Below are 54694 nucleotides of genomic sequence, written 5' to 3' on the forward strand. Positions count from 1 at the left end.
GTTCGGGGAGATCGATCGATAGGGCTCGTCGCTGTCGTATTTGCTGCTAAAAATGGTCTTGGAGACAAGAACATGACCGACACTCTTGCCGAGAAAACATGTACGCCTTGTCGCGGCGGCGTCCCGCCGCTCACGCGTGATGAAGCCCAACGCTTCCAGGCACAGGCTCCCGATTGGGAGCTGGGTGACGATGCCCACCGCATCCAACGGAGCTTTCGATGCCGCAATTTCGGGGACGCGCTCGCCCTTGTTCAGGAAATCGGTGAGCTCGCCGAAACCGAAACCCATCACCCCGACATCAGCTTCGGCTGGGGTTATGTGACGGTTTCCCTGAGCACCAAGAAGATAAAAGGACTGCACGAGAACGATTTCATCATGGCGAGCAAGATCGATCGGGTGTTCGATCGCTCGGGCCGGCCCCTCGACCGCCAGCAGTGACACGGCAAATCCATCGCCAATCTAGCGAGGTTTCCATGACAGAGATCCGAACCGGCAACCAGCCCGTCACCCAAATCACCATCGTCGATTCTGAACCGGACAAGCAGACCGAGGCATTGTCCGTCATGACCGAGCGGGCGCGCTTTATGGCGCGCCAGCCTGGGTTCATCTCAATCAGCCTGCATCGCAGCCTCGACGGGCGGCGCATCGTCAACTACGTCCAATGGCAGAATCGCGATCTGCTGCGATCGGCTCATCAATCGCCGGAATTCCGCAAGGAGTGGGGTCATTTCGATCAGTTGACGGACGAGATCGATCCCAATCTGTACGAGGTAGCCCAGGTGATAGATAGTGGTCAGTAGGCGTGCTGTTCACGTGACCTGAACCGCCGGGTCGAGACGGTCGACATGAGCTGACAAAGTCTAAGCCATGGCTGCCATGAACCATCGCGTCGTCAGCGTGTTCGGTGGAACCGGGTTTCTCGGCCGCCGCGTTGTTCGGCATCTCCGCAATGGTGAATTTTCCGTTCGGATTGCATCAAGACATCCGGAACGGGCCAAGATAATTGATGATACCGCTGGTGATCGATTTACGTGCCGATATTGATGCGTCTCTCGCCGTGCACGGGCGAACGGCGTCGCCAGAGGACAAGCATATAGGGGCCGGCCGGACGCGAAAAGGTCCTCGGTCTCAAAGACGACCGAACTCGTTAAGCAGCTCTTCAAGTGTTTTCCCTTGGGCGACCCATTCGCGGGTCTTTTGTTCGCGCGCTGCCTGTTCGCGCGCGAGCTCCACGACCGTTTCGGCGCTGGCTACCGGCACGACGGTCACGCCGATTGTGTCGGCAACCACGAAATCGCCGGGATTGATAGGTACGCCGCCGCATTGAATTGGCACGTTGATCGAGAGCTCATCCTTTCGGCCTGAATACATTGTGTGCGTGCCTCGCGCCGTGATGGCGCGGGCCCAGATCGGCCAGCCGATCGCCTCAAGCTCGTCGATGTCGCGGCCGGAGCCATCGATGATCATGCCGCGAATGCCGCGGTTCCTGGCGAGCCCGCCCATCAGCCCGCCGCACACCGAGGTCTGCCGGTCGCCGCCCGCGTCGACGACGATGATGTCACCATCCCTGCCCATCTCGATTGCCCTGAGCGGGTCAACGAGGTCTCCCGGCGAGAGCTGGACCGTGAGGGCTTGGCCGACGATTCTCGCCGGAAACGGCGGCTTGATCTCCGAATCCATCACGCCCTGACGGTATTGAGCGTCGGCAAAGACGCATGAGGCGCTGTAGCATTTGGCGACCTCTTCGAACTTCGCAAGCAGCACCGGCTGCCGCTCGAAATCGTTGAAAACCTTGAGCATCGCATGACCTCCCTTATCTTCGAGCCGGCGTTCGCGTCAGCTCTACTGCGTTAACCGGGTTGAGCGGCATGCCGCCGGTCAGCACGCGCGCGACTTCAGACGCGGCGGTTTCGCGGGCAACCCGGATCGACTCTTCGGAATAGTACGCCGTGTGGGGCGTCACGATGACGTTGGCAAGCGAGAACAGCGGATTGCCGCTTGGGTTCCACTTGGCGAGCTTGGCCGGCTCCTCTTCAGGATCATCCAGGCCGGCGCCGGCGATGCGGCCTTCGGTCAGCGCCCGATAAAGCGCGCGGTTGTCGATGGTTGGACCGCGGCCGGTATTCACTATAATTGCCCCCTTCTTCACTTGGCGGAATTCCGCCGCGCCCAGGAAATGCCGGGTCTCGGGGGTTATCGGCACCTGCATCATCAGATAGTCGGAGTTTTGGAGAATCTCTGCCTTGCCGACGCGGCGCGCGCCTTTCGCCTCGGCGACGCCCTTCTCGATGTAAGGATCGTATACAAGGATATCGACGCCGAAGCCTTTGGCGCGCTCGGCAATCGCCTGGCCGATCTTGCCGAAGGAGACAATGCCCATCGTGCGTCCCTTCAACCGATGGATCGGTTGCCCGGTCTGCCAACGCCAGATCCCTTCATGGGTCGCGGCGTTGTATTGGAAAAGCTTGCGGGCGAGCGCGAGCCACAGCCCGATCGCATGGTCGGCGACCTCGTCGGTGCAATAGTCGCGGACATTGGTGACAAGAATGCCCTTGGCGGTCGCCGCGTCGACATCGACGATGTCGACACCGATGCCGTAGCGGGCGATCACCCGGCAGCGCTGCATGCGTTCGATGGTCTTCGCGCCGATGCGGGCATACTGGTTCATCATCGCGTCGCAGTCGATCGCCTCGGCAGCCAGTTCCTCCTCCGACTTGGCCTGGAGCCCTACGACGCGCGCCCCGACTGCCTCCAGCACGGCCCGTTCGATATCCAGATTGCCGTAGTCGTAGTCGGTGATGACGACCTTGGGGTGTTCCGCCATGCCGCGTCTCTCCTGCGCTTCAGACGTAGGCGCCGGCCGAATAAGTGAGCTCATAGGAGTGACTGTAGAGCTCGATGATATTGCCGAAGGGATCCTCGCAATAGACCATGCGGTAAGGCTTTTCGCCCGGATAGTAGTAGCGGACCTGGCTCATCCGCTGGCGGCCGCCGAGGGCCTCGATGCGCTTGACGCGCTCTTCGAGATGCTGGTCCTGCAGGCAGATGTGGAAGATGCCCGGACGCCAGTATTCGAAGGGCCGCTTCTCAGGGCGAGTTTTGGGGAACTCGAAGAGCTCGATGCCGATGCCGTCGCCGGTCGAGAGGTGAGCGATCCGGAAACTTCCCCAGCCGGCTCCGAAGACGTCGTCGCACATCTGGCCGATAGCGCTGTCGTCCTGGCTGACCTTGGTCGGCCCCATGATCACATAACAGTCGAAGGCCATCGAGTAGAACTCGACTGCTCTTTCGAGGTCGGGCACAGTGATGCCGATGTGGGAAAAGGTTATGGCGGTCATTGATCAACCTTTCCTTTTTGTCCTGGCAAGGTGAGCGGGCCGACGATGAAGGCGAATGCGCGACCGATCTCGCCGCGCCACATGTCGACGCCGACCGCGGTCACGATGATGGCGCCGATGATGACGTTCTGGGCCGACGCCGGCACGGCGTTGAGGTTGAGCGCGTTCTGGACGATGACGATGGTAAGCGCGCCGATCACGGTGCTCACGATCTGGCCGCGACCGCCGGCGAGACTTGCGCCGCCGATCACTGCGGCGGCGATCGCCGAGAGCTCCATCCCAACGCCATAATTAGGCGAGCCGGAATTGAGCCGTGCGGCCATGAGCACGGCTCCGACCGCCGCCATCGCACCGGCAATGACGAAGGCAAGGAAGCGCGTGCGGGCGACATTGAGCCCGGAGAGCGCCGCGGCCTGCGGGTTGCCGCCGACCGCGTAGATCGTGCGGCCGAAGGCGGTGTAGCGCATGACGAAGAAGGCGAGTGCGTAAAGGCCGACGACGTAGAAGAGCGGCAGCGGCACCCCGAGAAGAGAGCCGTAGAAGATCGGCTCGAGCTTCGGGTGCACGGAGAATACCGGCGAGCCGTTGTTGAACATGAAGGCGATGCCGCGGAACGCCGAGAGCGCCGCGAGCGTGGTGATGAACGACGGGATACGAAGGTAGGCGGTGAGGACGCCGTTCACGGCGCCAAGGAGCACGCCGATCAGAAGGACGAGCAGAATCGCCAACGGCAGCGGCACGTCCCCGAATTTGATCGCCATGGCGAAAACCATAGTCATCAATGCGATGGCCGAACCGGGGGAAAGGTCGATGCCGCCGGTGAAGATCACGATGGTCGAGCCGATCGCAACGATCGCAACGATGCTCACCTGCAGAATGAGGTTGGACAGATTGCCGACATCGAGAAAGCGGTTGGTGGTGAGCGCGACGACGACAGCCACCAGGAGAAGGGCAGCAAGCGGACCGACGATCTGGTTGCTCACCAACCGTTTCATGCGGCGAGCTCCTCCTGGTCGGCGGAGGCCTTGACCAGGTCGGCCTTGTCGAGGCTCCTGGCATCGCGGATTGCGACGATCCTTCCGCGGCTTACAATGCCGATCCGGTCGCTCATCGCGAGCAGCTCGTCATAGTCGGAGCTGATCAGGATGACGCCCTTGCCGGCGGCTGTAAGCTCGTTGATGAGCTGATACACGGCGATCTTGGCCCCGACATCGATACCTTGGGTCGGCTCGTCGAGAACGAAAAGCTCGGCCTCCGCGAACAGCCACCGGGCAATCACGATCTTCTGCTGGTTGCCACCGGAAAGCTCGCCGACCAGCGCCGTCCCGGCAGTCGGCGTGATTCTGAGGCTCCGGATCAGGCCGTGGGCAAGCCGTCGTTCGCGGGCGTGGTCGAGCATGGCTCCGCGCGTGATCCGGCCGAGCCCGGCGATCGAGATGTTCTCGAGCCCGCTGAAATTGAAGAAGAGCCCGTCGGATTTTCGATTCTCCGGCACAAGCGCGATCCCGGCGGCGATCGCGTCGCGCGAGGACAGAAGCTTGAGCGATTTGCCGCGAAGCCGGATTTCGCCTTGCCGAAGCACATCGACCCCGAACAGGGCGCGGGCGATTTCGGTGCGGCCGGAGCCGAGCACGCCGCCAAGGCCGAAGACCTCGCCGCGGCCAACCGTAAAGCTAGCGCCGGCGACGCGGTTGCTCGTGTGGATGGAGCGCACGTCGAGGAGGGCGTCACTTGTGGCATTCGCCGCCTTGGGAAAGTGTTCGTCGACGCGGCCGACCATCTTAAGGACAATGGCGCTGATCTCGACCGGCGTTTCCGCTGCGTTCGATACCACGCGCCCATCCTTGAGGATCGTTGCTTCGTCGACGAGTTCAACGACCTCGTCCAGGCGATGCGAGATGTAGAGGATGATCCTGCCATCGTCCCTGAGGCGCAGGAGAAGGCGATGAAGCTCGGCGATCTCGTCGGGGCCGAGGGCGGTGGTCGGCTCGTCGAGAATGATCATCGAGGCGTTGGCCGCGATCGCCTTGGCGATCTCTACGAGTTGCTGGCCGGCGGTTGAGAGTTCGCCCACGATCGCGTCCGGGTCGATCGCGACGTGGATGCGGCCAAGCACGCGCCGGGCTCCCTCGCGCATTGCCGGCCAGTCTATCCGCCATCGGTTTCCCGGAAGCCGGCCGAGATAGATGTTCTCCGCGACCGATAGCGTTTGGACGAGCGAGAACTCCTGAAAGACCGTGGCGATCCCTGCGCGCCGCGCGGCGATCGGGTCGGAAAGCACGACCGGCTGGCCCGCACACAGGATCTCGCCCGAATCGGGCTGATGCACCCCGCATAGCACCTTGACAAGCGTGGACTTGCCGCAGCCATTCTCGCCGAGCAGGCCGTGAATCCGCCCGGCAACGAGGCTGAGCGACACGGAATCGTTGGCCACAACGCCGGGGAAACGCTTGGTCACGTTCCTCAGCTCCCAGACGGGAACGCTCTCTTCCATAGCTCTCCACGCGATCCTTGCTTCGCCCGACCGGGTGATCCGGCCGAGCGAGGGAGGTGCTGCTTAAGGAACATGAGTTCGTCTCAATACTGTATCGACGGCTTCGGATAGAGCTTGTCGGGCGCCTGCAGAACCGGCAGCACATTGGCCTTGTCGACAATCGTTGTCGGTGTTTCGACAAAGCCTCCTGCGAAATTGCCGTCGAGCACGTCGATCGCGACCTGCAACGCAATCTGGCCCATGACGAATGGTGTCGTGTTGACAGTCGCGGTGACCGTGCCTTTGCTGATCTCCTCGAGAGCGGCGGTGTCGCCATCATTGCCAAGCAGCATCAAGTCGTTTCGACCGAGCGACTTAGCGGCGAGTTGGGCACCCATGATCATGTAGTCGTTCGCGGCAAAGATGACGTCGACGTCCGGATGACCCTGGAGCAGGTCCATGCCGGCGGTGTTGCCACCCTCAACATTCCAGCCGCCGGGAATGCTCGCAACAATATCCACATTCGGCTTGCCCTTGACGGCGTCGAGGAAGCCGCCGACGCGCTCTGTCGAATGGTAGCCGGGCTGGCCTTCGATGACCGCGGCTTTCACCGATTTATCGCCGAGCCTCTCAAGGAGGTATTCGCCGATCTTATGCGTGCCTTTGCGTTGCGAATAGCCGACCACGGCATGGACCGGGGTCGGAAAGTTGGCGATGTCGGAGTTGACGATGACGACGGAGATGCCTTTGTCGACGGCCTGCTTGACGAGCGGAGCGGCGGCCGCCTCGTCATGGGTCGACAGGACGATGGCGTCGACGCCCTGGGTGATCACGTCCTGGATCATGCCCATCTGGCCGTTGATGTCGGCGCCGCTTTGCGGGGCGAGCATGAAGGTCTCAACATTGCCCTTCTCGGCCGCTGCGGTTTTGAGGCCCTCGCCGATGGCGATGTAGTAGTTGAACTCGGTCGCCGGCGGCATGTAGGCGATGCGGATCTTGTCCTTGCCGGCGCCCTTGGTGATCGGCGCCTGTGCGCCGGGTTGAAGCGGTTGCGGTGCGGCGTAGTCGATGGCGAGGGCAATACCGGTCGCCGTGAGTACTACGACCGCGCTTGTCGCTGCTATCGCGATCAACGATCGAAAGCTGAAGCTCATGTCTTTCCTCCCTTGGACGCTTGACGGGTTCTATCCGGCGAACGGCGCGTCCACGACGCCGCGCACGCCGGGTTTGAAAGCGAAGAGAGAGCCGGCCGTCGGCTCGGCGGCGATCTGCTCCCGCGTCGCCTCCAGTCGCGATGTGGTGATGTAGAGAGTCTCGAGCTCAGGCCCGCCGAAAGCGCAGCAGGTCGGCTTCAACACCGGCACCTCGACCACCCGGTCGATGCTCCCGTCGGGCAGGATGCGGACGACTCGCCGGCCTTCCCATTCGGCATTCCACACGGCGCCTTCAGCGTCGACGCACGAGCCGTCCGGAATGCCCGGCTCTCCCTTGAAATCGTTGAGGACTTGTCGGTTGCCTGGAACCCCGGTGCCCGGATCGTAGTCATAGACCCAGATGGTTCCGACGGAGGTGTCGGCGAAATACATGCGGCGCCCGTCGGGCGAGAAACAGGTCGAGTTGGCGCAGCCAACGCCGGTAATGATCGTCGTTACCGATTCGTCGGGATCGATCCGCAACACGGTCGACTTTTCCGGTCCGGAACCCTCGTTCATTCCGCCAGCGATGAATCGGCCCTGGCGGTCCGTGCGGCCGTCATTGAGGCGCGTCGCCAGTTTGTCGGGCTCGAAGCGATGGATCGTCGCGAGTTCGCCGGTGCCGGGGTCGAAGAACGCCACCTCCTTTGCGAGGGCGAGAATGAAACCGCCTTTCTCGCGGGGCGCGAAGCAGCAGACGCGGTCCGCCATGGCGATTGAACCCGAAGCACCTGATGAGGGTTCGAGCCACCACAGACGCTTCCCGTGGATGTCCGTCCACCAGACCCGGCGGTCATGGTGGTTCCACAGAATTCCCTCGCCGTGCAGGTTACGGCAGTCGAGCGCGAGCTCGGCTCTGTCCATGTCTCCTCCCCGGAGCACGTACCTTGGCTTCGTAACGGGCCGTCAGCGAAGCCGCTTCTTGTTGCCGAACTTTCTGGTGTCTGGTATATCACCTTGCAGATGGCAGGCAATACCAAAATCAGCGGCCGGCTTCCCGTCGCCAGGATCAAGCGACCCAAATCGCTTGCGGAAACCGTGCTCCACCAGCTCCGCCAGTCGATCGTCCACGGTGACCTCGCGTTGGGTCAGCCTCTCTCTGAACGTCAGCTCGCCGACGATCTCGGCGTGTCGAAGACTCCCGTCAGAGAGGCGCTCGCCCAGCTCCGCGCCGAGGGCCTGGTGCTGATCTATCCGCAGCGCGGCGCCTTCGTCTTCACGCTGAGCGCTCGCGAGGTTCATCAGATCTGTGAATTCCGGAGTGCGGTAGAAACGGCGGCGCTGAGGCTCGCCATCGCGCGCGGCCCGGATGGCTTCGCGGCGGAGCTTGAAGACATCGTGCGCGGCATGGCAACCGCGCAGCGTCGGGGTGACCAGCGGCTCTATCTGTCCCTGGACACCCGCTATCACGCGGCCTTCTTCGAGCACTGCGGCAATAGCTATCTCCGCGACAGCTATGAGCGCTATGTCGGCAAGATCGCAGCGCTCCGGACCCACCTTGCCGGCAAGCCGCTTCACACGAAGCTGTCGTTCCAGGAGCATCGACAGATGCTCGACACCATCCGGCGTGGCGACGCAGACGCAACGATAGCGGTTCTGGATATCCATATCGGACGGACGCGCGAGACCTATTCCAACGGAATTGAGGACATTGCCGCCGCGGATAAAGGAATTCCGGAGGCGAGCTGATGGCGGCACCGCTCCTCGAGCTCAGCGGCATCACGAAGTGGTACGGCACGACGCGGGCCCTTGGCGACGTCGATTTCGATCTGAGGCAGGGCGAGGTGCATGCGCTTGTCGGCGAAAATGGTGCCGGGAAATCGACACTCCTCGCCATCCTCTCCGGTGTGGTCGCGCCCGACAAGGGTACGATCAACATCGACGGGAGGGCGGTCACCATTGACGACCCATCCAGAGCGCAGGCGCTCGGCATCAGCACGGTCTTCCAGGAGCTTAGCCTCGCCGGGGCCTTGACGGTCGCCGAGAACGTCTTTGTCGGCCGGGCTCCGACGGCCTGCGGGGTCATACGCTGGAGCGAGCTCCGGCGGCGGACCCAGCAGATCCTCTCCCCCTTCGGCATCGAAATCGATGTCGGTCGCCCGGTTGACCGCTTGCCCGCGGGCACGCGCCAGCTCGTCGAGATTGCCAAGGCGCTGTCGCTCGACGCTCGCATCCTTCTCCTCGACGAGCCCACCTCGGCGCTCACCTCCGATGAGGTCGCAGCGCTGTTTGACATCATCACTCGGCTTAAGACCCGGGGCATCGGCATCGTCTATGTGAGCCATCACATGGCCGAGGTCTTCCGGATCGCCGACCGCGTCACCGTGCTGCGCGATGGCCGAAGGATGACCACGCGCGCGGTGCCGGAGACTTCCATCGACGACGTCGTCCGCGCCATGGTCGGCCGGAACCTCGAAATCTTCGCAGCCGAGACGGCGCTCGTGCCGGGTCCGGTGGCGCTTGCAGTCCGTGGCAACGGAGCCAAGGGCAAATCTCGACATCTGGAGCTTGAAATACGTTTCGGTGAGGTCGTCGGTCTCGCGGGCCTGATGGGATCGCGCCGCAGCGAGCTTGCACGCAGCCTCGTCGGCCTGCGGCAGCCGTCTGGAGGAACTGCGATCGAGATCAAGGGCCGTCCGACGCGCCTGCGTGGTCTCCGCGACGCGATGGCCCGCGGCATCGCCTATGTGCCGGACGATCGCAAAGCGGAAGGCCTGTTCCTGTCGATGTCGGTCACCGATAATTTCGTCGTGACTGCGCTTCGCCGCTTTGCGCGGCTCGGTTGGATTGAGAGGGCGGCGGCGACGGCGGCGGCGGGTAGGGCGGTCGAACGCTTCCGGATACGAGTGCCGAGCCTTGCGGCGGCGGCTGGAAAACTCAGCGGCGGCAACCAGCAGAAACTGATGCTGTCGAAGTGGCTTGCGAGCGACCCGGCGATCGTCGTGATTGACGAGCCGACCAAGGGCGTCGACGTCGAAGCGAAAAGGGAGATCCACAAGGAAATCCGCCGCCTCGCTGCTGCCGGTAAGGCGATTCTCTTGATCTCCTCTGACCTCCCGGAGCTCTTCACCATCTCCGATCGGATCGTCGTCATGCGAGAGGGACAGATCGTCGGCGATCTCCCGACACGTTTGGCAACGGAAGAGAGTGTAATGGCTCTTGCCTCCGGCATCGGTCACAAGCGCGAAGGGGAGGCGGCATGAGCGTCGACGAGGTCGGTCGGTGGCCTTCGCGTTTCGGCAGCCGTGTCCTTCGGCGCTTCGTCGAGACGCGCGAGTTGACGCTACTGGTTCTTATCGTTGCGATCATCGTCGGAATGTCGCTGGCTTCGCCGGTCTTCCTGTCGCTGGCGAACTTCCGTGCGATAGCCATCGGCATGGCGCCGACCGTGATCATCGCTGTGGGCATGACGGTGCTCCTGGTCTCTGGTGGATTCGATCTCTCGGTCGGCTCCGTGCTGGCGCTAGCGAGTACCGTGACGGCGCTTCTTCTGTTAAGCGGCGCCTCCATCCCGCTGGCGATTCTTGGTGCGCTTGCTCTTGGCGTCATCATCGGCCTTGCCAACGGCATCGTCGTCACCAGGATCGGTGTCAATCCCCTGGTCGCCACTCTCGGCTCGATGTCGATCGCCCGCGGGATCGCCTTGGTGCTGACCGAAGGATTCTCGCTCAGCAATCTACCGCCGGCCTTCGGGTGGGCCGGCCGCGCCGAGATTCTCGGCCTGCCGTTTCTTCTTTGGGTCGCGCTCGCACTGGTGGTCGTCTTTGACCTCGCGATGCGGCATGGAAGCTTCTTCCGGCAACTCTACTACATCGGTTCGAACGAGAAGGCGGCGCGTCTCTCGGGTTTGGCCGTCAATCGCGTCCGCACACTCGCCTACATGCTGAGCGGACTGCTCGCCGCGCTTGCCGGCGTCCTCCTCGCCTCGCGGCTGATGAGCGGTACGCCTACAGCCGGCAACGCGCTCGAATTGCAGGTGCTCGCAGCCGCCGTGATCGGCGGCGCAAGTCTGCGCGGCGGGGAGGGCACCGTCGTGGGCGCGTTTCTCGGCGTCATCTTCGTCGCCTTGATCAACAACGCCATGACCATGCTCGCCGTGTCGATCTACTGGCAGATGATCGTCACCGGCGCCGTTCTTGTCCTGGCCGTTGCGCTCGACATGCTGGTGCGCCGCGGCGACGGGTAAGCCAAGGGCCCATTGGGCTCCAATCGAAGAAGGGAGGAAAGTGATGACGACACTCGATCTCGACCGCCGCAGCCTGATGAAGCTCGGCGGCATTGGCCTCGCCGGGACGGGGCTCGGCCTCGTACCCCAATTCAGCGATGAAGCGCTCGCCCAGAGCGAGGGCATGGAATACGTGTTTCTCTCCATCGTCACGCAGGTGCCGTTCTGGGTCGACCACCGCAAAGCTCTCGAAGACGCCGCTAGATCGCTGAACATCAAGACGAGCTTCACCGGCCCGCTCGACTTCGACACCGTCGCCCAGGCGCGGCAACTCGATGAGCTGATCGCGCGGAAGCCGGCCGGCCTCCTGATCTTTCCTGGCGACGCCGCCTCGCTTGCGGCCGGCATCGACCGCGCCGTCGATGCAGGAATTCCGGTCGCCATGATCATCGGCGACGCGCCGGGCACCAAGCGCGCCGTGTATCTCGGCATCTCGAACCTCGAAGCCGGCAAGGTCGGGGGCAAGATGCTTGCCGAGGCGATCGGCGGCAAAGGCAAGGTGATCCTCGGTTCGTTCCCCGCGCCTTCGGTTCTGGAGCGGGTCGAAGGCTACAAGGCCTACTTCAAGGAATCCGCGTCCGAAATCGAAGTAGTCGACGTGGTCAACGACAAAGCGGACCCGTCTTATGCCCCCACGGCCTACAGCCAGTCACTCCTCGCTCATCCTGACGTGGTCGGTATCGGCGGCACCGACGGCGACAGCGGCAAAGGTGCTGCCATCGCGGTGCATGAGACCGGTCGCCAAGGCCAGGTCAAGATCGTCGCGATGGACCGGAACGACGACATGCTTCCCTACATAGAGGACGGAACGATCGTCGGCGCCGTGGTTCAAAAATCCTATGTCGAAGCTTTTCTCGCCGTGCATCTCCTTCATTGGCTGAATACCGATGGCATGAAGGTCGTGCCGGACTACAAAGCGGCTGGCGTCAACCCCTTGCCGGAAAAAGTCGAGACTGGCGTGATGCGCCTTACCAAGGATAACGTCGCCCAATTCAAACACTGAGCGACAGGCCGGGCCGCGGACCTTCCGCGGTCCGGCGGGCGCGCGGGCCGGGTGCGGCTGATTGCATGTCCTTATCATCGTCGGAAGACGAAGATCGAGCGCTGGCTGTTGTTTCAGCAGCGGCGGGGGGAATCGGCCGTGCCCTCGCGGAGGGCTTCGTTGGGGCCGGCCTTCCTGCTCCGGCAAGTCCGTAGTAATGCCTTCCCAACGGGCCGAAAGCTCAGCCCACGTTGTCCGTGCTGTTCGGATCGATCTTCATCAGTCGCTCTCTGGCATCGATCACGCGCCTTTGCTCGGCCCTTATCCGGCCGCACAACGCGAGATTAAGGGCGACGCCACCGTCCTCGTCCAGCAACTCATTCGCGCGCTTCAGAGAGTTCTCGGCTCGTTTTACACCCTGTCTGGCCTTGGCCACTTCGAGGCGATAAATTTCAAACATTTTCCCGCGTCCTTTGCGGTTGCGGTCCCTTCGATAGTAGTTAACCGGCGTCGATCCCGTTTGTTCCGGCCGCGCCGGTGGCTATTTCCCGCTTATAAAAGAGTAGGGGGATTGCCGCGCGAGAACGTTGCGCACGTTCGACACCTGCCATTGGCCATTGCGCGCTGTGCGAACGCCGCGGTTGTTTAGAGCGATTGCCAGTCCACGTAGGCTTGAACATCCTGCTTTCCTTCGCCCAGTTCGAGCGCGAGGTCATCGGCGAGCGCATCAGGGACAAGTTCGCTGCATCCAGGCGAAAGGGCATGTGGATGGGTGGCAACGTCCCATTTGGCTACCGGGTCGAGAACCGTAAGCTTCTGATCCAAGAGGACGAGGCAGCCATTGTGCGCTCGATCTTCGAGCGATTTCTGCTGATAGGTTCGGCAACCATCCTGGCGCGAACGTTGAATGCGGAGGGTCTCAGGCGCAAGAACGGGAAGGCCTTCGACAAAGGCCTGCTCTACAAGCTTCTCCCGAACAGGGTCTATATCGGCGACGCCGTCCACAAGGGTGCGAGCTTCCCTGGCGAGCATCAGGCGATCATCGGGCGCGAACTCTGGGACAAGGTTCGCTCGATCGTTGCTGAGAGTCCGAGCAAGCGGGCAGGGCAGACCCGAAGGCAGACGCCGGCACTCCTCAAGGGTCTGATCTTTGCTCCGAGCGGCTACGCCATGACACCTGTCCATACCCGCAAGAAGGGAAAGCTCTACCGCTACTACGTCACCACGAGCGTGCAGAAGCTCGGACCGGAGACATGCCCGGTCCGCCGTGTGCCGGCAGGCGAGATCGAGGCTGCGGTCATCGACCAGCTTCGGGCGCTGCTTCGAACGCCCGAGATGATCGTAAAGACCTGGATGGCCACGCGAAAGGACGATTCCGACATCACTGAAACTGAGGTCCGTGAAGCCCTCGTCCAGTTGGATCCACTCTGGGATGAGCTCTTCCCGGCCGAGCAGGCCCGCATCGTCCAGCTTCTGGTCGAGCGGGTGGACGCGGCTGGATCGACGTTGCGCCGCACGTTAGGCTGCTTGCTCGCTGCTGAATTGGGCATCGAGCTGCGCCGGGTAGGAAGTACTGGACGCTATACCTTCACCGACCCCGGCGAATGCGTCTTGGATAGCTGGTTGGACCGGCATGCTTTTGTCGCTCGGGCCGAGATTGAGAGGCCGTGGGGGCTGGAGAAGCAGCTAATTTCGTCGGATCTGAGATTACCCTTCAACGTGGACGGCAACACGCGAGTTGAGCTTACCAGCGTCATTTCGGCCGCAAGGTCCGAAGCACGAAAGCGCGCGGATGCTCTCCCGATTTTGCTTGATAGCGGAGGCAGCCGAAAAGGTCGGGCTACAGCGTTAATCCATATCGAAGGACAGAGGGATCAATTCAAATAGTCGGAAATTCGACCAAAAAATTTCCAGCCAGCGCGACTACATGCGCAAATTGGTCGCGTCATTGGGCCCCGACCGGCAAGCAGTTTGGCCGCCTAAGCGCCGGCCGGAGGACTTCGGCTGGCGCTCTTCGTTTGTTAGGCCTGCCTGAGCCTGGGAGCGCTCATGGCTCACCAGGCTTAATGCTCTACATCGTTCTTCAGCAGAGGAGAGCGAAGAATGAGTTCAGATCAGAACAGGAACACACACGAATTCGTGGTCGCGGATGTTCAGTTAGCCGACAACGAAACCGATGACGGCGTGGCGCTGATGCTCACGGATGCCCGTGGCGGCCGGGTACGGCTGCATCTAAATGGTGACATGGCCGAGTTGCTGCGCGAGAGGGTCGCATTTGCGCTCGACAGGAACACGGGACCGTAGCGCAGGCTATGGCCGCGGCCCTGCGAATGGTCGCCTTTGCCGAGGCCGCTTCCACCGTAGCTGGCAGTAGGCGGCGAGGCGCCGCCCGTTCGAGTTCGCTGGATCACGACAAGATAATGCAGATAGCGGGAGCCGCTTCGATGCTGCAGCTTTCCGAGGTTATGCTCTCGGAGGGCGGTAGTATTCGAAGGCCTCCCGAATTGCCTCTACCGCGCGTCTTTCCTGGCTGGGGGAGCCTGGTTTCGCCGGCTTAAAGCCTATTGGGCTCGGCAGTCCGCGCTCTCGCGACACAACAAGAAAGGTGATGTCCGGTAGCCCCTTGGAAGTCTCCTCCCGGCTGATCTCATCCAGGACTGGCTTCCAATATCCCATGTCCGGAATGCCGACTGCACGACTCAATTCCGCGTATGTGATCATTAGGCCTCTGGTCGCGCGCCTGATTAACTCCGCGCGAATCGCATCCTTTCGGTCCGCGAATGGTACCGGCATAATATGCTCCCCTGACAAAGCTAAGCCCGACCCGGTTCCTTCAACGTTCGAATGGCAGGTAGTTATGTCATTCTCCGAACAACCCAGAGCGACCGGCCCGCATGAGCGATTCCGGACACGAGTCGAAGGCGAGGATCATCTTTGAGCCGCTCAGCCTCAACCACATCAAGAAGCAGGACCTGCTGATCGGTCTCGTTTGCATTTGGCGTAATCCACCAGCGCCGATCCTCGCAGCAAAGCCCGGCTTCCGGATGCTCCTGGAGGTACTCAATCGCATATTCGGCGTCCACTTTTCTCGGTCCGGCGTCGACGGACATTTGCTCCGTTCCTCCTCCGTCTGCGATCGCTTTGGGACTATACTTGATTATGGCGCCTGTTGAAGCGACGACCATTTTGCTTGGCTAGCCGTTGGCATGGACGGCTCGATGCAGCAGTGCTTAGCGACGCAGGGTTTCACGAAAAGAGTTCGTCGTCTTCCTGGCCGGTGAACTCCCATGGCCTGGGTCCCATGCTGTGCGTCGTTGCGACCCGACTGCGTGACACGGGCGAGAGGCCGAGCTCGCTCATGAACTTGTGCATCAGCTCGACATTCTTGTTGGAGATGGCAAGCCAGGGCGAGGGCTGCACGTAGCCGGCTGGCGTCCTGAGCAGGGCAGGGGTATCCTTCAGCTTCTTCTCGGACTCCACCCAGCGGCCATAGGCTTGACAGTAGATCGCTCACCGTCCATCTGCCGCTGACCCTGCGCAAGCGTGGTGGCCGCAAGATCATCATCTCGCCCGCCGGCGGACAGCAATGGACCCCAGCACGGCCACGCATAGACAACACTCTGATCCGGGCGCTGGCGCGGGCGTTCCGGTGGAAACACATGCTGGAAACAGGCGAGTTCGCCACAGTGATCGAACTTGCCGCGGCCGAAAGGCTTGACCGCTCCTTCGTATCCCACGTGCTCCAGTTGACGCTGCTCGCGCCCGACCTGGTCGAAGCCATACTCGACGGACGGCAGTCCATGGGGTTCAGCTCCAGGCGCTCGTCAGGGGTTTGCCCGTCGAATGGGAACGGCAACGGGAGTTGATGGCTACTTCCTGCTGACAATCTTCTCTGCGGCCGCCCTCAGAGAAGCCAGGCCAGCGACTGGCGAAGTAACGTCGTCCCATCCTTGTGGAACCACCGGCCATGGCTGAAGATCACGCGCTTTGGCTGAAAAGCCACGAGGCGCTCCGCGGCCGCCTTCGCCTGCTCATGCTTCCGTTTGATGATCATCCGCAGGTAAATGGGGGCCTTCCCCACAGGTGCCGTGACGCCTAAGAGGCGCGCCGCCGGCCTGATGATGAACGGCAGCTTTTCCGGCTCGAGATTCAGAACTAGATCCGTAAGCACCATAGTTCGGCTGTTCTTATGATAGAACGCGACTTCGGTGAACCCACCGGCTCCTGGAACGAGAACCTGATCGAGATCTTTCGACCAGGCTTCCGGCGCCGCTGTGGCCAGATCGTGATCGATCCTGACGCCAGCCCGGCGGACCTGTGCCCGATGGCGCAAGCCCGGAACGGCCCAAGTCGACGCTCCCTGCACATGGTTCTGCCACTCCTTGAGGAAGGTCCAGTGTGCACTGTTTGGCGCAACCAGATGCACTATCGGACCAATCTGCTCGAGCTGCTTTCTCAGCTCAAAAGCGAACCGTGTTGGTGAATGCAGCAGGAGACCGCCATTCCCGAGCTGGATAACCGTCATGCGCACCGGGACTGGAATGCCCATCACGCTCAGCGGTCCGCTGTCGACGATCCAGATCCCAGGGGCGACAGGCTTGGCGACATCAAGAGGAGGGTAGGTAGCGTCTTCGGGCTTCATGGTTGTGCTCCAATTCAGCTTGGAGCTGCCGCAACACGCTTCGAGAGGATCTGTTCCGGGGAACTGCGTGATGGCCTAGTTCGTCTGCTGGCCGAAGCAAATCATTATGTTGGCGCACTCCTCAGCGCTTTGGAGAGTATGGGCCAACAGAGAACAAATGAGTCGCTCTGACCACCACAGCCACTCCACAGCTTTCGGCCGAAGGGCCTGCTGTTCTGCGGGGTTTCGGGGCGACCAAGTCCAAGCAGAGAACATTGTGGAAAAATTAGATGGTAGCGGGAGAGGGACTTGAACCCCCGACCCCAGGATTATGATTCCCGTGCTCTAACCAACTGAGCTACCCCGCCAGGGCGGCGAAAGGTTCGAAATCCGCCTTAATTCAGAAGGCATGTCGAAGCGTTCGCCAAGGTCGGGCGGATATAAGGTTGGGATGCCAAGCCTGTCAAGCATCGATGCAGCCGGCATGCCGGCACATTCCATCGCATCGTGCTCTGCGAAAATCGGAATCGATCTTCCGGAACGATGCGAAGCTTCACGGACTTGAGACGCGTACTTTGTGTGTCCAGGCGGACGCACATCGCTCTAATGGCCGGAAAGCTTTGCCGGGCAGATAATCGGGCACAGAAATGCCGGGGTTGAGTTCGGCGGGGCGCGCCGCTATGTCTCGGCCACGAAATTCTAGAGTTGGAATTGATGAAACCGCGCATTGCAGTCCTCGGTTGCGGATACTGGGGCAGCAACCACATCCGCACCCTCAAGGCGCTCGGCGCGCTGCACGCGGTCTCGGACGTCAACCCTGCCCGCGCCGAAGGCTTCGCCAGTGAGCAGGATTGCCTGGCGATCGAGCCGGAGGCGCTCTTTGTCCGCAGCGACGTCGATGCCATCGTCATGGCGCTGCCGCCGCAGTTCCATGCCGACATGGCGGTGCGCGCCGTCCAGGGCGGCAAGGACGTGCTGGTGGAGAAGCCGATCGCGCTGACGGTGGCGGATGCCGAGCGCTCGGTGAAGGCGGCGGCCGACAATGGCCGCGTCTTCATGGTCGGCCATGTACTGCGCTTTCATCCAGCCTTCGAGACGTTGAAAGCGCTGATCGACAATGGCGAGCTCGGCGAGGTCCGCTATATCCATTCGCACCGGCTCGGGCTCGGCAAGTTCCACACCGAGAACGATGCGCTGTGGGACCTTGCGCCGCACGATCTGTCGATGATCCTCGCCATCACCGGCACGGAACCGATCGAGGTGCGCGGCGAGGGGGCAGCGCTCCTCGACAATCTTAGCGATTTCGCGCATCTGCACATGCGCTTTCCCAACGGTCTGCGCAGCCATCTCTTCGCGTCGCGGCTCAACCCTTACCGCGAGCGGCGGCTGACCGTGGTCGGCACCAAGGCGATGGCGGTGTTCGACGATGTCGAGCCGTGGGAGCGCAAGCTCGCCGTCTACCGCCACGCGGTGTGGCAAGACAGCGGCCAATGGGCCTTCACCACCAACGAGCCGTCCTATGTGGCGGTGGGCGAGGGCATGCCGCTGACGCGAGAGCTCGAGCATTTCATCCAGTGCATCGAGACGCGGGCAGAACCGCGCACCAGCGGCGAGGAAGCCATCAGGGTGCTGCGTATCCTGACCGCTGGCACGGTTACCCACACCGGATCGTCTTCCTGAGAGAAAGTGCCGCTGTGTTAGAGCCTGATCATCCCGATAGGATCGGGATCATTCCGCGGGAATCTGCGCCGGGCGGGCTGCCAGCCGCGTCAGCATCGCCTCGGCCTCGGCGCCACGCTCGGAACGCTTGATAAAGCCGCCGCCGAACACGCGGGCCTGGTTGCCGTCGTCGGAATAGAGCACGCAGGCCTGGCCGGGCGCGATGCCGGACTCGCCGTCGACAAGCTCCACCGAAGTGATGCCGACGTTGTGATGCAGCACGGCCGGGCGCGGCGGGCGTGTCGAGCGGACCTTGGCGAAAAGCTCCAGCCCGGCCGCCGGGATATCTGACAGCGCAGCGTCGCCCAGCCAGTTCATGTCGCGCAAATAGATCTTATGCGTCTCCAGCGCCTCGCGCGGGCCAACGACGACGCGGGCTCGGTCGGCATCGAGATGGACGACGTAGAGCGGCTCGGCCGAGGCGATGCCGATGCCGCGGCGCTGACCGATGGTGTAGCGCAAAATGCCTTCATGGCGGCCGAGCACGCGGCCGTTGATATGGACGATGTCGCCCGGATTGGCAGCAGTCGGCTTCAGCTTGGCGATGATGTCGGAATATTTGCCCTGCGGCACGAAGCAGATGTCCTGGCTGTCCTGCTTGGCGGCGACCGTCAGCCCCATTTCCTCGGCGATGGCGCGAACCTGCGGTTTCGACAGGCCGCCAAGCGGAAAGCGCAGATAATCGATCTGCGCCTGCGTGGTGGCAAACAGGAAATAGCTCTGGTCGCGGTCCGCGTCGACCGGCCGGTACAGTGCGCGATGGGCGCCGTTGGCGCCGGAGCGGATGTAATGGCCGGTGGCCAGCGCGTCGGCGCCGAGCTCCTTGGCGGTCGCCAGAAGGTCGGCGAATTTCACCGTTTGGTTGCAGGAAACGCAAGGGATCGGCGTTTCGCCGGCCACATAGCTCTCGGCGAAGGGGTCGATCACCGCCTTGCGGAAGCGCTCCTCGTAATTGAGCACATAGTGCGGAATGCCGAGCGTCTCGGAGACGCGGCGGGCATCGTCGATGTCCTGGCCGGCGCAGCATGAGCCGGCCCGGTGCGTTGCCGCGCCATGGTCGTAGAGCTGCAGCGTGACGCCGACGACATCATAGCCTTCGCGCTTCAAAAGACCGGCAACGACCGACGAGTCGACGCCGCCCGACATGGCGACAACGACGCGGGTGTTTTCGGGACGTCCGGGAAGGTCGAGGCTGTTCATGGTTCTTTCGTTCTGCACGGCGCCCTGGATGAGGGCGCTTGAATGCCAATGGCCGGAATATAGGTCAAGCTTTCCGGGTGCGCCAGCTTCGCGAACCGGCCGATTTTTTTGAACGGATTCGGCGCTCGCGGGCAGATATCTCAAATGCCTACGAAAAGACTAACGCGGCGTTCATGATCCTTACCTAGCTATTAGCGTTCGCTTAGGCAATTTTTAAAGCTGTGGCGGTAATGTGGTGGGGATTGGGTCTTTGAGTTTTTAGTAGAGAGTACGATGACCGATCTTGTTAGACCACGTGTCAAATATGTTATCGGGCCTGACGGCAGCCCCCTTACGATTGCCGATCTGCCGCCGACGAACACACGTCGCTGGGTTATCCGGCGCAAGGCGGAAGTGGTGGCGGCTGTACGGGGTGGGCTTTTGAGCCTCGAGGAGGCGTGCCAGCGCTACAAGCTGACCACCGAGGAATTCCTGTCCTGGCAGGCGTCGATCGACGAATATGGCCTTGCCGGCCTGCGCACGACGCGCATCCAGCAATATCGGCATTAAGGCTGGTTCAAGGAAGTCAAAAGGCGCGACAATCCGCGCCCTTTTTGCTTTGCCGCAACGGTTCTCTCCGCTTCAGACGGTCAGCACCACCTGCCGATCGGCCGAGAAAGGCATGAGCGGCGCCTGCTTCTTCGAGCGGGTCTTTGTCACAGGGACGACAAGCTTTTTCGCGTCGACCGTGCCACGTTCCACAAGCCGGCGCGGTCGGGCCCGACTGACATCCGCTCGACGCGCCGAACTCGGCCAGAACCGGTGGGCTGCTCAATCAGATAAGGTCGTGGCCGGAATCGCCTGCGCCCGACATCAGGGATGCCCGGATGCGGGCGATCGCGGAACATGAAGGGGATTTGGTAGCGTAGGCCTGAAACTGGCAGCTGCTCGACCAATGAGCGGCGACGTTCCAGATGAGCAACGCCCTGATCGCTGGGTGTTGACCGGCTTAAAGCCTTGTTTTCAGCCGATCATGGCGCTGCGGCCGCCGGTCTCGGCGTCGCGGATCTTGGTGTCGCGCGATTCGAGCATTTCCGCTTTGGAAAGCTCCGCTTCGGCTTCGCCGAGCAGTGATTCGGCAACGCTTCGCTGCTGGGCGAGGTCGCTTTGCGAGTTTCTGAGATTGTCGCGGCGCAGGCGCGCTGCCTTGGCGAACGTCGGATAGGCAAAATGGTTGATGTCGGTGATGCCGGCTTTCTTTTCTTCGGCAGTGATCTGGAGCTCCAGTTCGACAGCCATGCGCTCGAATTCAGCGATCATCATGTCGAGTTGCAGCAATTGCCGCCGCTTCTCATTCACCTGGAACTGCTTCAGCCGAACGAGGTTTTCACGTGACTTCATGATTCGGTACTCCTGGAAACGCACACCTGCACATATCGTCCAATCCGCCTGGCAAACCTCAGGCTTCACCCGTTTCCACCGACTTTACAGGAACTATGGGAAACAAATTCCTAAAGTTTTTTGCCGGCGGTAACCATTCGTTTACGGGCATTGTTAATCATACGGCTCAGGACTTAAGGCCGGGTAAAAATTCCGGCTCTCGATGCGGAAGCACGGCCAGCGAGTCCAAAGAGTCACTTAGTCTGGCTTATTAATGTTTTGCATTAGCGGTTTGGTTCTGTGATTCACTATTAGATTCAACAAGGTGTAGAAAGGGGTTAAAAAATCTGATACCGTCAGCGGCACGGAATTAGGTTTTGTTAACCATTCGATGGCAGCCTCTGCTCAGGCAATCACTGCTCCGGTCCTGGACGGGTCGTGAAATGGTCCGGCAGCAGAAAAGGGGAATGAAATGCGTGTTCTGCTGATAGAAGATGACAGTGCAACCGCACAAAGCATCGAGCTGATGCTGAAATCGGAAAGTTTCAACGTCTATACGACCGATCTTGGCGAAGAAGGTGTCGATCTAGGCAAGCTCTACGACTACGATATCATCCTTCTCGACCTCAATCTCCCCGACATGTCGGGATACGAGGTCTTGAGAACACTTCGCCTTTCCAAAGTGAAGACGCCGATCCTTATCCTCTCCGGCATGGCCGGCATCGAGGACAAGGTACGCGGCCTCGGCTTCGGCGCAGACGACTATATGACCAAGCCGTTCCACAAGGACGAACTGGTCGCCCGCATCCACGCTATCGTGCGGCGCTCCAAGGGCCATGCCCAGTCGGTCATCACCACCGGCGACCTGGTGGTCAATCTCGATGCCAAGACCGTTGAGGTCGGTGGCCAGCGCGTGCATCTGACCGGCAAGGAATACCAGATGCTGGAGCTGCTCTCGCTGCGCAAGGGCACTACGCTCACCAAGGAAATGTTCCTCAACCACCTTTACGGCGGCATGGACGAACCGGAACTGAAGATTATCGACGTCTTCATCTGCAAGCTGCGCAAGAAGCTCGACCACGCTTCCGGCGGCCAGAATTACATCGAGACGGTTTGGGGTCGCGGCTATGTGCTGCGCGAGCCGGAAGATATCCGCGTCAGCGCCTGAGCTGACGACGCCGATCCGATCGATTTTCCGACAAAATCCGGCTTCGGCCGGACTTTTGCGTTTGTATCGCAGACATGGAGCGCCAATTTCCGGGGGCCATGCGCCAGGGATCGGCGAATCAGGCTGCAATTCTCAAGGTGCGGAAGCATTCGAGAAGTTGCGGCCGATTGAACGGCTTCAGCAGATAGCCTTGAGCGCCGGCGCGCTTTGCCCGCATGATCGAAGCGACGTCGACCTCAACCAGCGAAATCAGGATCTGGGGCTGTATCGGACTTTCCATGGCGCGTATGCGGCGGATGACGTCCTCCGCCTGCAGGTCCGGCAAGGCGCCGTCGACGACGATGATATCCGGCATGTCGGCAGTGCACATCTCGACCGCGTCAAACCCGCTGGCAGCTTCGATGACCAGCATGTCGGAACCACCCAGGATGCGCTTTGCGACCTTCCTGATGACGCTCGAATCGTCGATGAACATGCAGCGTTTCATTTCCGGTCCCTCTTTGCCATGCGGCAATCCGGCAGCGTCGCGGTACTGAAAGGTACGGTAGGATCAATCCGGTAAAGAAGCTGAAAAGCCGATAGGTAAAATTTTTGCAAGAACAGCTTTTACGGAAATTTCTTGACCGATGCTTCGGCCGAACCAGCCTGGAAGGCTCATTTCATTCGACTGTGAGGGCGTAGTAAATATTGTCTAAAAACTCTTATCTGTTCTTTTCAATCATTTCTTAGGAACTTCAAGCAGCTGATAGTACGATTTCTTCTGCAGTTGCGTGGATCGATATCGTCATGTTCGCCTCGCGCGCCAGAAGCAACGTGTAGTAGGGCTGCACCGAATGCGCGTCGATCGGTTCTTCAGGCCTGTTGCCGGAATGGAGCTCCAGGAATTTGGGCGGCACGCGCAGCATCGGACCGCTCGCGGCGAGCGCAAAGCGGGGTTCTGTGTCGAGGTTTTCAAGCGTAACCGTAAGCTTACCGCCACGCGGAATGGCGGCGTTGGCGACGAGAATGAGATTGAGCAGCAGCTTTACCTTGTTCTTGGGCAGCAGCGCACGGGTTCCGTTCCAGACCAGTTCCGGCTTCTCGTTCTTCAAAAAGGCGATCGCAACGGCCTCGGCGTCCCCCGTGTCGATCATCATGCCGGCAGAACCGGCTGCGCCGAAGGCGATGCGGGCGAATTGCAGGCGGGCCGAAGCATTTCTGGCGCTCTGCCGAATCAACTTCATGGCATCTTCGTCGGCGCCGCCTTCGTCGAGCAGCTCAAGCCCGTTGTTTATGGCGCCGACCGGCGAAATGATGTCGTGGCAGACCCGGCTGCACAAAAGCGCTGCGAGATCGGGTGCGGAAAGGGTGAAAAGCTCGGCCATCGGCGAAAGTCCCTGCAAAATTTCACTAGAAATGGCCGCGCGAGAAATGATCACGCCTGCCCACACGAATCACGCTCTCTCCCAAGGCCTTGAATACACAGCGCCTGAGCGTGCGGCAACAAATCCGGAATTGTCGTTATCGAAAATGGTGTGTCCACGCAGGGAGCGGATACTGCGGGGCGACGCGAAACCAGCTCGAAACCAGCCTTCTAACCGCCATCTTCATGTGAAAGCTTAATGGTTGAAAAAGGATTACGGCATAGTTTGCCCATAACAGTCATCCTTAGCGGCCGCCAAAGAGCTGCACGGATGTGAGGCGTCGGCGAAAGTGCTCCCTGACGGAGATTGGAAGCATGTTTTCCCGATACTACGACCGGAGTTTTCTCCGTGTCATCTCAGACCGGAGTTTTTTCCGTGTCTTCTCAATGGCGATCGCTCTCATGGGCCTTGTCGTCTTTTCAACCTCGCCTTCGCGGGCCCAAGAGTACACCGCTCAGGAGATCGTCGATTCCGGTCATAAATTCTTCGGTGCAACGTCGGGCGGGCTCGCCACCGTCGTGGAGAAGATTTTCTCCTCCTATGGCCTGCCCAATGGCTATTTGCTTGGCGAGGAGGGCTCGGGCGCCCTGATCGGTGGCCTGACCTATGGTGAAGGCACGCTCTACACCAAGAATGCCGGCGATCACAAAGTGTTCTGGCAGGGCCCGTCGCTCGGCTGGGATTTTGGCGGCGAGGGCTCGCGGGTGATGATGCTGGTCTATAATCTCGACGATGTGAACAGCCTCTACAATCGTTTCGGCGGCCTTGCCGGCTCCGCCTACCTCGTGGCTGGCGTAGGCTTCAACGTGATGAAGAACAACAATGTGCTGCTGGTGCCGATCCGTACCGGTGTCGGCGCCCGGCTTGGCGTCAATCTCGGCTATCTCAAGCTTACCCAGCGCGCCACCTGGAATCCATTCTGAGCAAGCGGTTGCCTCGTCACCGCGATTGGTTCCAGGATCGACGGTCTGAACATTGCTGCGGCAGACCCTTGCCGCGGCACTGGAATTCCGTCATGCGAACGTGGCACAGTCGCTTTCGGTTGTTTGCCGTTCATAACGGATAGTCACCTTGGTTCAGTCGGTCCTGTTCTTTGTCCTCGGCTTTTTCTGCGCCGGCTTTCTGGCGCTGATGATTGCCCCGGCCATCTGGCGGCGGGCCGTGATGCTGACGCGTAAACGCGTCGAGGGCTCGATGCCGCTGACGCTGGCCGAGATCCAGGCGGAGAAGGATCGCATCCGCGCCGAGTTCGCCATGTCGACGCGTCGGCTTGAGATGAGCGTCAAGTCGTTGCGCGAGAAATCGGCCGAACAGCTTGTGGAGATCGGCCGTTGCCGCGAAGCACTGAAGGAACTGGCGCTCGAGCGGAAGGACAAGGAACAGGCCCTTTCCGCGCTCGAGGCCAAGGGCGAAGACCTTCGGCAGCGCAAAGACCAGTTGCAGCTTTTGTCGGATCGGCTTGCTCAAACCGAGCAGGCCCTGGAAAAGCGTGTGCTCGAGCTGAAAAAACTGGAGCACATGTATGACGACGCCAGCTTTTCTTCCAGCAGCCGTCAGATCGAACTTGTGGCGCGCGAGTCCGAACTGCAAAAGCTGGCCGACGACATTTCGGTGCTGCGTGGCCAGCGCAAGGAGGCGGACAGGCGTCAACAGGAGATCGCGGCCGAGAGCAAGGCCTCGCGAGACGCGTTGAAGGCCGAGAAGAAAAGGACGGGCGAACTGGACAAGAAGGTCGAGCGCCTGCTCGCCACGCTTGCCGATCGCGAGGACAAGCTTGACCGCCGCGACAAGGAAATCGCGCGGCTTCGCGAAAAGTCGAAAAGCGAACGCGTGGAAAACGCCTCCGCGGTGCGTTTCGTCGGAGTGCAAGGCAGCCAGGCCGATGCGGCCGTCAAGGACGACACCCAAAAAGCCATCGCCAAGCTCGACAACGACCGCGAACGGTTGGAGGCGAGGCTGACGGAACTGGCCCGCGAGAACAAGAAACTGAAAACGGATCTTGCCGCCTTCGAGGCATCCAAATCCGAAGGCGGCGACGATGCGCGCCGCGCCAGCGCTGCATTGCGTGAGCAGATGAGCGACCTGGCGGCGCAAGTCGTCGCCCTGACGGCGAAGCTCGACGGGCCGGAGTCGCCGATCGCAAAGGCTCTTGCGGCACCCAACCAACCGGGAAGCGGCGAACGCAGCCTTGCCGATCGCGTGCGGGCGCTGCAGAAGGCCGAATCGGCGCATTGAGCCCAGGCAGTGATGCTGTCTTCTGCGGCTCAGGTCCTGCTTGCCGAAAAATGATGTAAGGCGATGGCTGACGCGGCGGCGACATTCAGGCTGTCGAAACCTTCTGCCATATCGATCCGCACCGTCCGCAGGCGGGCGAGCAGACTTTCGGGCAGGCCTTCGCCTTCGGTGCCGAGATAGAGCGCCAGCCGTTCAGTCCCTTTCGCATCGCGGATGCCGGTTTGGCCGCGTGGCGACAAAGCGAACTGACCGAAGCCCAGCCGGTCGAGCGCCGCGGTGAAGCCGATGGTCTCAGTGAGGGAGGCGAAGGGAACTTTCAGCGCGGCGCCGACCGAGACGCGGATCGCCTTGCGGTACAGCGGATCGCAGCAGGTCGCGTCCAGAAACACCGCATCGGCGCCGAAGGCGGCGGCGTTGCGAAAGATCGAGCCCATATTGTCATGGTTAGCGATGCCGACCAGCACGACGATCAACGCGCGGGCGGGCAAGATGTCAAGCAAGGCCTCTGCAGGCTGCGCCGCGCCCTTGCGGCCGATCGCCAATATGCCGCGATGCATGTGAAAGCCGGCAATCCTGTCCATGACCTCGCTGGCCGCGACGTAGACCGGAAGGTCCGCGGGTGCCTTGCGCAGGGTTCCGTCGATGCCTGCCAGCCGGTTTTCGAGTACCAGCACCGATTCGGCCGAAAAGCGTTTGGCCGCGAGCAGCATTTCGAGCACCACCTTGCCTTCGGCGACGAAGCGGCCCTGCCGGCCGGCAAGATCGCGCTCGCGGATGTCGAGATAGGCGGCGACGCGCGGGTCTTGCGGGTCTTCGATACGAATGGGGCGCATGCTTGCCTCGGCGGACACGCATCACCCCGAAAATCGCACTGGGTTTTCGGACAGCTCGATGCGTGGATCCAAAGTACTTCCTGCGTCCAAGTGGACGCAAGTCGCTCTAAGAACCGTCAGCCAAAACCGCTTCGCACCCTCGGGTCAAGCTCAAGAGCAGGCTTTTGGGCGACATGCATTGGCCCGGTCAAGTCCCGGAGCGACGCAGGCGGTACGCCATCTGCGACAACTCACCTTCGCCGAAAATCCCGTCCAGCGTGTTGAGAAGTTCGCGCACGGCATCGGATTTGCAGGAATAGTAGATCATCTGCCGGTCGCGCCGGGTCTCGACGAGATCGAGCGCCCGCAGTTTGGCCAGATGCTGGGACAGGGCGGATTGGCTGAGCAGAACCTTCTCGGCGATAGCACCGACCGACATTTCACCGTCGGCCAGATAGTTCATGATCAACAGTCGTTTCTCGTTGCCCATCAGCGTCAGAAACGCAGCCGCTGATTCGGCATTGGCGATTAGCTTTTTCGAGACCATCGATCCCCCACACCTTCCTGCTCATCCGGCGCTATGGGGGCAATAGCGTCTGATTCCATAGACTCACTCGCGAATGTGCGCTGGCGATTCAACGCTACCGAGAAAGGGTAGTACATTTCACTCAAACCTCAAGACTTGCTTTCGACCCGACACGATTAACTGTCGGACTGTGTTTCGTCTGCAACTCGGCCGGTCTTTGCCATGTCGACCAGAACATGCCTGAGCTCACGCGCCGCCCTCAGTGGCTCGGGGAAGAAGACCCGGCAGACATCGTCGCCCAATGCCAGGTCCATGCCGTCGGCGTCGAAGCCGGTGATGACCCAGCCGTCGCCTGCGGCCTTGGCGAAATGGCGCGCGTAGACGGCAATTGCGTCGCTATGGTCGGCATTCATATGGTCGAGGGCGGATTGTTCACCAGCGGCAAGGTCTTCGACGATCGGAGCGGTCGTGACCAGATCGGTGCGCTCGAGCAAGTAGGCCTTGCCGAAGCCGCCGTTGAGACTGGCCCGCTCCGGCTCGAGGCGGAAGATCGAGAAGTCGCCAAGTCCGGCATAGAGCTTCGCTTTGGGGTTGCGGTTGAGATAGCGCCGTTCGGCGCGGGCATGCTCGCCGGACCCGCGCTCAAGCCGTGCTGCCCGACAGACGAGCGTCAACCGCGGGTGCGCCAGCGGGTCGCCCCTGCCGGGCTCGCCGACAAGCAGCGAACAGCGCGGGTCGGCAAGGATCGCGCCGGTATGGGCGGACAGCATCGATACAAGGATCAGCGGCGCGCCGTCGATATCGGTGGCGACACCAACCCTGCTGGCCAGCGGCGAACCGGTCCCAGGCTCGATCACCGCCAGCGCGCCGAAACGGGCGCTGCGGATCAGCGTCTTCGCCAGCCTGATCGCTTCGGCGTCGGTCTCGCGGATCACGTCCTTTTTTCGGTCGGCCAAAATCCACCCGTCTTAAGCTGATTTTTATTCTCTGGTTATCAACCTATCACACCGGATTTGACAAGGGCCTCAGTTTCGTTTTCCGAAAGGCCGAAGCGTGCCAGCACGGTCGTCGCCTGACAATGGTGATCGGCCGGCATGGTGGCAAGCGTCGGCCGGGAGCGCGAAAAGCGCGGCGCCGGGGCGGGGCGCTCAAGCGCACCCGACATTACAAAGGCGTTGCGAGCGCGATTGTGCGGATGATCCCTGGCTTCCCGCAACGACAGAACCGGTGCAACGCAAGCATCGGTCGCAGCAAAGAGACGGTCCCAGTCGTCCCGTGTCTTCTGCCCGACCCGATCGACAATGGCAGCGCGCATCTGCGGCCACAAATTCCTGTCGTATTGGCCGTGCACAAAACGCTTGTCGAGCGGCAGCAGTCTTGCGAATTCAGCGAAGAACCGGGGTTCAAGGCAGCCGACGGCGACGTGCCGTCTGTCCGCCGTCTCATAGGTGTCGTAAAAGGGCGCGCCGGAATCGAGCAGGTTCGCGCCGCGCGTGTCACTCCACAGGCCCGCCGCCATCAAGGCGTGCACAGGTGTCGCCAGCATCGAAGCGCCCTCGATCATCGCGGCATCGATCACCTGGCCCTTGCCGGAGCGCGAACGCTCAAACAGGGCTGCCAGTGCGCCGGCAACCAGCATCACGGCGCCGCCGCCATAGTCGGCAACGAGGTTGAGCGGTGGGACTGGCCTCCTTCCTTCCTGGCCGATGGCGTGCAGCACACCCGAATAGGCGAGGTAGGTGATGTCGTGGCCGGCACGACCCGATAGCGGTCCGTCCTGGCCGAATCCCGTCATGCGGCCGTAGATCAGCGCCGGGTTGCGCGCCAATGCCGCGTCCGGCCCGAGGCCAAACCGCTCCATGACATCGGGACGAAACCCTTCAACCAGAATGTCGGCCTTTTCGCCAAGGCGCAGCACCAGTTCGGCGCCTTCCCAGCGCCTTAGGTCGATCCGCAGGATGGAGCGGCCGTGACGGTCGAGGTCGTATTCATCCGGTAGCGACAGGAACGGCTGGGTCGACCCAATCCGCTCGATGCGCAGCACCTCGGCTCCCATCTCCGACAGCATCAGGCCGGCCAGCGGCACCGGTCCAATCCCGGCCATCTCGATCACCGTCAGACCGGCGAGCGGGCCGGTCTTCGCCTGCGGCGAGACTTCGGCACTCATGATCGGCTACTTCGGCGCCATGCGGATGGCGCCGTCAAGACGGATGGTCTCGCCGTTGAGCATCTGGTTTTCGACGATGTGCAGCACAAGGGCTGCATATTCGGAAGGCTCGCCGAGACGGGACGGGAAGGGCACCGCGGCGCCCAGCGAATCCTGCACCTCTTGCGGCATGCCTGATATCATCGGCGTCTTGAAGATGCCGGGCGCGATGGTACAGACGCGAATGCCCGACCGGGCAAGGTCGCGCGCAACCGGCAGCGTCATGCCGACGACGCCGCCCTTGGAGGCAGAATAGGCCGCTTGGCCGATTTGACCGTCATAGGCGGCGACCGATGCCGTGTTGACGATGATCCCGCGCTCGCCGCCCTCCAGCGGCTCAAGCTTTTGCGGCCCGGTCGGCGACGAGGCGGATCATGTTGAAGGTGCCAATCAGATTGACCTCGATCACTTTGCGGTATTGGTCGAGCGGGTGCGGACCGTCCTTGCCGATCGTCTTCATACCGATGGCGATGCCGGCGCAATTGACCAGGATACGAGGTTCGCCGAGCTTTTTTGCCACTTCCGCCACGCAGGCAGCACCGCCGTCGGCGCTGCTTACGTCGCATTGGATGGCGATGCCGCCGATATCGGCCGCAATCTTCGCCGCACGCTCGATGCCGAGGTCGAGGATTGCAACGCCGGCGCCCTTCGCGGCGAGTGCACGCGCCGTCGCTTCGCCGAGGCCGGAGCCGCCGCCGGTGACGATCGCAATCTGGCCGTTCGGGTTCATGCCGGCGTCCTCCATCCTGCCGGGCACATGCTACGAAGCCCGACGGGACGGCGCAACAGCATCCGGATGGTCACGCCATCGCGGCGACGTGCGCGGCAATTCTTGCCTGATCGGCGTGGCAAACCTCGCCCACCAGCCGTGCCATCGCGCCCGGCACGATCTCATGCGACAAAAGCCGGTCGAGATCGACCGGGCGCGGCATGGAGATTTGCCCACGCGGAATTCTCTTGAAGCCGAGCGGGCCGTAATAGGGCTCGTCGCCGACGAGCATCACGGCCGGCATGCCGGCCTTGGCGGCGGCTTCCAGTGCGATCGTCACCAGCCGGCGGCCGATGCCGAGATTCTTGAAGGCCGGCCGCACGGCAAGCGGTCCGAGCATAAGCGCACGGCCGGCGCCGGCCGCGATGCGCGTCATGCGCACCGAGGCAACAACGATGTCGTCATCGACGGCCACGAAGGACAAAGCGCGTTCATGCGGGCCGCCCTCGCGGATCCTGTAGGCGCCCAGCACAAAACGGCCCGGCCCGAAGGCTTCGTCGTTGATGGCTTCGATTTCGGGGTCATGCGCCGGATTTTCCGGCAGGTAATTCACGTCGGCAAGGCTCATGGTCTTTGCGTTCCGGTAGACGGGGAAAGGTTTGCTGCAAAACGGCAGCGTTCGCCAGTCAGCGCTTCATCAAGCGCGGGCGCCCTTTCGTCGTCGGTCGAACCGGATCAAGGCAAAGTCGAACATGCGGATTTTCCGCTAGCACCAATCTTCAGCCACTGCAATCGGCCGTTTTCGCCTGCCGCCCTTCGTTTGCCGCCCTGGCGATTGACGAACTGTTCAACGCCTGGCGGTTTCCGCATCGTCGGTATGTGCCTACATCCCCATGAAGACGAAAGGACATCGCATGGGATTGCTTGTCGACGGCAAATGGCAGGACCGCGGGTACGACACCAAGGGCAGCGACGGCGAGTTCGTGCGGGCGCAGTCGCAATGGCGCGACTGGGTCACGGTCGACGGCACGCCGGCCGAAGGCCGCAAGCGCGGCTTCAAGGCCGAACCTGGCCGCTACCATCTCTATGTCTCGCCTGCCTGTCCCTGGGCGCACCGGACGCTGATCTTTCGAGCGCTGAAGAAGCTCGAGGGCGTGATTTCGGTCTCAGTCGTCCATCATTTCATGGGCGCCAACGGCTGGACATTCCTGGCCGAGGACGGCGCCACCGGTGACACGCTCTACGGCCTCGATTTCCTGCATCAGATCTACACCAAGGCCGATCCCGCCTATTCCGGCCGCGTGACGGTGCCGGTTCTGTGGGACAGGCGAGAACAAACAATCGTCTCCAATGAGTCCTCCGAGATCATCCGGATGCTCAATTCAGCCTTCGACAAATGGGGCGACGCCAGCCTCGATTTCTATCCGCAGGCACTGCGCCGCGAAATCGACGCAGTCAATGCGCTGGTCTATCCCTCAGTCAACAACGGCGTCTATCGCGCCGGCTTCGCCACGACGCAAGCGGCCTATGAAAAGGCGTTTGGCGAACTGTTCTCGGCGCTCGATCAACTCGAGGATCGCCTGTCTCGCCAGCGTTATCTCGTCGGTGACCGCATCACCGAAGCCGATTGGCGGCTGTTCACCACGCTGGTTCGCTTCGATCCGGTCTATGTCGGCCATTTCAAGTGCAACCTCCGCCGCATCGCCGACTATCCGAACCTGTCGAACTATCTGCGCGACCTCTATCAGGTCCCAGGCGTCGCTGGCACGGTGAGCCTGCACCACATCAAGGCGCACTATTACGGCAGCCATGAAACGATCAATCCGACGCACATCGTGCCGGTCGGACCGGAACTGGACTACGCCGCGCCGCATGATCGGGCGCGGTTCAGGAAGGCGGCATGACCTACCAGTAGGGCGACGCCGCCTCGCCGCCAAAAATCTCGCCAATCCGTCGCAGTGTGCCCGGCGTCGTTCCTTCCGGCAGGCGGTCGAGCGGAAAGAAACCGGCTGCGGCGATCTCGCGGTCCGGCAGCTTCGGCGCCGTCTGATTGAACTGCTCGACCAAATAGAGGCCGACATGGTCGCGGCGGCTGGCCCGACGGTTGAAATGCATCGATTTCAGCAACGGCGGCGCGGTCAATGCAATATTGCCCTCCTCGGAGAGCTCGCGCGCCAGCGCCTCGAGCATCGTCTCGCCCAGCTCGACGCCACCGCCGGGAAGCTGCCAGCCCGGTATATAGGTGTGGCGAATGAGGAAGACGGAATTGGACGTGCGGTCGTGGATCAAGCCGCGCACCCCGAGCGTCATCGGCCGCCGCAGCACGAAATACAGATGAAACAGCCTTGCCCTGAGACCCGGCCAGCCGGCCTGGCGGAAAGCTTGCTCCGGATCGGGCCGCGTCATCACCCACGAAACCGTGGGTGGAAAGCAGCGCGCGCGTCGCTTATGAAGAGAGCATGTTCAGGCTCGCGCATATTTCCGATATCCATCTGGGACCGCTTCCCGGTGTAACCTATCGCGATCTCGCCTCCAAGCGCGTGGTCGGTTACGTCAACTGGCAGCGCAACCGCCGCCGCCACATGCGCGATGCCGTCATCGACACGATCGTCGCGGATATCAAGGCGAGCGCACCGGATCACCTTGCTGTCACCGGCGATCTGGTCAACCTGGCGCTCGATGGCGAGATCGAGATGGGCAAGCACTGGCTGGAGACGCTGGGTTCTCCCGATGATGTGTCGGTCGTTCCAGGAAACCACGACGCCTATGTGCCTGGCGCCTTCGACAAGGCCTGCCGGTCGTGGACGGCATGGATGACCGGCGACGGCGTCAATACGCCGATCGACCGCGACGCCTTTCCGTATCTGCGCGTGCGTGGCAACGTCGCGCTGATCGGTGTGACGACGGCGCGGGCCACGGCTCCGTTCATGGCCAACGGCTTCTTTCTGGAAGACCAGGCGGAAAGGCTGCGCGAAGTGCTCGATGCTACGGCCAAGCGCGGACTGTTCCGGGTGATCATGATCCACCATCCGCCAGTGCGCGGCGCCGTTTCGCAGCCCAAGCGGCTGTTCGGCATTGCCCGCTTCCACAAGGTCGTTCAGCGGCACGGGGCCGAGCTTGTGCTGCACGGCCATTCGCACGAGCCGACGCTGTTCTCCATCAACGGGCGCGGCGCCAAAATTCCAGTGGTCGGTGTCGCCGCCGCAGGGCAGGCGCCAGGCGGCCGGCGGCCGGCGGCGCAATATAATCTGTTGGAGATCGATGGCGAAAAAGACAATTGGCGGATCAGGCTGACGCGACGTGGCCTGACCGGGCCGGCCATCCCGCCTTCCGATCTGGAGATTCTGGAGCTTGGCGCGGACGCTATGGCCTGAAGCGCGTCGTGTTCGACCGGCCTCGCGCGACGCGCTTCAGGTTGTTGTTTTATACATGTCGTTATCGCAAAACCGCTGCGCACTTTTGCGCGACATGCATTAGAGCCTGTTCCATCCCGATAGAATTGGGATGGAGCTCTATCTTTTTGTTTGACCATGATCTTTTCCGAAAACCGGTTTCCACTTTTTGCTACGCGGACCTTCGGTTCAGGATCATGGTCCAAAGCTCAGTCCCATCGCAACAAGGCGGTCCCAGAACAACACGATCGATACAGCCAGCCCGACCAGGGCGCCTGCGGCGATCAGGCCGAGACCGGAGAGAAACGCCGACCAACGCTTGCCGCGCGGGACGGATCGCAGTGGCGGCTCGGCTTCCGGGACCAAGGCACGCTTCAGGCCGGCGACAGCCTGCTCGACCCCGCCTTCCATCATTCTCTGGCGTTCGACGACGCGCTCCGCGACGTAGCGCATCACCTGATCGGCAACCGGTTTCATCTCGGTTGATTCGGCGAGCACCACCCGGCCGATGCGCGTATCCCTGAGGAAGCGATAGGTGCGGCGGTCGCGTCCCATGGCGACATGGCTGACGGCGTCGATCCAGAGGCGCGGCTGCAGCCCGGACGAGACGGCGAAGTCGAAATTGTCCATGTCGGCGGGCACGTCGGCGAAGATGGGCGCGAGTTCGGCGGCAAGCAATTCCAGCCGCATGCGATGCGCCTCGCGCATGTCGATCACGACGTCGTCGCGGTCGGCGAAGGCGTTTTTCACATCGCGAATGGCGTCGGACAGTTTTCGCGACTGATCGATCTGGGTGATGTTCTCGCCTGCATCCTTCATCGGCGTTTGCCTCGCGGGTTTGGTTAACACCGAATTAACACAGCCGTCGGCAAAATGCAGCAAAATGCACTTGCGAGATCGATAGACGGCTTGCCGGGACCAAATCCGGCCCGAAGCCGCGCTTTGACAAGGACGGATCAGTTCGCCTCGGAGGCGGAGTTTGGACGAAGCGGCCTGGCGCGGCGTTTCATGTTGCGGCGGACGATCTCGGCGATCAGGCCGGGCGCTTCCTCGACCAGCATATGGCCGGCCTCCAACACGTGGTGCAGGTGGAAATGCGCCGGCAGTCCATCGGCCTGTGTGAAGGGCAGCACCGCGTCGCCTGTCCCCCAAACCACCATCACCGGCATGGTGAGCGTTTCGAGCCGTTCGCGCGGGATGACGCCCTGCCGATCACCCCTGGTCATGACAGCCGCGATCTCGACAAGTCTCTGCAACTGGCCGGGACGCGCACGCATTTCGCCAAGCACATCCACGATGCGCTCCGAGGGCAGGCTTTGCGGTCCGGACATGGCGGCGAGGCAGGCGCGAAGTTCGCTCTTGCCGGCAGCGGCGGCGTAACGGCGCAACAGCTGGCCGTTGATCTCAGTCCCAAATCCGCCCGGCGCCAGAAGCGTCAGCGACGCTATCCTTTCGGGCTCGGCCAATGCCATCAGCACTGCCGCCGCTCCGCCCATCGAGTGGCCGACGAGATGCACCCTCCTAATTCTGCGTGCGGCGAGGTCTGCAAGAACGGCCCGGGCGGCCGCCTTGGCCGGACCGCCACCCGGAAAATCGAGCGATAGCCCATGGCCCGGAAGGTCATAGGCCAGCGTCCGTGAACCAAGTGCCAGTGTCGAAATCACCTCGTGCCAGTCGTCGTGGCAACCGCCGAAGCCATGCAGGAAGACAACCGTCTTCGGACCGGCGCCCCGTTCGGCAGCGTAAAGGGATGAAATCATGCAATTTTATGGTTTTATTGCAAAATCAAACAGGATGCGAAATTCCAGATTGTGGCTGGATTGCGCCTTGTCCAAGCCGATGGCCAGTAAAATTTTCGCGATCAGCCGTGCCAATTTAGAAAGCTAGCTGGCATTGCCGAGCCCGGCGGCACGCAACGCTTCGACCAGCCGGTCGGTTAGATCGGCGGGGTATCTCCGCTCGACAAAGGTAGCGCGCGGATCGGCAGCGAATTTCGGAAATTTGACAGTCATCTCGTCCACGAGTTCATGCGCCAGTTGATTGCGGCCGGTTGCCTTCGCGCCGATCAGCCGCGCAGCCAGATAGTGCGATTTCGTCGGCGTCGCTTGCAGCGCATCGCTGGCAAGCGCGGCCTTATTCATATCGCCCGCCATGAACTGCCCGACGAAAAGCCCGTAGTCCCACCAGGTCGGATGCGCGCTGGAGGTTTCGGCGGCGTGAGCAAGCATCGGTGTTCCCTCCCTGTACCTGCCGACGAAAATCAGCCCATAGGCGTAAGCTGCCGCCATGCTGAGGTCGTAAGGGTTGAGTTCGTAGGCCTTGTGCATCCAGCGAATCGATTCCTCCGAATTGCCGAGGCGGGAATTGAGATAGCCATAGGCACGGTGCGCATAGGGGCTGGTCGGCCCCATCTGCACGGCGCGACGGGCATGCGACATCGCCTGTTCGATCGTTGCGCCGGCTGGATAGGCGTAGTGATCTGTGGCCGCCTCGACATGCAGGGTCGCCAGCTCCGAATAGACGAGCGACGATTTCGCATCCCGGTTGATCAGGTTTTCGAGACAGCGATAGGCAGCCTCATGGGTTTTCGCGCCCTGGTCGAGATAGTATTTGTCGTTGAGCAGCAGACATTCCGTCAGGCCGGTCTGAAGACCGCTCTGTTCGATATAGTTGTAGATCGTGCCAGAGGCGGGAACGGCCGAACTCAAAATGCCGGCGACACTGTTCTCGACGGCGGAGGGTGTGCTGTCGGCGGCAGTCAAGTTGCGTGACAGCAGGACCCGTCCGGTCGCCACGCTTTGAAGCTCCAGAGTGACATCGCCTGCCGTTGGTCCCGGCAAGACATCGAATACGAAGCTGGTTGCATCGGTGACCGGATCGGGCGGGCCGTCTGCGTCCCGACCGATGAAGGTAACCGTATCGAAGCCGCTGAGGCCGGCGCGCAGCGATGCCGCGACGCGGGCAGCCTCGGCGCTGTTGGTTTTCACCGCAATGTAGACGAGCGGAAGGCTTTCAATCGGAGCCCATGGCGCAATGCTGCCGGTTGCCACCGCATTTTCGATCGTCGACGCGGTTTCGCTTCCCGCCAGCAACGCGCCGCTTCCCTGACGAAGGATCAGCACGCCCAGCATGGCGATGACCAGAGCGATCGCCAGCCAGAAGAACTGGAGATGGCGCAGCAGCGACGGTGCCGGCTCGCGAACGACAGGGGACATCAACGATGCGGCACCTGCGGCCATGCCGGGTTCCTCGAGCGATCCCGACAAGGTGGCAGCCGCCTCGGTGTGTTCCTCCGGCTTCGGCTCGGCCGGCAGGCGGATCGCGTTGAGTTCGTAGGATGGAACATAGCCGCCACGCGGAATGGCGATGCGGATCGGCTCGGCAACACCCTCATTGGCGAAGTAATGCTGCAGAAGTTCGCGCAGCCTGCCCGCCTGCACCCGCACCACGGCGTCGGTCGACGGATCGAAATCGCCGTCCTTGCCGAAAACATCCATCGCGATGGAAAAGCCCTTGAGCTTGTCGGCTTCGCCTGCCTGCTCGCGTTCGACCAGGTAGCGAAGCAGCTTACGCGCTCGTTCGGATCTCCCGAACGTTTCGCTGGCTAGCAATCGCTCCAACGTCTCGCGCACTGCGGGGGCGGCAGGCGTGGCATGCTGCAAGTGTCGATCCTTTCGAAGTCGGCACAGGTTAAGACGCAATCATATAGGGCCTGCACTGCCATACAAGCATGCAGCCATTATGCGATCGCGTACCCCACCGGATAATTTTCCGGTGGTTAACGGCGCGAAAGGCCAGAGCAAGAAGATACCATCTGGGTTCATCTTGCTCCAGCGCTGTTAGCTTTCGACAGCTTGTCCAGAGCGGTTCAGCTTTTTTGATAGAACCTCTCCAAGTATTTGTTTTTGCGCAATTCCGGACGGAAAACCGCTACGCATTTTTCCTGGAATTGCTCTAGTCGACCTTTCGGCCGACGATGCGGTTGGCGGCGGAAACCACGGCTTCCAGCGAAGCGGCCACGATGTTGGTGTTGATGCCCGCGCCGAACAGCTTGCCGCCGGGATGCTCCATCTCGACATAGGAGATGGCCGACGCGTTCGAGCCGCGCTGCATGGAGTGCTCCGAATAGTCGAGCACCGACATCGGCACGCCGACATGGCGCGACAGCGCGTCGACAAAGCCGTCGATTGGGCCGGTTCCGGAGCCTGAAATCGTCACCTCCTTGCCCCTGTCCAGGATGACCGCCTCCACCGCACGCCGGCCCTTGGTCTCGAGGTCCGGATAGGTGTGGTGGTCAAGGAACTTCAGCCGCGCGCCGGGCTGATCGACATAGGTTTCGAGAAAGCGCTCGTAGATGCGCTTGGCCGGCACCTCCTTGCCTTCGGCGTCCGTGATCGCCTGGATCGCCTGACTGAACTCGATCTGCAGGTTGCGCGGCAGGTTGAGGCCGTAGTCCGCCTGCAGCACATAGGCGATGCCGCCCTTGCCGGACTGCGAGTTGATGCGGATGATCGCCTCGTAGTTGCGTCCGACATCGGCCGGGTCGATCGGCAGATAGGGCACTTCCCAGTACGGCGTGTTGGCCTTGCGCAACGCCTTCATGCCCTTGTTGATGGCATCCTGGTGCGAGCCGGAAAAGGCGGTGTAGACGAGCTCGCCGACATAGGGATGGCGCTCGGGGATCTTCAACTGGTTCGAATATTCATAGACATCCTTCATCCGGTTGATGTCGGAGCAGTCGAGCTCGGGATCGACGCCTTGCGTGTACATGTTGAGCGCCAGCGTGACGATGTCGACATTGCCGGTGCGCTCGCCATTGCCGAACAGCGTGCCTTCGACGCGGTCCGCGCCCGCCATCAGGCCGAGCTCGGTGGTGGCGACGCCGGTGCCGCGGTCGTTGTGCGGATGCAGCGAAATGAGCAGGTTCTCGCGGTTGTCGAGGTTGCGGCACATCCATTCGATGCGATCGGCATAGATGTTGGGTGTCGACATCTCGACCGTGGACGGCAGGTTGATGATCAGCTTGTTTTCCGCCGTCGGCTTCACGATTTCGGTGACGGCGTTGCAGATTTCCAGCGCCACTTCGAGCTCGGTGCCGGTAAAGCTCTCCGGCGAATATTCGAAACGATAACCGCCGCCGGCCTTCGCCGCCATGTCGGTGATCATCTTGGCAGCATCGGTGGCGATCCGCCTGATCCCGGCAACGTCCTTCTCGAAGACGACGCGGCGCTGCAATTCGCTGGTCGAATTGTAGAAATGCACGATCGGGTTGGCGGCGCCCTGCAGCGCCTCGAAGGTGCGGGTGATCAGTTCCGGCCGGCACTGCACCAGCACCTGCAGCGAGACATCGGCTGAGACATTGCCCTCTTCGATGCACCAGCGGGCGAAATCGAAATCGGTCTGCGAGGCCGACGGGAAGCCGATCTCGATCTCTTTGAAGCCCATGTCGAGGAGCAGGGCGAACATGCGCGCCTTGCGCTCGTGGCCCATCGGGTCGATCAGCGCCTGGTTGCCGTCGCGCAGGTCGACCGAGCACCAGATCGGCGCCTTGTCGATGACCTTCGAAGGCCAAATGCGATCGGTGAGACCCACCGTCGGGTAGGGTTGGTATTTCCGGGCTGCCTCCGGCATGCCCCGGGCTGCCTCCGGCATGCCCCGGGCATCCTTGCCCATCTCCCCGCTGTCTGCGCGGATCTCTTCTCGTGCGTTCATTGTCGTCTCTCCCGGCGGCTCGCGGGGTCCGCCTTCAGGCGGATTTGGTGCCGAGCGGCGCCTTTACCAGATGTTCATTCGCTTGATGTGACTTGCCAATTTTGAGACTGGCCAAGGAGCATGCGCGTGAGCGGCGGTTCGACCGCCGGGCGCTCCTTCAGCGAACCCGGCGATCGCCGATAAGGCCGAGAAGCAGCAGAGCGGAAGCAAGCGCGCGCACGGTCTCGCCAGCAAAGCCGGTCTGACGGGAAGCTACGGAGGTGGCGCGGTTGATCATGGCGGTTTTCATACAGGAGCGGCTAAGGAGAGGCAAGTGGGCTGCATGGCGGCGCTGTGCGCGCCCTTCCCCACACGCGGCAAATGCGCCAGACTGGGCTGTCGACTTGGTGACAATGCCGGGGGAGGCCGTCCATGAATTTCGTGTTCTTCTCGCCGCATTTTCCCGCCAACGGCGCCGACTTCTGCGATCGGCTGAGGAAGGCCGGTGCCACCGTGCTCGGCATCGGCGACGCGCCCTATGAAGCGCTGAACGGAAAACTGAAGACGGCGCTGTCGGAGTATTATCGCGTCGCCGACATGGAGGACTACGAGCCGGTGTTCCGGGCGATGGGCCATTTCATCCACAAATGGGGCCGCATCGACCGCTTCGAGTCGCTCAACGAGCATTGGCTGGAACTGGAAGCCAACATCCGTACCGACTTCAACATCTTTGGCACCAAACTCGATTTCGTGAAGAATTTGAAGCGCAAGAGCCGCATGCGCGCCTTCTTCCGCAAGAGCGGCGTCGAGACCATACCGCAGCGCAAATGCTCCGACCGGGCCGGCGCCATGACCTTCATCCGCCGCGTCGGCTATCCCGTGGTGGTGAAGCCGGACTCCGGCTCCGGCGCCTCGAACACCTTCAAGATTTCCAATACGAGGGAACTCGACCAATTTTTCAAGGACAAGCCGGAAGATGTCAGCTTCGTCATGGAGCAGTTCATCGAGGGGCTGGTGGTGACCTTCGACGGGCTGGTCAACCGCGACGGCGAAGTGGTGCTGGCGGCCAGCCACCGCTACGACCAGAGCGTCATGGAGGTGGTCAACCGTGATCGCCACATGAGCTACACCTGCTTTCCTGAGATCAGCCCGGCAGTCGAGGAGGCCGGCAGAAAGATCCTCAGGGCCTTCGACGTGCGCGAGCGCTTCTTCCATATCGAGCTGTTCGAGACCAAGGACGACCGCATCATCGCGCTTGAGGTCAACATGCGGCCACCCGGCGCCTGGATGACCGACGCCATCAACTATACGTTCGACATCGACGTCTATGCGGCGTGGGCCGAGATGGTGGTCAGGGATGCCGCTGGCGGGCCTTACAAGGGCAAGTACTTCACCGCTTATGCCAGCCGCAAACGGCACCTCCACTATTTGCATAGCCATGCCGACGTGCTAGCCGCCCACGGCGACAAGATCGTCCACCATCAGGCCATCGAAGAGGTTTTCAGCCGCGCCATGGGACACTACGCCTATCAGATGCGTTCCAAAGACGCCCAAGCGCTGCGCCAGGCGGTCAATTACATCCACGCGGAAAAGGCGTGAGGCCGATGGATATTTCTTATCACAAGGGTTTTGCCCGCAACCTTGGCCGCGACATGGAATACAAGCGCTACGGCCATGCCGGGCGGCCGGTGGTGGTGTTCCCGACCTCGCAAGGACGGTTCTACCAGTTCGAGGATTCCGGCGGGGTCGCAGTGCTTTCGGAGTTTATCGACACTGGCCGCATCCAACTCTTCACCCTCGACGGCATCGATTCGGAATCCTTCTTCGCCAAGCATACCGACCCGGCCGACCGCATCGCTCGCCACGAGGCCTATTTCCGCTATGTGCGCGAAGAGGCGATGCCGGAAGTTCTCTCTACAGCGACCGAGGCCAATGGCGGGCGCACGCTGAAGCCGTTGTTTTCAGGCTGTTCGATGGGCGGCTATCATGCGTCGAACTTCGTCTTCCGATTTCCGGAACTGGGCAGCGGCGTGATTGCGCTGTCGGGGGTCTATTCGACCCGCGACTTCTTCGGAGAGGCGCTCGACGGCAACATCTTCTTCAACTCACCGCTCGACTATCTGCCTGGCATCGTCGACCAGAAACTGCTCGGCCGGCTGAAGGCGCTGAGGCTGATCTTCTGTTGCGGGCAGGGGGCATGGGAAGAACGGATGCTGGTCGAGACACGGGCGCTGGAACAGGTGCTGCGCGAAAAGTCCATTCCCGCCTGGGTCGACTATTGGGGAGGCGATGTCAGCCATGACTGGCCATGGTGGCACAAGCAACTGGTCTATTTCTTCGCCCGCTGGCTGGATGATGACCTGATGCACAGGCTGGATTGATGAGATGACCCCGCCCGATCCCATCCGACGCTTCGTCGAGGCCACCAATGAAGGTGACACTGCGACGTTTCTCGACACGTTCACGGCGGATGCATTGCTGAGCGACTGGGGCCGCACCTTCAAGGGGCGCGCAGAGATCGCGCGCTGGAACCAGTCGGACAATATCGGCATGCAGTCCCATCTCAGCATTGTCTGCGTCGCAGCTGTGGACGGCACCTATGAGGTTCGCATTGCCGTGAAGGGCAATGGCTTCAACGGTGAGGGCGACATGACCTTCACGCTGGACGGCGATCTCATCTCCAGCCTGGTGATTGCGTGACTGTCCGCACCGTAACGGTGCGGCGGAACACATCTGCGCGAGCGGGTCATTCCTTCACGCTTCTTGCCACCAGCCGCGCCACGCTCGGCCCGACCAGCAGAACGACCAGGAAGCGGGCCGACTGCAGCGCCATGACGAAGGAGATGTCGACGTGCTGTGCGGCGGCGGCGATGATGGCGACGCTATCCATGCCGCCGGGGCTGGTCGCCAGATAGGCGGTCAGCGGATCGATGCCGAGCACATGGCTGATCATGAAGCCGAGACCGCCGCAGAAGGCGATGAGGATGATGATCGAACCGACGATCTGCGGCAGCGCCCGCGTCGCGTGCCGCAGAATTGCCCTGGTGAAATTCAGGCCGATGGTCCAGCCGATCATCGTATAGCCGAGGGCAAGCAGCCAGGGCGGCAACTGCATCGGCACGCCTAGTCCGAGATGCACCGCAGTGCCGAACACGAAGGTGCCGAGGAAGAAGGGTGACGGCAGCCTGACCAGCTTTCCGATGAGGCTGCCGACGAGCGCCACGCCAAGTGTCGCGGCAAAGGCTATTGGATCGATCGGCGGGAACCAGATGACGGCCGGGACCTCGATGCCTGACGTGTCGACCCACATCTTTGCGACAAGCGCCGCAGTCATCGAGACGAAGATGACGCGCAGATATTGCATGAAGGCGACGAGGCGCTGGTCGGCGCCGAAGGCGCCTGCCATCAACACCATGGCGGTGGCCGCGCCCGGCGATGAGCCCCAGACTGCGGTGGTGCCGGGCAGGATACGCCAGCGGCTGATCAGCCAGCCGAGCAGGCTTGACGCAGCAACGGTCGCCACCACGGTGCCGAGGAACAGCGGCCATTCCCTGTAGAAGACCGGAAAGATGTCCGCAGAGATCGAAGCGGCGACAAGGCAGCCGACGATCGCCTGGGCGGCGCCGAACAAAGGGCGCGGCACGCGCACCGTGGCGCCGTTGGTGCCGGCCAGAATCGCCGCCAGCATCGGCCCGATCAGCAGCGCCGCCGGCAAGGCGGCGAATTCCAGCGCGCCGGCAAACAGGATCGAGAAGATCAGGAGGGCCAGCCACTGCCAGGCTTTGGGTATCCGCGCCATGCGTTCGACGGTCGGCTGGTCTGGCAGGGAATCCATTTTTCGGTCTTAGACCCGAAGAGGGGAGATGCGAACCCCGCGGCGGCGAAAAATGCGTCCGCTCAGGCGTCAGTCGGTTTTAGCGGTGGGCAGGCCGAAGCCGCCTACGGGCTGGGTCTCGACCTGGAATTCGAAGCCGGCGATGATCGGCCGCGCCTTGGCGATCGCCGCCTGGACTTCCGGCAGTTGCAGCGAAGCCTTGTGGCTTGCCTGGTCGGTCCACACCTCGGTCACCCAGATCGCGTCGGCATCGGCCGGGTCAGTGGCGATGATGTAGCTCAGGCAGCCAGGCATGGCGCCGGTGCTGGCAAGCAGGACATCCATCATTGCGTCGCGCTGGCCGCGCGTCGCCCGCATCTTGCCGATCAGACCGTACATTGCCGTTTTCTCCGTTGGCTTCCGCGACAAGTATGCAGGTCGCCGCTCACGGCATCAACTGGCCACCATTCACCTCGATCACCTGACCGGTGATGTAACCACTCAACAGAGCGGACGAGAGGAACAGATAGGCGCCGACGCAGTCCTCGGGCGTGCCGGCGCGGCCCTGAGGAATGGTGGCCACCATGCTCTTCATCTGCTCCTCGGTGGAATAGCGCTCATGGAAAGGCGTCGCGATGGTGCCCGGCGCCACCGCGTTGACGCGGATGTTGAAACCGATCAGTTCCTTGGCCATGCCGCGGGTCACATTGGAGACGAAGGCCTTGGCCGAGCCATAAAGGCCGGCGCCGCCGCCGGCGCCATTGCGTGCAGCGATCGACGAGGTGTTGACGATGAAGCCGCCCTGGCGCTTCAGCCATGGCATCGCCTTGCGCGATGCGGTCAGCACGGAGCGGGCGTTGAGGTCCATCACCGCGTCGTAATGCGCCTCGGTCAGTTCGGCATAGGGCACGCGCCCAAGCATGCCGCCGGCATTGTTGACGAGACCGTCGAGCCGGCCGAAATGTTGCGCGCTGTCTTCGACGACGCGCTCGACATCGGCGGGGATCGAGAAATCGCCCTGGATCAGGAATACCTCGCCGCCGCCGTTGCGGATGGTCCCGGCCAGGTTTTCAGAAGCCGCCCGACTTGAATTGTAATGCAGCGCGACGCGGCATTTCTGCGCGGCGTAGGCCAGTGCAAGTGCCGCCCCGATGCCGGTCGAAGCGCCGGTGATCAGCACCGCCTTGCCGGCGAGGTCGGGGATGACCAAAGTGGGGGTGAGAAGGGCGGTTGTGGTGGCTGGCACGTCTATTCCTCCGGGACTCTCCCACTCTTCGTAGGGCCTCGCCGCCCTCATGTTCAAGTCAGTAGAGGTTCAGGGCCGCAAATAGGCGTAGCCCTGGCGCTGCAATTCGGCGAGCTTGACGACGCCGCCGGTCTCGGCGGCATGGAAGCCATCGAGGAGATCGGTGAGCGCAACATCCATACCGTGCATGGTGTTGGCGCAAGCATGCGGGGTCAGCCCGTCGCGGACCAGGCCGGAAAAACGGCTGGAAATGGCAGCCGACGCGCTCTTCGACTTGAAGGCGGCGAGGGCCGGTCCATGCACGACCAGCACGATGTCGACCTTGCCGCCGGTGCCCTCATAGTGGTTCTTGATATTGCCCAAAACGAAGCCGACCTTGTCGAGATCACTGAGGTGATAGGCGACCTTCTGCCTTTCTTCCACGGCCGCCGCCTTCACCTGGCGCAGCCCGAAGAGGCCAGCGGCCCCGGCAACGCCCACACGGAAAATATCGCGGCGTCGCATCATGTCGTTCTCCAGTATGTCCTCGCAAATTGCGTGGCTTCGGCCTCGATCCTAGCATAAATTGAAGTCACGTCCTGTCGGGCGAGGAGGGGCAGATGACATCGAAGACCATTGTGGGCGCCGGACTTGGTGGCGCCTTGCTTGCCGCTGTTGCCGGCACGGCCCTTGCCGACGATACGCCTAAGCTCACCGAACTCAGCCAGGACGGCAAGGATGCCTGTTTCGGGCGTGTCTATGATGCCGCGCATCTCAAGATACATCCGAACCAGAAGGTGGGACGGATTTTCTTCTACTATGGCAGCGATCCGGTCAGTCACCCGAACGAGGAGCCGAGCAGCGCTCCGTCCGGCTACAACGGCTTCATGGCGACGACGGTGCGCGGCGCCAAGAAGCCCGAATGGGTCGGCGGTTGGTGCGGCAAGGATGATCCGCAATCGGGCGAGATTCATTGCGGCATGGAATGCGACCGCACCATGGCCCTACTGAACGTCGATGAAAAAGGCCGGCTGATCGTCTCCGGCGTGCATCGCAACCTTTATCTCGATGCCGGCGCCGAGGAAGAGCTGGGCGAAAAGGAGTTTACCAAGCAGGCACTCGGCACAGAAGACGACGGCTTTCGGCTCGACCGCATGCCGGCGCAGACCTGCAAGGCCGAATTCGCGCGCATCGATCCGGTCGATCCGTCGCTGGGAGCACCGCTGCGTGAGCGGCTGAAACCGGACCAGCCGTTCTGCTACGGGCGCGACTACGATGCCGCGCATCTCGGCTCGCATCCCGATCAGCTTACCCACACCATCCGGGTTTTCCGGGGCCCGATCGAGCTGGCCTCCTTCGCCAAGGACGGCGATCCCACGAACTGGCCGAGCGGTGCTGATATAGCTGTTTCCGTCACCACGCGCCACAAGCCCGCCGAGGTCACGCAGAGCTACAGTTGTGAAGGTGAAGCGGACCAGTGGCACTGTGTGGCGAGCGGAAAGACGAGCGACTTTTCCTGCGACATCTCGGCCAAGGAGATTTTTCTGCGTCGCGGCGCCAACGGCACGATGATGCTGGCCAACCCCAACAGCAGCCTGCCGATCATCGACCTGTGCTCGAAGGCGGCAGAAGGCGAGACCGCATCCGACGACAAGGTCTACCGGCTTGAGCCGATGCCGCAGTCTGCCTGCGCGCCTTGATCGGATCCGGATCCTCGGTTCGGAAATTGGCGGCTGCAGCGATCCTTCCCACCCCCCTCTGTCCTGCCGGACATCTCCCCCGCAAGGGGAGAGATCGGCAGCTTCATTTGGCGGCTCCAAATTTCCAACGCTCAAGACTAGCGAAGGCCGGGATGACGACCAATCTCCCCCCTTGCGGGGGAGATGTCCGGCAGGACAGAGGGGGGTGCTGTCCCTCCGACATAGAGGCTCCGCACCGGCTCGACGCTTTTGATGTCATGGCAGGGATCCCGGCGTCTCCTAAGCTTCACGCGAACGGCACGGCCGTCGTGCCCTTGGGCAGTTTTGCCTCGTCGTCCGGCTCGACATGGATGGTGACGCGCACCGAGGGATTTTCGGCCTTCAGCGCATCTTCGATGCGGTCGCAGATGACGTGGCTGGCGCCCACCGACATGTCGGCGTCGACGACCAGGTGGAACTCGATGAAGGTGGCGCGGCCGGCAATCCGCGTCTTGAGATCGTGGACCTCCATTGCGCCCTTGCAATTGGCCGAGATGATGTCGCGGATGTGTATGTGCTCGTGTGTATCGACGGCGCGGTCCATCAGTCCGTTCATCGACGAGCCGATCACGTGCCAGCCCTGCCACAGGATGTTCAGCGCGACGATGACGGCGAGAGCGGGATCGAGGACTTGCCAGCCGGTGAGCACCGCGCCGACCAGACCAACGAACACGCCGACGGAGGTCGCCACGTCGGTCATGATGTGCCTGCCGTCTGCGACCAGTGCCGGCGACTTCTCGGCACGGCCGGCACGGATCAGCGTCAAGGCCCAGAAGGCGTTGATCACCGTCGCGACGCCGTTGATGGCAAGGCCGGTCCAGGGCTGTTCGAGCGGGACGGGATGCCGCCAGTACCACCACACTTCGTTGAGGATCAGAAGGGCTGCCAGCACGATCAGCACGCCTTCCAAAACAGCCGAGAAATACTCGGCCTTGTGGTGGCCGAACGGATGATCCTGGTCGGCCGGCTTGTAGCTGACCTGGATCGCCCAATATGCGGCGGCAGAGGCAATGACGTTGACGATCGATTCCAGCGCGTCCGAATACAGCGCCACGGAACCGGTGATGTACCAGGCCGCCAGCTTCAGGCCGAGCACGACGAAAGCGACGACGATCGACCAGAACGCGAGGCTGGCGACCTTGCGCTTGGCGGCGTTTTTCGAATCGATAGCGGTCATTGATTGCTTCCGGCCGCCGAAACCGGAGCTAAGCCGCCTTTTCCTTGGCCTTGCGCGGCAGATGCGCAACGATGTTCTCGATGATGCGCATGCCGGCATTGTGGCCGAGCGTCATGATCGATTCCGGGTGGAACTGCACCGCAGCGATCGGCTCCTTGCTGTGCTCGAAGGCCATGATGACGCCTTCTTCCGTCTCGGCTGTGACAACGAAGCCGTCGGGCAGGCGGACCGGATCGGCGAAGATCGAGTGATAGCGGCCGACCGTCACCTCCTTGGGCAGGCCGGAAAAGATGATGCCCGGCTTCGACACGCGGATACGCGACGGTTTGCCATGCATCGGCACGTGCAGCTGCCGCAGCTCTCCGCCATAGGCCTCGGCCAGCGCCTGCAGGCCGAGGCAGACGCCGAAGATCGGCAGGTCGCGCGCGCGGGCTCGCTTGATGGTGGCGGCGCAGTCGAAGTCCTTCGGCGTGCCGGGACCGGGCGACAGCACGACCAGATTGGGTTTCAGCCGGTCGAAGACCTCGTCCGGCACAGGCGTGCGCACGGTCGAGACATTGGCGCCGGTCTGGCGGAAATAATTGGCCAGCGTGTGGACGAAGGAGTCCTCGTGGTCGACCAGCAGGATGTTGACGCCGTCGCCGACGCGCGCGGTGGCGCGTTCGGTGTCGGCGGCATTGCCTGATTTGGCGTCGCGGATGGCGGAGATCATGGCGGATGCCTTCAGTTCGGTTTCGGCTTCTTCTTCCTCGGGAATGCTGTCGAAGAGCAGCGTGGCCCCGGCGCGCACCTCGGCGATGCCGTCCTTGATGCGGATGGTGCGAAGGGTCATGCCGGTGTTCATGTCACCGTTGAAATTGACCATGCCGATCGCCCCGCCATACCAGGCGCGCGGGCTCTTCTCGTTCTGCTCGATGAAGCGCATGGCCCATAATTTCGGTGCGCCGGTGACGGTGACCGCCCAGGCATGCGACAGGAACGCGTCGAAGGCGTCCATGCCTTCGCGCAGCCGTCCCTCGATATGGTCGACGGTGTGGATCAGCCGCGAATACATCTCGATCTGGCGGCGGCCGATGACGCGCACCGAGCCTGGGTCGCAGACCCTCGACTTGTCGTTGCGGTCGACGTCCGAGCACATGGTCAGCTCGGATTCGTCCTTCTTCGAATTGAGCAGCTTCAGGATCTGCTCCGAGTCGGAAATGGCGTCGTCGCCGCGCTTGATCGTGCCGGAGATCGGGCAGGTCTCGACACGGCGGCCATTGACGCGCACGAACATTTCGGGCGAGGCGCCGATCAGGTATTCGCCCTCGCCGAGATTGATGAAGAAGGAATAGGGCGAGGGGTTGATGCTCTTCAGCTTGCGGGAGATGTCAGAGGGCGGTGTCTCGCAGCGCTCGTAGAACATCTGGCCGGGCACAACCTCGAACAGATCGCCGCGCTTGAAACTCTCCATCGCCTTGCGCACCAGATTGGCATATTCGCCGGGCGCATGGTCGCCGCGCGGCGGGATGCGGTCGGCGGTCTTGAACGGCTCGACGATTTCGTCGCGCGGCAATCCCTCCGTCGAAAACCCGTCGCCGGAATAATCGTAGCGGTCGGTCCAGGCCTTGGTCGAATAGTGGTCGACGACCAGGATCTCGTCGGGCAGGAACAGCACGAGGTCGCGCTGGCTTTGCTGGCGCTCCAGCTTGTAGTCGACCGGATCGAACTGGAAGGCGAGATCGTAGCCGAAGGCGCCATAGAGGCCGAGATTGGCGTCTTCCTCCGTCTTGAACAGAGCGGTGATGGCGCGCAGCACGGTGAAGACGGAGGGAACGCGGCTGCGTTCTTCTTCGGTGAAGATACGGCCTGGCTTGGCCACATCGAGGCGGATCAGTCTCTTCGACGTCTCGGCGATCGTCACGTCGTCAAGCCCGCCAAGCACCTTGCCGATCACCGGCAGAAGCACCTCGCCGCGGCTGTTCAGCGCCTCGATGTGCACTGCGCGGCCACGCGCCGAGATCACCAGCGGCGGGTCGATCATGGCGGTGTCCCAACGCGTATAGCGGCCGGGATATTCGTAATTCGAGGAAAACACGGCGCCACGGCGTGAATTCAGCCCGTCGATATAGGCGTCGATCGCGCCTTCATAAGGCCGATCATGGCGCTCGCGGGTAATCGTCACGCCACCCGCCGTGACGAAGCGCTCCGCCCCGTTCTCCAGAATTTTCGTCGTCATTGCCGTCTCCATCAGCGTCTTGGCTATTTCAGCGTCTTGGGGCAACGGACCCGGGGCATGGCTTGAAAAAACAAATGGCCGCCCGGACATTCCGTTGCGGCCACCTTCTATTTTCACGCGCACGCGTTCGAACAGGCCGCTGTCAGCGAGCCCACCACCAAACGGTCTTGATCGAGCGCATGTTCATGGCGATTCCAATAGCGGCGATTGAACGGCCGCGCAACTGGATTCAATGGAGGGCATGGAGAAGGGCATGAGCCCCTCAATCCTCCAGCGTTCCCGATCGTGCATCGGCGCTCTTCCTGTCGCCGACCAGCTTCAGCAGATCTTCGCCGGCACGGATGATGCGCCGGGAACGCCGTGTCAGGATGATGCCCGCCTGCGGCGCGAACACCTGCGTGCGGCCGTCGGCTTCACCCGGCGCATGAACGATGGTGGCGAGCAGTGCGCCTTTTGCCACACGGTCGCCGGGCTTCACGTCGTATAGGACCGCGCCCGCCCGCGGCGCCGGCATCATGTCGATGTTTTCGAGCGGTGCAACGATACCGGTGAAGCTGCCGGGCGTGGACAAGGCCTGGTCCAGGACCACGCCGCGCCCCACCAGCAGCCGATAGAGCCCTTCGGCATCGGCGCCGGCCAGAGCGCCGTCGACATCGAGGATGCCGCGATACTCGACCGTGGTGGCGACGCGCCGGTCGAACCGCGCCACATCGGCAGGGACGTTCAGATACGGCGTGATCGAGGCGCCTTCGAAAGTGCCGTCGGTGTCCTCACCCCACAGGATCACCGCATCGACGCCCATGGCCGCCGCACAATCCGCCATGGCCGGCCATAGGCTGGCATGGACATAGAGGTAGGCGAGGCCCTCGTCGTCGCAGTGCAGGTCGAGCACGATGTCGTGGCCGATCGACAGCTGCAGCAGCCGCGTCTTCAGCCGCTGGTCGGCCGTGCCAAACGCGGCGTCCGGCAAGAGCGTCGGGTCAGGCGCGGCCAGCAGCGGAAAGCCGCGGTTGAAGTTGGTGCGGGTGCCCAAGTGAAAACGGCCCTGATGCTCGCCGAAATGATACTGGGCGCGGCCGATCGGATTGGCCTGGGGTACGATGGTGATATCGCCCTTGATGCGGCCTTCCGCTTCGGCCTTTTCGAGCATCGGCATCAGCGCGTCGATGGCGACGACCCCCGGCAGTTCGCCGGCATGAAGTGCCGCCTGCAGATAAGCCGAAGGTGCGGCCTTGTCGCTGCCGTCAAAGCGGAGCACTGGGAATTCGTAGGAAACGCCTTCGCTGTCGCCGGCAATGCGCTCGATCGATTTCTGCATGATACGCCTCCAGGAAAGAGGCCGAACACATGCCCTTTCGCCGATACGCTGTCGATTGGTCCAGCCTGCTGCGCTATGGGCGCAACTATTCGGCGGTCATCAGCAGCTGGCGATTCCAGCACCTGCGACATCACCGCCACGGCGACAGCCAGCGGCGCCAAAGCCGCGCCGTTGTGCGCTTGCCGCTTGCGGTCTAGCCTATGCCAGCGGCTTCAACTCCTGGGCGATGGTGGGCAGAAGTTCCGAGACGTTGGGGTGGATGTGCATGGCCCGCGCGAGCGTGATGACCGGCGCCTTGGCGTACATCAGATCGAGCACGCAGTGTATCGCCTCGTCGCCGCCGGGGCCGAGCACCGAACAGCCGAGGATTTCGTTGGTGTCGGCGTCGACCAGGATCCTCATAAAACCTTGCGTCTCGCCTTTCTCGACGGCGCGGCCGACGCGGGTCATCGGCCGCTGGCCGACCAGCGCGCGACGGCCGGACTTTCTGACCGCCGTCTCGGTCATGCCGCAGCGGCCGAGCGGCGGGTCGGTATAGAGCGCATAGGCCTCGATGCGGTCGCTCACCTTGCGCGGATCGTTGTCGAGCAGATTGGCGGCGACGATTTCGTAGTCATTGTAGGAGGTGTGGGTGAAGGCGCCCTTGCCGTTGCAGTCGCCCATCGCCCAGATGCCGGGCACGCTGGTACGCAACTGGTCGTCGACGACAATGAAGCCGCGTTTGTCGACCTCGACGCCGGCCTTGTCGAGTCCGAGATCGTCGGTGTTGGGCGTCCGGCCGACTGCCAGCAGCACATGCGAGCCGATCGCCGGCGCCTTGCCGGCAGAAAAAGTCACGGCAAATTCGTTGCCCTTTCTGGCAAAGCTGATGTCGTCGACGCCGAGATGGACCGTGATGTCTTCGTTTTCGAAGATGGACAGGATGGCGGCCGAGACATCCTCGTCCTCGCGGCCGATCAGCCGCGGGCTCTTTTCGATCACCGTGACCTCTGAACCGAAACGGCGGAACGTCTGCGCGAATTCGAGCGAGACGTAGCTGCCGCCGACGACGACGAGGTGGCGCGGCAGCACATCGAGATCCATCATCGACGAATTGGTCAGGTATGAAATGTCGTTGACGCCGGGCAGGTCGGGCACCGAGGCTCGGCCGCCGGTGTTGAGGAATATTTTTTCGGCGCTCAGCAGGTCGTCGCCGACGCGCACGGTGTTGGCGGATTCGAAGCGCGCATGGCCGCGATAAAGCGTGCATTTGTCCATGCCGGCAATCCAGCTTTCGAGGTTGCCGCGGGCGTCGTTCGACACCTTGTCCTTGCGTGCCTTGATCGCCTTGTAGTCGACGCCGACCGGACCGGAGAGCGTCACGCCGTAGTCGGCGGCGCGGCGGGCAAGATGCGCGGCATAGGCGCTGGCCACCATGGCTTTGGTCGGCATGCAGCCGGTGTTGACGCAGGTGCCGCCGACCAGTTTTCGCTCGATCAGTGCCACGCTCATGCCGGCTGCGGTCAGCCGGCCGGCGAGCGGCGGGCCGGCCTGTCCGGCGCCGATGATGATGGCGTCGAATGTCCTTGCTGTCATGCCACCGCCGCCACGATCAGCAGGCCGCCGACGATCGCTACCGCGTCCTCGATGAAGGCTGCGGGCGGATCCTTACCGAAAGCGGCGGCCAGGCGTTTACGCAGCTCGGCGCCGCCCAGCGTGCCGATCACCGCGCCGATGGCGCCGGCGATCAGGCCGCCGATGGTGGCGCCGCCGGTCGCGCCGATCACCGCACCGGTGAAGGCGCCCACGACGATGCGTGCGCCGAACTGCTGCGGCACCTTGCGGCTCGGCGTCGACGGCAACTGATCGGAGACCAGCTCGACGATGGCCAGGATGGTGAAGATGCCGACGGCGATCCAGTGGCCCATGAAACCAGCCCAGGTGCCAGCAACCGGCAGCCAGCCGAGCCAGGCGCCCCAGGCGACGGCGGCGGGCGCGGTCATGGCGCGAAGGCCGGCAACGACGCCGATCAGAAGTGCAAGGATGTACAGCATGATTGATCCCCCTTCGATCACACGGCCTGGGACAGCCCAGGCGGGGCAAGCTAGCATAGGATCGGCATTTGACCAGAGGCCTGTGACATCTGGCGTTACCCGATCTTATGGACCGTGGTTTGACACGGCGTTGAAACAGCATGGTAAGACAGGAGGGCATCGCCTTGAACAGAAGCGAGCGCATAAAGATGGCCGCGGGCGAGTGGTACACTTGCCTCGACGCAGAGCTGGAGGCGATGCGGGTCATGGCCCGCGACGCGGTGTTCGAGCATAATTCGCTGCCGCCCCGGCAACGCGGCAACATCGGACCGGCCCTGAAGTCGCTGCTCGGCGCCGTGGGCGAAGGCGCCCGGATCGAAGCACCGTTGCACTGCGCCTACGGCTTCAATCTCTTTCTCGGCGACGGTGTCTTCCTCAATGCCGGCTGCACCATTCTCGATACCGCGCCAGTCCGCATCGGCAAGGGAACGCTGCTCGGTCCCAATGTGCAGATCTACTGCGCCGAGCATCACAAGGAGGCTGCCGGTCGACAGGCCGGGGTGGAGATCGCGAAGCCGGTCGAGATCGGCGACAATGCCTGGATCGGCGGCAGTGCCATCATCCTCGGCGGGGTCAGGGTCGGCGACGGCGCCATCGTCGGAGCGGGTGCTGTGGTGACGCGCGACGTCGCGGCAAACACCACGGTCGTCGGCAACCCGGCGCGGCCGGTGAAGCGCGGTTGAGCATCCTTTGCTACAGTTGGATCAGCGAAGCGGCGGCCCGATGGGCATAAGCGATTGTTGGAGCGAGATAAGCACGATCATTTGGCAGGAGGTGGATGCAATCGCGTGTCGAGCGCAAAGGCCTCCTGGAGCTTCACGGCATAGGCGCCCTTCGCGACGCTCGCGTCGAAGATCAGATTCCAGCTATTCTGGGACACCGCGCTCGGAATCACCACGAACCGATGTCGTTTGAGAAGATCGTCGCCGAATGCCTGTTGCCCAGAGCTCGGGATGCCCGGACGCAGCCAGGTAGGGTTCGGAATGGCGGCAGGGTCGACGATATGCACATCCGTGACATCGCTGACTGTCGCCGCCGTCATCACATGCGCGATTGTGTCGAGCGCCCTAAAACCTTTATGGACTGCAACTTCGAGAATCGCAGTCGAAGGATCGATTGAGCAGTAGACTGCGCGCACGCCCCTGCTGTTCCATCGTCCGCCGACCCTGTATGCACCCTCGCCACTGTCCCATGCAGGCGCAAACGCAGCCTGATCGAGACGCCAGCCAACCAGGTCGGAGCCGCCAAGCACCGCCGGCAGCGGCGTCATGCATAGACGCCGTATTCAAGCCGCTCGAGATAGTCTTCTACAAGCTCGACACCCGCCGGAGTTGCCAGAAGATCGATGGGACGCCGCTGGTCGAGCCCGATCGCCGGGCGCTCCAGCCATTGCTCCGCTTCCGCCTGTGCACCGAATACGTCGGTCGCTTTCGACAGGATCTCCGCGAATTTCCAAGTTCGTCCGCTCTGATCCTGGCTGAGAGGCTTGGAAGGGGCATCCTTCCGGCGCTGGTAGGTGCGCAAGCTCATGCCGACGGCCTTCTCAAGCGAATCAGTCTTCTGGATGAAGACGAGCTGTCCAAGGAGATGGTCCAGCGCCGAACCCGGCAGGCCGTGCACAAGCAGCTCATGGGCGTCCAATGCGCTCCGGAGGCGCCGCGATAGAATGCGGGTGCCGCCGAGCAACCTGGCCACCTTCTGCAGTTCATTGTTTTTTGGCTCTGCGGCTGCCTTTTCCAATGCCATCGCCTCGAGCCTGCCTCCTAACGTCATCTGTCGTTTAATATATGACAGATGACGCAAGCCCTTTCAAGAAGGGGCAGGATCGAGAACAGGGCAATCGCTTCAGCGCCGACATCGACAGTGGTCATTCCAACAT

Annotated in this window: 58 protein-coding genes, 1 tRNA gene and 1 pseudogene; 21 read left to right on the top strand and 39 right to left on the bottom strand. The window is 62.2% G+C overall.

Annotation, left to right across the window (positions count from 1 at the left end):
* Positions 1-72: 72 nt before the first annotated feature.
* Together BQ8482_RS20690 and BQ8482_RS20695 are read left to right on the top strand one after the other, a co-directional pair.
* Positions 73-438 carry a 4a-hydroxytetrahydrobiopterin dehydratase gene (locus BQ8482_RS20690; protein ID WP_123149318.1) on the top strand — a complete coding sequence of 122 codons (366 nt, stop codon included), beginning with the start codon at positions 73-75 and terminating at the stop codon, positions 436-438.
* A gap of 35 nt (positions 439-473) precedes the next feature.
* Positions 474-800, top strand: a complete 327-nt coding sequence (locus tag BQ8482_RS20695; RefSeq protein WP_123149319.1) for an antibiotic biosynthesis monooxygenase family protein — start codon at positions 474-476, stop codon at positions 798-800.
* 328 nt (positions 801-1128) lie between these two features.
* Here the strand turns inward: BQ8482_RS20695 and BQ8482_RS20705 are convergent, their stop codons facing one another.
* The 7 genes from BQ8482_RS20705 to BQ8482_RS20735 form a co-directional block, all read right to left on the bottom strand.
* On the bottom strand, positions 1129-1800 hold the full coding sequence (locus tag BQ8482_RS20705; RefSeq protein WP_123149320.1) for an RraA family protein: 672 nt from the start codon (positions 1798-1800) through the stop codon (positions 1129-1131).
* Positions 1801-1813: 13 nt separating this feature from the next.
* Positions 1814-2824 (bottom strand): C-terminal binding protein, encoded by a 1011-nt coding sequence (locus BQ8482_RS20710; RefSeq protein ID WP_123149321.1) that lies wholly within the window; start codon positions 2822-2824, stop codon positions 1814-1816.
* Positions 2825-2843: 19 nt separating this feature from the next.
* Positions 2844-3338 carry a lactoylglutathione lyase family protein gene (locus BQ8482_RS20715; RefSeq protein WP_123149322.1) on the bottom strand — a complete coding sequence of 165 codons (495 nt, stop codon included), beginning with the start codon at positions 3336-3338 and terminating at the stop codon, positions 2844-2846.
* Positions 3335-4333, bottom strand: a complete 999-nt coding sequence (locus BQ8482_RS20720) for an ABC transporter permease (protein WP_123149323.1) — start codon at positions 4331-4333, stop codon at positions 3335-3337. The genes BQ8482_RS20715 and BQ8482_RS20720 overlap by 4 nt, the downstream gene beginning before the upstream one ends.
* Complete coding sequence (locus BQ8482_RS20725; protein WP_208867787.1) at positions 4330-5796, bottom strand: sugar ABC transporter ATP-binding protein; 1467 nt, start codon at positions 5794-5796, stop codon at positions 4330-4332. The genes BQ8482_RS20720 and BQ8482_RS20725 overlap by 4 nt, the downstream gene beginning before the upstream one ends.
* A gap of 119 nt (positions 5797-5915) precedes the next feature.
* On the bottom strand, positions 5916-6965 hold the full coding sequence (locus BQ8482_RS20730) for a sugar ABC transporter substrate-binding protein (RefSeq protein ID WP_123149325.1): 1050 nt from the start codon (positions 6963-6965) through the stop codon (positions 5916-5918).
* 30 nt (positions 6966-6995) lie between these two features.
* Entirely contained in the window at positions 6996-7868 is an 873-nt protein-coding gene (locus BQ8482_RS20735; RefSeq protein ID WP_123149326.1) for an SMP-30/gluconolactonase/LRE family protein, read from the bottom strand.
* Positions 7869-7967: 99 nt separating this feature from the next.
* Here BQ8482_RS20735 and BQ8482_RS20740 point away from each other — a divergent pair, with 99 nt between their 5' ends.
* Genes BQ8482_RS20740 through BQ8482_RS20755 form a run of 4 tightly spaced genes read left to right on the top strand, consistent with a single transcriptional unit; the run spans position 7968 to position 12232 of the window.
* Positions 7968-8693 (top strand): GntR family transcriptional regulator, encoded by a 726-nt coding sequence (locus BQ8482_RS20740; protein WP_123149327.1) that lies wholly within the window; start codon positions 7968-7970, stop codon positions 8691-8693.
* Positions 8693-10207: a sugar ABC transporter ATP-binding protein gene (locus BQ8482_RS20745; protein ID WP_123149328.1), complete on the top strand. Its 1515-nt coding sequence runs from the start codon at positions 8693-8695 to the stop codon at positions 10205-10207. Before BQ8482_RS20740 ends, BQ8482_RS20745 begins: the two co-directional genes overlap by 1 nt.
* Positions 10204-11190 (top strand): ABC transporter permease, encoded by a 987-nt coding sequence (locus BQ8482_RS20750; RefSeq protein ID WP_123149329.1) that lies wholly within the window; start codon positions 10204-10206, stop codon positions 11188-11190. The genes BQ8482_RS20745 and BQ8482_RS20750 overlap by 4 nt, the downstream gene beginning before the upstream one ends.
* Positions 11191-11233: 43 nt before the next feature.
* Positions 11234-12232: a substrate-binding domain-containing protein gene (locus tag BQ8482_RS20755; protein ID WP_123149330.1), complete on the top strand. Its 999-nt coding sequence runs from the start codon at positions 11234-11236 to the stop codon at positions 12230-12232.
* A gap of 220 nt (positions 12233-12452) precedes the next feature.
* Here BQ8482_RS20755 and BQ8482_RS20760 read toward each other — a convergent pair whose 3' ends face one another.
* Positions 12453-12671 (bottom strand): hypothetical protein, encoded by a 219-nt coding sequence (locus BQ8482_RS20760; protein WP_123149331.1) that lies wholly within the window; start codon positions 12669-12671, stop codon positions 12453-12455.
* A gap of 81 nt (positions 12672-12752) precedes the next feature.
* Positions 12753-12872 (bottom strand): hypothetical protein, encoded by a 120-nt coding sequence (locus BQ8482_RS40345; RefSeq protein WP_342210972.1) that lies wholly within the window; start codon positions 12870-12872, stop codon positions 12753-12755.
* Here BQ8482_RS40345 and BQ8482_RS20765 point away from each other — a divergent pair.
* Together BQ8482_RS20765 and BQ8482_RS20770 are read left to right on the top strand one after the other, a co-directional pair.
* Positions 12866-14098, top strand: a complete 1233-nt coding sequence (locus tag BQ8482_RS20765; RefSeq protein ID WP_342210970.1) for a recombinase family protein — start codon at positions 12866-12868, stop codon at positions 14096-14098. The genes BQ8482_RS40345 and BQ8482_RS20765 overlap by 7 nt on opposite strands.
* 216 nt (positions 14099-14314) lie before the next feature.
* The gene (locus BQ8482_RS20770) at positions 14315-14515 is read left to right on the top strand and encodes a hypothetical protein (protein ID WP_123149332.1); all 201 of its coding nucleotides are present in this window, start codon (positions 14315-14317) and stop codon (positions 14513-14515) included.
* A 551-nt stretch (positions 14516-15066) separates the two neighbouring features.
* Here the strand turns inward: BQ8482_RS20770 and BQ8482_RS20780 are convergent.
* Positions 15067-15321, bottom strand: a complete 255-nt coding sequence (locus BQ8482_RS20780; protein ID WP_123149402.1) for a hypothetical protein — start codon at positions 15319-15321, stop codon at positions 15067-15069.
* A 136-nt stretch (positions 15322-15457) separates the two neighbouring features.
* A complete protein-coding gene (locus tag BQ8482_RS20785) occupies positions 15458-15691 on the bottom strand; it encodes a P27 family phage terminase small subunit (RefSeq protein WP_165848647.1) in 234 nt (77 codons plus the stop codon).
* Positions 15692-15870: 179 nt separating this feature from the next.
* On the opposite strand from BQ8482_RS20785, the gene BQ8482_RS39410 reads away from it, so the two are divergent.
* Positions 15871-16077, top strand: a complete 207-nt coding sequence (locus BQ8482_RS39410; protein WP_244602911.1) for a hypothetical protein — start codon at positions 15871-15873, stop codon at positions 16075-16077.
* Positions 16078-16115: 38 nt separating this feature from the next.
* On the opposite strand, the gene BQ8482_RS20795 is transcribed toward BQ8482_RS39410, so the two are convergent.
* Both BQ8482_RS20795 and BQ8482_RS20800 read right to left on the bottom strand, forming a co-directional pair.
* Positions 16116-16853: a DUF4336 domain-containing protein gene (locus BQ8482_RS20795; RefSeq protein ID WP_123149335.1), complete on the bottom strand. Its 738-nt coding sequence runs from the start codon at positions 16851-16853 to the stop codon at positions 16116-16118.
* Positions 16854-17123: 270 nt separating this feature from the next.
* Positions 17124-17200 (bottom strand) — tRNA-Met (locus tag BQ8482_RS20800).
* A 346-nt stretch (positions 17201-17546) separates the two neighbouring features.
* Here BQ8482_RS20800 and BQ8482_RS20805 point away from each other — a divergent pair.
* Entirely contained in the window at positions 17547-18512 is a 966-nt protein-coding gene (locus BQ8482_RS20805; protein WP_095491711.1) for a Gfo/Idh/MocA family protein, read from the top strand.
* Between the two features lie 48 nt (positions 18513-18560).
* Here the strand turns inward: BQ8482_RS20805 and mnmA are convergent, their stop codons facing one another.
* A complete protein-coding gene (gene mnmA, locus BQ8482_RS20810) occupies positions 18561-19751 on the bottom strand; it encodes a tRNA 2-thiouridine(34) synthase MnmA (RefSeq protein WP_123149403.1) in 1191 nt (396 codons plus the stop codon).
* Positions 19752-20024: 273 nt separating this feature from the next.
* On the opposite strand from mnmA, the gene sciP reads away from it, so the two are divergent.
* Positions 20025-20300: a CtrA inhibitor SciP gene (sciP, locus tag BQ8482_RS20815; RefSeq protein WP_006203587.1), complete on the top strand. Its 276-nt coding sequence runs from the start codon at positions 20025-20027 to the stop codon at positions 20298-20300.
* 453 nt (positions 20301-20753) lie between these two features.
* Here the strand turns inward: sciP and BQ8482_RS20825 are convergent, their stop codons facing one another.
* Positions 20754-21131: a flagellar export protein FliJ gene (locus tag BQ8482_RS20825; protein ID WP_029349790.1), complete on the bottom strand. Its 378-nt coding sequence runs from the start codon at positions 21129-21131 to the stop codon at positions 20754-20756.
* 451 nt (positions 21132-21582) lie between these two features.
* Here BQ8482_RS20825 and ctrA point away from each other — a divergent pair, with 451 nt between their 5' ends.
* Entirely contained in the window at positions 21583-22278 is a 696-nt protein-coding gene (gene ctrA / locus BQ8482_RS20830) for a response regulator transcription factor CtrA (RefSeq protein WP_123149336.1), read from the top strand.
* 118 nt (positions 22279-22396) lie between these two features.
* Here ctrA and BQ8482_RS20835 read toward each other — a convergent pair whose 3' ends face one another.
* Positions 22397-22765, bottom strand: a complete 369-nt coding sequence (locus BQ8482_RS20835) for a response regulator (RefSeq protein WP_123149337.1) — start codon at positions 22763-22765, stop codon at positions 22397-22399.
* A 247-nt stretch (positions 22766-23012) separates the two neighbouring features.
* Complete coding sequence (gene chpT / locus BQ8482_RS20840) at positions 23013-23642, bottom strand: histidine phosphotransferase ChpT (protein WP_123149338.1); 630 nt, start codon at positions 23640-23642, stop codon at positions 23013-23015.
* Positions 23643-23995: 353 nt separating this feature from the next.
* On the opposite strand from chpT, the gene BQ8482_RS20845 reads away from it, so the two are divergent.
* Positions 23996-24604, top strand: coding sequence for a DUF1134 domain-containing protein (locus tag BQ8482_RS20845; protein WP_123149339.1), 609 nt, complete (start codon positions 23996-23998; stop codon positions 24602-24604).
* A gap of 148 nt (positions 24605-24752) precedes the next feature.
* A complete protein-coding gene (locus BQ8482_RS20850) occupies positions 24753-25916 on the top strand; it encodes a coiled-coil domain-containing protein (protein WP_123149340.1) in 1164 nt (387 codons plus the stop codon).
* 29 nt (positions 25917-25945) lie between these two features.
* On the opposite strand, the gene BQ8482_RS20855 is transcribed toward BQ8482_RS20850, so the two are convergent.
* The 6 genes and pseudogenes from BQ8482_RS20855 to BQ8482_RS20880 all read right to left on the bottom strand — a co-directional run bounded on the left by BQ8482_RS20855 (position 25946) and on the right by BQ8482_RS20880 (position 30797).
* Complete coding sequence (locus tag BQ8482_RS20855) at positions 25946-26749, bottom strand: TrmH family RNA methyltransferase (RefSeq protein WP_123149341.1); 804 nt, start codon at positions 26747-26749, stop codon at positions 25946-25948.
* A gap of 187 nt (positions 26750-26936) precedes the next feature.
* Positions 26937-27275: an ArsR/SmtB family transcription factor gene (locus BQ8482_RS20860; RefSeq protein ID WP_123149342.1), complete on the bottom strand. Its 339-nt coding sequence runs from the start codon at positions 27273-27275 to the stop codon at positions 26937-26939.
* A gap of 155 nt (positions 27276-27430) precedes the next feature.
* Complete coding sequence (locus BQ8482_RS20865; RefSeq protein WP_123149343.1) at positions 27431-28210, bottom strand: HugZ family pyridoxamine 5'-phosphate oxidase; 780 nt, start codon at positions 28208-28210, stop codon at positions 27431-27433.
* Positions 28211-28248: 38 nt separating this feature from the next.
* Entirely contained in the window at positions 28249-29421 is a 1173-nt protein-coding gene (locus BQ8482_RS20870; RefSeq protein ID WP_123149344.1) for a CaiB/BaiF CoA transferase family protein, read from the bottom strand.
* A gap of 6 nt (positions 29422-29427) precedes the next feature.
* A pseudogene (locus BQ8482_RS20875) lies at positions 29428-30190 on the bottom strand (3-hydroxyacyl-CoA dehydrogenase).
* Positions 30191-30260: 70 nt separating this feature from the next.
* Positions 30261-30797: a GNAT family N-acetyltransferase gene (locus tag BQ8482_RS20880; protein ID WP_123149345.1), complete on the bottom strand. Its 537-nt coding sequence runs from the start codon at positions 30795-30797 to the stop codon at positions 30261-30263.
* A 286-nt stretch (positions 30798-31083) separates the two neighbouring features.
* Between BQ8482_RS20880 and BQ8482_RS20885 the strand changes: the two genes are divergently transcribed.
* Positions 31084-32073 (top strand): glutathione S-transferase family protein, encoded by a 990-nt coding sequence (locus BQ8482_RS20885; protein WP_123149404.1) that lies wholly within the window; start codon positions 31084-31086, stop codon positions 32071-32073.
* Between the two features lies 1 nt (position 32074).
* Here BQ8482_RS20885 and BQ8482_RS20890 read toward each other — a convergent pair whose 3' ends face one another.
* Positions 32075-32575 carry an NUDIX domain-containing protein gene (locus BQ8482_RS20890; RefSeq protein ID WP_123149346.1) on the bottom strand — a complete coding sequence of 167 codons (501 nt, stop codon included), beginning with the start codon at positions 32573-32575 and terminating at the stop codon, positions 32075-32077.
* Positions 32576-32628: 53 nt separating this feature from the next.
* Here BQ8482_RS20890 and BQ8482_RS20895 point away from each other — a divergent pair, with 53 nt between their 5' ends.
* Positions 32629-33543, top strand: a complete 915-nt coding sequence (locus BQ8482_RS20895; protein WP_123149405.1) for a metallophosphoesterase family protein — start codon at positions 32629-32631, stop codon at positions 33541-33543.
* 213 nt (positions 33544-33756) lie between these two features.
* Here BQ8482_RS20895 and BQ8482_RS20900 read toward each other — a convergent pair whose 3' ends face one another.
* From BQ8482_RS20900 to leuA, 4 genes are all read right to left on the bottom strand, one after another.
* On the bottom strand, positions 33757-34380 hold the full coding sequence (locus BQ8482_RS20900; protein ID WP_123149347.1) for a hypothetical protein: 624 nt from the start codon (positions 34378-34380) through the stop codon (positions 33757-33759).
* A gap of 137 nt (positions 34381-34517) precedes the next feature.
* Positions 34518-35321 (bottom strand): alpha/beta fold hydrolase, encoded by an 804-nt coding sequence (locus tag BQ8482_RS20905; protein WP_123149348.1) that lies wholly within the window; start codon positions 35319-35321, stop codon positions 34518-34520.
* Positions 35322-35444: 123 nt separating this feature from the next.
* Positions 35445-37223, bottom strand: a complete 1779-nt coding sequence (locus BQ8482_RS20910; protein ID WP_123149349.1) for a tetratricopeptide repeat protein — start codon at positions 37221-37223, stop codon at positions 35445-35447.
* A 292-nt stretch (positions 37224-37515) separates the two neighbouring features.
* Positions 37516-39234, bottom strand: a complete 1719-nt coding sequence (gene leuA / locus BQ8482_RS20915; protein WP_165848650.1) for a 2-isopropylmalate synthase — start codon at positions 39232-39234, stop codon at positions 37516-37518.
* 450 nt (positions 39235-39684) lie between these two features.
* Here leuA and BQ8482_RS20925 point away from each other — a divergent pair, with 450 nt between their 5' ends.
* The 3 genes from BQ8482_RS20925 to BQ8482_RS20935 are packed head-to-tail and all read left to right on the top strand — an operon-like array spanning position 39685 to position 41952.
* The gene (locus BQ8482_RS20925) at positions 39685-40851 is read left to right on the top strand and encodes an ATP-grasp domain-containing protein (RefSeq protein ID WP_123149351.1); all 1167 of its coding nucleotides are present in this window, start codon (positions 39685-39687) and stop codon (positions 40849-40851) included.
* Positions 40852-40856: 5 nt separating this feature from the next.
* Positions 40857-41633 (top strand): esterase family protein, encoded by a 777-nt coding sequence (locus BQ8482_RS20930; protein WP_123149352.1) that lies wholly within the window; start codon positions 40857-40859, stop codon positions 41631-41633.
* A 4-nt stretch (positions 41634-41637) separates the two neighbouring features.
* Complete coding sequence (locus BQ8482_RS20935) at positions 41638-41952, top strand: nuclear transport factor 2 family protein (RefSeq protein WP_123149353.1); 315 nt, start codon at positions 41638-41640, stop codon at positions 41950-41952.
* Between the two features lie 46 nt (positions 41953-41998).
* On the opposite strand, the gene BQ8482_RS20940 is transcribed toward BQ8482_RS20935, so the two are convergent.
* The 4 genes from BQ8482_RS20940 to BQ8482_RS20955 form a co-directional block, all read right to left on the bottom strand.
* Positions 41999-43087, bottom strand: coding sequence for an AbrB family transcriptional regulator (locus BQ8482_RS20940; protein WP_123149354.1), 1089 nt, complete (start codon positions 43085-43087; stop codon positions 41999-42001).
* A gap of 69 nt (positions 43088-43156) precedes the next feature.
* A complete protein-coding gene (locus tag BQ8482_RS20945; protein WP_123149355.1) occupies positions 43157-43465 on the bottom strand; it encodes a putative quinol monooxygenase in 309 nt (102 codons plus the stop codon).
* 46 nt (positions 43466-43511) lie between these two features.
* Positions 43512-44312, bottom strand: a complete 801-nt coding sequence (locus tag BQ8482_RS20950; protein ID WP_123149406.1) for an SDR family NAD(P)-dependent oxidoreductase — start codon at positions 44310-44312, stop codon at positions 43512-43514.
* 69 nt (positions 44313-44381) lie between these two features.
* Positions 44382-44816, bottom strand: a complete 435-nt coding sequence (locus BQ8482_RS20955; protein WP_123149407.1) for a DsrE family protein — start codon at positions 44814-44816, stop codon at positions 44382-44384.
* 95 nt (positions 44817-44911) lie between these two features.
* Here BQ8482_RS20955 and BQ8482_RS20960 point away from each other — a divergent pair, with 95 nt between their 5' ends.
* Positions 44912-45991 (top strand): hypothetical protein, encoded by a 1080-nt coding sequence (locus BQ8482_RS20960; RefSeq protein ID WP_123149356.1) that lies wholly within the window; start codon positions 44912-44914, stop codon positions 45989-45991.
* A 286-nt stretch (positions 45992-46277) separates the two neighbouring features.
* On the opposite strand, the gene BQ8482_RS20970 is transcribed toward BQ8482_RS20960, so the two are convergent.
* From BQ8482_RS20970 to BQ8482_RS20990, 5 genes are all read right to left on the bottom strand, one after another.
* Complete coding sequence (locus tag BQ8482_RS20970) at positions 46278-47207, bottom strand: cation diffusion facilitator family transporter (RefSeq protein ID WP_123149357.1); 930 nt, start codon at positions 47205-47207, stop codon at positions 46278-46280.
* A gap of 28 nt (positions 47208-47235) precedes the next feature.
* Complete coding sequence (locus tag BQ8482_RS20975; protein WP_123149408.1) at positions 47236-49425, bottom strand: anthranilate synthase; 2190 nt, start codon at positions 49423-49425, stop codon at positions 47236-47238.
* 262 nt (positions 49426-49687) lie between these two features.
* Positions 49688-50743 (bottom strand): M14 family metallopeptidase, encoded by a 1056-nt coding sequence (locus BQ8482_RS20980; protein WP_123149358.1) that lies wholly within the window; start codon positions 50741-50743, stop codon positions 49688-49690.
* A gap of 198 nt (positions 50744-50941) precedes the next feature.
* Positions 50942-52318: an FAD-containing oxidoreductase gene (locus tag BQ8482_RS20985; protein WP_123149359.1), complete on the bottom strand. Its 1377-nt coding sequence runs from the start codon at positions 52316-52318 to the stop codon at positions 50942-50944.
* Complete coding sequence (locus tag BQ8482_RS20990; RefSeq protein WP_123149409.1) at positions 52315-52776, bottom strand: DUF4126 domain-containing protein; 462 nt, start codon at positions 52774-52776, stop codon at positions 52315-52317. The genes BQ8482_RS20985 and BQ8482_RS20990 overlap by 4 nt, the downstream gene beginning before the upstream one ends.
* A gap of 164 nt (positions 52777-52940) precedes the next feature.
* On the opposite strand from BQ8482_RS20990, the gene BQ8482_RS20995 reads away from it, so the two are divergent.
* Positions 52941-53498, top strand: a complete 558-nt coding sequence (locus tag BQ8482_RS20995) for a sugar O-acetyltransferase (RefSeq protein WP_123149410.1) — start codon at positions 52941-52943, stop codon at positions 53496-53498.
* A gap of 77 nt (positions 53499-53575) precedes the next feature.
* Here the strand turns inward: BQ8482_RS20995 and BQ8482_RS21000 are convergent, their stop codons facing one another.
* A complete protein-coding gene (locus BQ8482_RS21000) occupies positions 53576-54085 on the bottom strand; it encodes an RES family NAD+ phosphorylase (RefSeq protein WP_123149360.1) in 510 nt (169 codons plus the stop codon).
* The gene (gene parS, locus BQ8482_RS21005; protein WP_123149411.1) at positions 54082-54561 is read right to left on the bottom strand and encodes a type II RES/Xre toxin-antitoxin system antitoxin; all 480 of its coding nucleotides are present in this window, start codon (positions 54559-54561) and stop codon (positions 54082-54084) included. Before parS ends, BQ8482_RS21000 begins: the two co-directional genes overlap by 4 nt.
* Positions 54562-54694: the final 133 nt, after the last annotated feature.

It is taken from the genome of Mesorhizobium delmotii (assembly GCF_900149755.1).
Taxonomy (GTDB): Bacteria; Pseudomonadota; Alphaproteobacteria; order Rhizobiales; family Rhizobiaceae; genus Mesorhizobium; species Mesorhizobium delmotii.

Bases quoted from the DNA above. Each gene is read 5' to 3' on its own strand.
- BQ8482_RS20720 (WP_123149323.1), bottom strand. From the start codon at position 4,333: ATGAAACGGTTGGTGAGCAACCAGATCGTCGGTCCGCTTGCTGCCCTT.
- BQ8482_RS20845 (WP_123149339.1), top strand. From the start codon at position 23,996: ATGTTTTCCCGATACTACGACCGGAGTTTTCTCCGTGTCATCTCAGAC.
- BQ8482_RS20900 (WP_123149347.1), bottom strand. From the start codon at position 34,380: ATGAAGGATGCAGGCGAGAACATCACCCAGATCGATCAGTCGCGAAAA.
- BQ8482_RS20710 (WP_123149321.1), bottom strand. From the start codon at position 2,824: ATGGCGGAACACCCCAAGGTCGTCATCACCGACTACGACTACGGCAAT.
- BQ8482_RS20695 (WP_123149319.1), top strand. From the start codon at position 474: ATGACAGAGATCCGAACCGGCAACCAGCCCGTCACCCAAATCACCATC.
- BQ8482_RS20735 (WP_123149326.1), bottom strand. From the start codon at position 7,868: ATGGACAGAGCCGAGCTCGCGCTCGACTGCCGTAACCTGCACGGCGAG.
- BQ8482_RS20890 (WP_123149346.1), bottom strand. From the start codon at position 32,575: ATGACGCGGCCCGATCCGGAGCAAGCTTTCCGCCAGGCCGGCTGGCCG.
- BQ8482_RS20690 (WP_123149318.1), top strand. From the start codon at position 73: ATGACCGACACTCTTGCCGAGAAAACATGTACGCCTTGTCGCGGCGGC.
- BQ8482_RS20805 (WP_095491711.1), top strand. From the start codon at position 17,547: ATGAAACCGCGCATTGCAGTCCTCGGTTGCGGATACTGGGGCAGCAAC.
- ctrA (WP_123149336.1), top strand. From the start codon at position 21,583: ATGCGTGTTCTGCTGATAGAAGATGACAGTGCAACCGCACAAAGCATC.
- BQ8482_RS20975 (WP_123149408.1), bottom strand. From the start codon at position 49,425: ATGACGACGAAAATTCTGGAGAACGGGGCGGAGCGCTTCGTCACGGCG.
- BQ8482_RS20755 (WP_123149330.1), top strand. From the start codon at position 11,234: ATGACGACACTCGATCTCGACCGCCGCAGCCTGATGAAGCTCGGCGGC.
- BQ8482_RS20730 (WP_123149325.1), bottom strand. From the start codon at position 6,965: ATGAGCTTCAGCTTTCGATCGTTGATCGCGATAGCAGCGACAAGCGCG.
- BQ8482_RS20940 (WP_123149354.1), bottom strand. From the start codon at position 43,087: ATGGATTCCCTGCCAGACCAGCCGACCGTCGAACGCATGGCGCGGATA.
- BQ8482_RS20740 (WP_123149327.1), top strand. From the start codon at position 7,968: ATGGCAGGCAATACCAAAATCAGCGGCCGGCTTCCCGTCGCCAGGATC.
- BQ8482_RS20985 (WP_123149359.1), bottom strand. From the start codon at position 52,318: ATGACAGCAAGGACATTCGACGCCATCATCATCGGCGCCGGACAGGCC.
- mnmA (WP_123149403.1), bottom strand. From the start codon at position 19,751: ATGAACAGCCTCGACCTTCCCGGACGTCCCGAAAACACCCGCGTCGTT.
- BQ8482_RS20715 (WP_123149322.1), bottom strand. From the start codon at position 3,338: ATGACCGCCATAACCTTTTCCCACATCGGCATCACTGTGCCCGACCTC.
- BQ8482_RS20980 (WP_123149358.1), bottom strand. From the start codon at position 50,743: ATGCAGAAATCGATCGAGCGCATTGCCGGCGACAGCGAAGGCGTTTCC.
- leuA (WP_165848650.1), bottom strand. From the start codon at position 39,234: ATGGGCAAGGATGCCCGGGGCATGCCGGAGGCAGCCCGGGGCATGCCG.
- BQ8482_RS20990 (WP_123149409.1), bottom strand. From the start codon at position 52,776: ATGCTGTACATCCTTGCACTTCTGATCGGCGTCGTTGCCGGCCTTCGC.
- BQ8482_RS20835 (WP_123149337.1), bottom strand. From the start codon at position 22,765: ATGAAACGCTGCATGTTCATCGACGATTCGAGCGTCATCAGGAAGGTC.
- BQ8482_RS20925 (WP_123149351.1), top strand. From the start codon at position 39,685: ATGAATTTCGTGTTCTTCTCGCCGCATTTTCCCGCCAACGGCGCCGAC.
- BQ8482_RS20760 (WP_123149331.1), bottom strand. From the start codon at position 12,671: ATGTTTGAAATTTATCGCCTCGAAGTGGCCAAGGCCAGACAGGGTGTA.
- BQ8482_RS20795 (WP_123149335.1), bottom strand. From the start codon at position 16,853: ATGAAGCCCGAAGACGCTACCTACCCTCCTCTTGATGTCGCCAAGCCT.
- BQ8482_RS20880 (WP_123149345.1), bottom strand. From the start codon at position 30,797: ATGAGCCTTGCCGACGTGAATTACCTGCCGGAAAATCCGGCGCATGAC.
- BQ8482_RS20970 (WP_123149357.1), bottom strand. From the start codon at position 47,207: ATGACCGCTATCGATTCGAAAAACGCCGCCAAGCGCAAGGTCGCCAGC.
- BQ8482_RS20750 (WP_123149329.1), top strand. From the start codon at position 10,204: ATGAGCGTCGACGAGGTCGGTCGGTGGCCTTCGCGTTTCGGCAGCCGT.
- BQ8482_RS20705 (WP_123149320.1), bottom strand. From the start codon at position 1,800: ATGCTCAAGGTTTTCAACGATTTCGAGCGGCAGCCGGTGCTGCTTGCG.
- BQ8482_RS39410 (WP_244602911.1), top strand. From the start codon at position 15,871: ATGCTGGAAACAGGCGAGTTCGCCACAGTGATCGAACTTGCCGCGGCC.
- BQ8482_RS20960 (WP_123149356.1), top strand. From the start codon at position 44,912: ATGACATCGAAGACCATTGTGGGCGCCGGACTTGGTGGCGCCTTGCTT.
- BQ8482_RS20930 (WP_123149352.1), top strand. From the start codon at position 40,857: ATGGATATTTCTTATCACAAGGGTTTTGCCCGCAACCTTGGCCGCGAC.
- BQ8482_RS20905 (WP_123149348.1), bottom strand. From the start codon at position 35,321: ATGATTTCATCCCTTTACGCTGCCGAACGGGGCGCCGGTCCGAAGACG.
- BQ8482_RS20945 (WP_123149355.1), bottom strand. From the start codon at position 43,465: ATGTACGGTCTGATCGGCAAGATGCGGGCGACGCGCGGCCAGCGCGAC.
- BQ8482_RS20955 (WP_123149407.1), bottom strand. From the start codon at position 44,816: ATGCGACGCCGCGATATTTTCCGTGTGGGCGTTGCCGGGGCCGCTGGC.
- chpT (WP_123149338.1), bottom strand. From the start codon at position 23,642: ATGGCCGAGCTTTTCACCCTTTCCGCACCCGATCTCGCAGCGCTTTTG.
- BQ8482_RS20935 (WP_123149353.1), top strand. From the start codon at position 41,638: ATGACCCCGCCCGATCCCATCCGACGCTTCGTCGAGGCCACCAATGAA.
- BQ8482_RS20825 (WP_029349790.1), bottom strand. From the start codon at position 21,131: ATGAAGTCACGTGAAAACCTCGTTCGGCTGAAGCAGTTCCAGGTGAAT.
- BQ8482_RS20885 (WP_123149404.1), top strand. From the start codon at position 31,084: ATGGGATTGCTTGTCGACGGCAAATGGCAGGACCGCGGGTACGACACC.
- BQ8482_RS20870 (WP_123149344.1), bottom strand. From the start codon at position 29,421: ATGAGTGCCGAAGTCTCGCCGCAGGCGAAGACCGGCCCGCTCGCCGGT.
- BQ8482_RS20745 (WP_123149328.1), top strand. From the start codon at position 8,693: ATGGCGGCACCGCTCCTCGAGCTCAGCGGCATCACGAAGTGGTACGGC.
- BQ8482_RS20855 (WP_123149341.1), bottom strand. From the start codon at position 26,749: ATGCGCCCCATTCGTATCGAAGACCCGCAAGACCCGCGCGTCGCCGCC.
- BQ8482_RS20895 (WP_123149405.1), top strand. From the start codon at position 32,629: ATGTTCAGGCTCGCGCATATTTCCGATATCCATCTGGGACCGCTTCCC.
- BQ8482_RS21000 (WP_123149360.1), bottom strand. From the start codon at position 54,085: ATGACGCCGCTGCCGGCGGTGCTTGGCGGCTCCGACCTGGTTGGCTGG.
- sciP (WP_006203587.1), top strand. From the start codon at position 20,025: ATGACCGATCTTGTTAGACCACGTGTCAAATATGTTATCGGGCCTGAC.
- BQ8482_RS20780 (WP_123149402.1), bottom strand. From the start codon at position 15,321: ATGTCCGTCGACGCCGGACCGAGAAAAGTGGACGCCGAATATGCGATT.
- parS (WP_123149411.1), bottom strand. From the start codon at position 54,561: ATGGCATTGGAAAAGGCAGCCGCAGAGCCAAAAAACAATGAACTGCAG.
- BQ8482_RS20860 (WP_123149342.1), bottom strand. From the start codon at position 27,275: ATGGTCTCGAAAAAGCTAATCGCCAATGCCGAATCAGCGGCTGCGTTT.
- BQ8482_RS20770 (WP_123149332.1), top strand. From the start codon at position 14,315: ATGAGTTCAGATCAGAACAGGAACACACACGAATTCGTGGTCGCGGAT.